Genomic DNA, 54,877 nt, shown 5'->3' on the forward strand with positions numbered 1-54,877 from the left:
AGGTGACGAGCCTGAGCACGGCCGATACCTTCGGGGTGGGCATCCGCGCGAAGTTCTAAGCGGCTGGCTTTCCTTGTCAGTGCCCGCGTGTCGACAGCGCGGGCGCGTACTTGCAGCGGCGTTCGGGGTTCCGGGCGCCGTTTTTTTGTTGGGGAGACGTCAAGCCGTGTTAGCCGGTACGCGCGACGCGCGCGGGTGGCGGCTCGGCCGCCAGGTGGGGCTGGTTCAGCAGCATGGCGCCTCGCTGCGTGGCGACGAAGACGGCCTCGGTGCGGCTGCGCACCTCCAGTCGGCGATACAGCGCATTGATATGCGCCTTGGCCGTCGCCTCCGAGATGCTGAGCATGCGGCTGATGGTTTTGACCGGATGACCGCGCGAGAGCAGAACCAGAATCTCATATTGGCGCTGCGTGAGCCCCAGCAATGCGCAATCGCCGCTGGCACTGGACGGGCCGGGCGCCGTCGCTTCCGGTCGGGCCAGCACAATCGAAGCCGGCACATAACGGCCGCCGGCCAGCACCAATTCCAATGCTGCCGCAATCAATTTGCCCGAATAGCTCTTGAGCAGATAAGCCGCGATATTCAATTGCATGAGCGCGCGTACGTGCGCGGCCGAGTCGGCCTCGCCCAGCACGGCAATATGCCTCGGATGCGGCTGCTGCAGCAGCCGCGAGAGGGCAGGCAGATCGTCGATGCCTGGTACGGGCAGTCCGATCAGGGCCAGTTCGGCGTCCGCATGCGCCGCGAGATTTTCAAATAGAGCCTCGTCCGGGTCGACGCTGACGACTTCGGAAATGGCCGGCAAGGATTGCAAAACGTGAGTCGCGCCCGCACGCACCAAGGGGTGTGCCTCTACAACGATTGATTTCACTGCGCCGCCTGTCTGGTTATGGTTGTTTGCCCATTCCCGGAATAAGCCGTCACCGCGCCTATTTGGATCGGCGAGATCCAATTTCGTGCAGACACGGCAGGTGGAAACGCAATGACGCGCGGTTTTGGTATGTTTCCCCGTTCAACCGGCGGTCACCAGGGTGTGGTGCTGCCGGGCCAAAACCTTGATACGCCATTCAGGCGCGATTTCCTTCCGGTTTTTCTTGTTTATGTCGCCAGGCGCGGAGGATATACCCCGCCAAAATACGCAGAATAAATCCCCAGCATGCTTGTTGCACCCGTCAATGGGATGTAAACCTTTTTGTTTACCCCGACAGGTGGTGTGCAAGACCCGTATAGATAGCAGGATCAAGCGGGCGCAGCTAGCCCCACTTCAACCCCATTGACGTGAACGTAAAGTGGCGTTCGCCCGCTGGAGGGGCGATGTCGTGGCGGACTGGCGGCTTATTGCGCGACGACGGAGAAGCGCGGCATTGACAGCGGTTGCTTGCCGTCGCGGCCGTAGGGCGTGCCGCCGCCGTTGTTGGCGGCGTGCAGGACCGACAGCGCGTTCTGCGTGGCACGCAGGCGCAGGTCGATCAGGGTGCCGTTGTCGAGGTTGCGTTGGCGCAGCGTGCGGGCCAGCGCCAGGTTCTCGTCGAACAGCCGGCTGGCGGTTGCGTCCGCGCGCAGGTATTTCACCAGGCCGTATGGATCGGTGCCGCCATGCTGCGCCCACCACAGGCGGCGCTCGCGGTCGGCGTCGCCCAGGGCGACGAGCTGCTTCTGCTTGGTCTGGGTGACACGTTCGAGCTCCGGCATGTCGCCATCGCGCAACGCCTGGGCCTCGGCTTCCAGGGTCAGGGTGGCGGCGCGCAGCAGTTCCTGCTCGTCGGAAAGGGTGCGGATCAGCAGCGAATTGTCCATCGCGACAGCCTCTCTAGCTTGGGAGCTTGGGCAGCCGCCAGTCGGCACACCGCCCCGCCGCGATCAGCCCAAGCGGGCCGGCAGCGTCATCAGAATTGGGGGATAGGCGACGGGAGGCTCCCGTCAGACCTTCCTGGATTGCGCCGAGAGCAGCGATTGTGCGTCGGAAAGCGCCGCGTCGGCGATCTTGCCTGCGTCCATCTTGAGCGTGCCGTTCTGGATGGCACTGCGAATCTGCTCGACGCGTGCTGCGTCGAAGTCGCCGCTGCCCACCTGGCGCGAGACTTGATGGACCGAAAGCGACGGCACGGTCGTGTCCTGGCTGCTGTGGCGCGTCGAGCTCGTGGCCGAGGTGCTGGCCGTGCCCGCGGTGCGCGTCGACCCGGACGCAGCGTCCTTGGTCTGCGCGATGGCCGGCGCATTGTTGACGATATGGTTGATTTTCACGGGTGTCTCCGAAGAGAGCGTTCATCCTACCTCCCATATCGGCCAACCTCCGCGCAAACTTTAGCGGGGAAGTTCGGTTGCCCGTCACAATGCGAATGTGACCAATAGATCTCAAATCAATCTCAAAACTGGATCGCAACCACACCAGCGGACTGCGCAATGCCGGAAACGACGTTGCCGTTGGCCGTGCGCACCTGCGCTACCTGGCCTACCGCCGCCTGGTTCATGGCCCGTCCGTCGCTGGTGACCTGGAAGCCGCCGCCCTCGGCGACGAGCTTGACGGTCTGGCCGGCCTGCACGGCGATCGGCAGCCGCAGGTTTTCGGTGCGTAGCGGCTGGTTGGCGGCCGCGCTGGTGAGCAGCACACGCCCTACGACATCAGCCGGCTGTTGCACGACCGAAGGCGGGAGCATCGACAAGTCACCCGTGTGGGCCTCCAGATCGCCCATGTCGAGTGTCTTGCCAGGCGGCAACTGGCGCGCGGCCACGTAATACGTGCCGGTGATCTGGATGGTGGCCGGCACCCACGCTGCCCAGGCATGCGGCGAGCGGCAGCGCACGCCCACTTGTATGCGGCCGCGCAGGCGGTTGGCGGCCGGCAGCATCAAGTCGATCTGGTCGCACGGCTGATTGGCCACGCGCGGGTCGACTGGGCCGACTTCCACCGAGGCGCGCGGCGCGCCCGCGTCGTTGGTGCCGCCCAGGATGTCCAGTTGCGACTGCAGTTGCTGCTGGATCTGCATGTGGATGGCGTTCGGGCCCTGGATGGTGGTGGGCGCTGCGGCGGGCTGTGTGGCCGGGGCGGCGGCCGCCGGCGCATAGCCCACGCGCACCATGCCCTGCGCGCGCGCCAGGATCGGGTTGACCAGAAGGCTTACCAACAGGCCCAGCGCCAGGATCAGCAGCACCTCGCGCTGGCGCACGGCCAGCGGCATGGCCATGGCCTGCCCGCGCCGAACAACGGCAAACGTCAGGGTGTGGGCGCTGTGAGCAAACCGCGTGGACATGGAAGCCCTCCATCAAAAGTCCGGTGAAGTGTAGCCACGCGCGTGCGAGCGCCAAATGCGGAAATGTCGGCCAATCCCCCCCTTATTCGGACGAATGCTCTTGGCAGCCGGCCCCTAGACTTTGCAACGTGGTGAAGTCCCTGGCGCTGCGCGGTGCTGGCTTTCTGGTCGCGCGGCCTGCTCCGGTAGTTGGTTTCCCGGCCGGCTCCGGACCCGCAGACAGCGCTTCGCCACTGAGGATGCATGACGGCTTCTCAGCAATACAGCGGTTCTGGAGACGGCATCGGCGGTTTTGAAGGGGCCGCCGATGCCGGTTCCTCCATCCCCGCGGAATACGTGAATACGGAATTCGAAAGACAAACCCTGCGGCGGGTGGCGGCAACAACCATGACGCCACGCGCGAGGAATGACAGACATGGTCGACAAGCTGGATCAGTTGTTCGGTTTTCAGGAGCAGGCGCTGCATTTGCGTTCGCAGCGGCACCAGGTCCTGGCCTCGAACATTGCCAACGCGGATACGCCCAACTACAAGGCGCGCGACTTCGATTTCCAGTCGGCGCTGCAGGCGGCGGTCGGTCAGCAAAGCGGCAACAGCCTGCCGATGACGGCCACGGCATCGGGCCACCTCACGACCGCCGGTGCGCCGGCGGGCGAGGTGACGCCCATGCTGGCGTCGCTCTCGCAGCAGACAAAAGCGCTGCAGGGCGAGCTGCAATACCGCACGTCGCAGCAACCGTCCATCGACGGCAACACGGTGGACATGGACGGTGAGCGCATGCGCTTTGCCGACAACACGGTGCGTTACGAGGCGGATCTGACCATCGTGACGCAGAAGATCAAGTCGATGCTGGCGGCCATCCAGAACAGCTAGCACGACACGAAGAAGCAAGACGACCGCGCGGAAGTGCAGCGCGGCGAAAGAGGGGCGGGAACTGTGTGGCGCTCCGGGTCCGGCGCACGGTCTTGGACTGGCGGCCTGGCCCGGAGACCGCCGCCATGCAGGCAAACCGGTTCGAACCGGCAACAGTTTTGAAGACAGCGGAACCAACATGTCGCTATTCAAGGTGATGGATGTGGCTGGCAGCGCGCTCACCGCGCAGTCCAAGCGCATGAACGTGGTGGCCTCCAACCTGGCCAACGCCGAGAGCGTGACCGGCCCGGACGGCACGGCCTACCGCGCCAAGCAGGTGGTGTTCTCGCCCGCGCAGGAGTCCGACGGCTACGCCACCGGCGTGTCGGTCGACCGCGTGGTGGAAGACACCGTCACCCCCATGAAGCGCATGCACCAGCCGGGTAACCCGCTGGCCGATGCCGACGGCTACGTGACCATGCCGAACGTCGATGTGGTGGACGAAATGGTCAACATGATTTCTGCCTCGCGCTCGTACCAGGCCAACGTGGAAGTTGCCAACACCACCAAGACGATGGCCTCCAAGGCCTTGACACTGGGCCAATAGCCACTGTCAGACGCCAACCTTAGCGAGACACGAACATGACTGTGACTTCCGCCACGAACACCAGCAGCACCACGGGCACGACCAGCACGAACACCAGCAACAACCTGGCCATTACCAACGGCACCGATCTGCAGAGCACGTTCATGAAGCTCCTGGTTGCGCAGTTGCAGAACCAGGATCCGCTGAACCCGATGGACAACTCGCAGATGACCTCGCAGCTTGCGCAGATCAACACGGTCAACGGCATCCAGCAGTTGAACACCACGATGTCCAGCATGCTCACGCAGAACGCGGCCACGCAGGCGTCGTCGATGATCGGCCGGACCGTGCAGGTGCCGTCGTCCGCGCTCACGCTGGCTTCCGGCAAGGCCAATTTTGGCGTCTCGGTGCCCAACGGCGCCGACGACGTGGTCGTCACCATCACCAACGCAGCCGGCGTGGCGGTGCGCACCGTCGACCTGGGCCAGATGACTGCCGGCAGCGGCAACTACACCTGGAACGGCAAGGACGACAAGGGCAACCAGCTCGCGGACGGCTCGTACACGATCAAGGTCTCGGCCACGCTGGGCGGCCAGACCACCACCGCAAACGCCCTGGGCACCGACAAGGTGGCCGGCGTGACCATCAACAACGGCACCATGCAATTGGTGTTGGCATCCGGCGGGACGGCCAAGCTGTCCGACGTCGCCTCCATCCAGTAACGGTTCAGTCGCGGGTTGACCTCGCGCTTTTCAGTCTTCCACGGGAGAACACAATGGGATTCCAGCAAGGCCTGAGCGGTCTCGATGCCGCCTCCAAAAACCTCGACGTGATCGGTAGCAATGTGGCCAACGCCAACACGGTCGGCTACAAGAAGTCGACCGCCGAGTTTGGCGACGTGTATGCACGTTCGCTGGTCGGCGCCACCGACACCCAGGTCGGGCAGGGCGTGAGCGTGACGGGGGTGTCGCAGTCGTTCACGCAAGGCAACGTGACCATCACCGGCAACCCGCTGGACATCGCCATCAACGGCACGGGTTTCTATCGGATGGTTGACTCGGGCAGCGGCCAGGTGTCGTACACGCGTAACGGCCAGTTCCAGACCGACAAGAACGGCTACATCATCTCCGCTACCGGCCAGAACCTGACCGGCTACGGCGTGGACACCACCGGCAAGATCAACACGGCCGTGCTGACCAACCTGAAGATCCCGGTCAATGACTTGGCACCGCTGGCGACCACCAACACCGCCTTCGGCGTCAACCTGGACGCGGGCGCCACGCAGCCGACCACCACGCCGTTCTCGGCCACCAACTCGGCGACGTTCAACCACTCGGTGTCGGAGCAGGTGTATGACGGCACGGGTACGGCGCACATGCTGACCAACTACTACGTGCGTACCGCTACGGGTTGGGATGTGTACTCCCAGGTGGATGGCGCCAACCCCACCGGCGGTAACCCCGTCACCTCGCTCACGTTCAACAGCAGCGGCGTGTTGACCTCGTCGCCCAGCAAGATTGCCGTAGCCTTTGGCGGCATGAGCATCGCCAGCATGGACTTCACGGGCACCACGCAATACGGCGGCGGCTACAACGACACGGCCCCCGGCGTGACGCAGGATGGCTACGCCACCGGCCGCCTGGCCAGTTATTCGGTCGGCACCGATGGCACCATTACCGCGCGCTATTCCAACGGCCGCACTTCAGTGTTGGGCCAGGTTGCCATGGCCAACTTCAAGGCGCCGGCAGGCCTGCAGAACATCGGCGGCAACCAGTGGGTGGAAACGTCCAACTCGGGCGCACCGAACCTCGGTACGCCGGGCATGGGTTCGTTCGGCCTGCTGCAGTCGTCGGCGGTGGAGCAGTCCAACGTGGATCTGAGTCAAGAGCTGGTCAACATGATCGTTGCCCAGCGCTCGTATCAGGCCAATGCGCAGACCATCAAGACGGAGGACACCATCCTCCAGACGCTGGTCAGCATGCGCTAACTAGAAGCAGGAGCTCCGCATGGACCGCTCGATTTACGTGTCGATGACCGGCGTGAAGCATCTGTTCGACCAACAGGCTGCCAGCGCCAACAACCTTGCCAACGCCAGCACCACCGGCTTCAAGGCGCAGATCGACGCATTCCATACGGTGGGCGTGCAGGGCGATGGCTCGCCCACGCGTAGCTACGTGATGGCCTCGGCCATCGGCACGGACCTCGCGCCCGGCCCGATCGAGACCACCGGTCGCAGCCTGGACGTGGCCATCGACGGGCAAGGCTTCTTTGCCGTGCAGACGCCCGATGGTGGTGAGGCCTACACCCGCGCCGGCACCTTCCAGCTGGGTGCAGACGGCACGATCCAGACGCTGTCGGGCCAGCCGGTGCTGGGCGACGGCGGCCCGATTACGTTACCGCCAGACACGACGGTGCAGTTTGCCAAGGACGGCACCGTCAACGCCATCAGCGCCGACAGCCGCACGCCGCCCGTGGCACTGGGCCGGCTCAAGCTCGTCAGCATCGACCCGTCGAACATCGACCGTGGCACTGATGGCCTGTTCCGCCAGCGCGACGGCCAGGATGCAAATGTGGACGAAAAGGTGCGCATTACCGGCGGGGCGCTGGAAGGCAGCAACGTCAACCTGACCGACTCGCTGGTCAACATGATTGAAATCTCGCGCCAGCTTGAGATGCAGATGAAGCACTTGCAGACGAGCGACACGAACGCCCAGTCGGCCAACGAACTGCTGCGCCACGCCTGAGCAGGCGGGCCTGATTTGAATTAACCAAGGACTCGAACATGATTCGCTCCCTGTGGATTTCCAAGACCGGGATGGACGCCCAGCAATCGCAACTGGACGTCATCTCGAACAACCTGGCGAACGTCAACACGACCGGCTTCAAGCGCTCTCGCGCCGTGTTCGAAGACTTGCTGTATCAGAACGTGCGCGAGCCGGGTGCGCAGTCGTCGCAGCAGACCACGCTGCCCTCGGGCATGCAGATCGGTACCGGCACGCGCATCGTCGCCACCGAGCGTCTGCACACGCAGGGCAACCTGCAGCAGACCGGCAACTCCACGGACGTGGCCATCAACGGCAACGGCTTCTTCCAAGTGCAGATGCCCGACGGCACGCTGGCCTATACGCGTGACGGCAGCTTCCAGGTCAACGCGCAGGGTCAGCTCGTGACCTCCAGCGGCTACCCGATCCAGCCCGCCATTACGGTGCCGCAGAACGCCACCAGCCTGACAATCGGCAAAGACGGCGTCGTGACGGTCACCACGCCGGGCACGGTCAACAACACGCAGGTGGGCACGTTCCAGTTGGCCAACTTCATCAACCCGGCCGGCCTGCGCAGCATGGGCGAAAACCTGTACGCAGAAACAGAAGCGTCGGGTACCGCCAACCTGGCCAACCCGGGCTCGAACGGGGTGGGCGCGCTCAACCAGAACTACGTCGAAACGTCCAACGTGAACGTGGTGGAAGAGATGGTCAACATGATCCAGACGCAGCGCGCGTACGAGATCAACAGCAAGTCGGTGCAGACCTCCGACCAGATGCTGGAGAAGCTGTCGCAGCTCTAAGGAAGTGATGTGATGCGAACCCCCCCGGTTACCCGTCATGCTGTTGGTGCATCCCCGGTTCCGTCCCCTGCCGGGGCCGACTCCCTTTCTTTGTCTTGCCAAAGAAAGGAAGCAAAGAAAGGCGCGCCCGAGATGGCGAAAGACTCCTTGAGTTTTCGTAACCGGGCGGAGGCGGGGAAAACTCGCTTCGCTCAAACAGTTCCCCGCCTTTCTTCCGCCCGCTTACAAAAATTCAAGGTGCCATCAAGGGCAGGGAACGGCCAAACCGTCTGCGCGCATGTGTTGGCGCCAAGACGGGTTTCCTCCGAGCGTGAGCCGCTTCAAATCGCGCGAATGGTTCGCTTGGCCGTGCTCGGCACGGCGGCTGTGCTCGCCACCGCGTGCGGCATGCTGCCGCCGCCGGCCCCGATCGTGCAGGGTCCGACCACCGCGCGCCCGCCGATGCCGGTGATGGCCCCGCGCCAGAACGGGGCGATCTACCAGGAAGTGGCATCGGGCAGCGGCGGCTTTCGCGGCATGTTCGAAGACCGCCGTGCGCACATGGTGGGCGACACCATCACCATCGTGATCACCGAGAACACTGCGGCCAGCAAGCAGATGTCCGGCAGCGTGGACCGCAGCGGCAGCATGAGCGCTTCGGTGCCGACCTTCGCGGGCATGAACGCCGGCGTGCTGTCCCTGCTGGGCGTGTCGGCCACCGACGCCAACAAGTTCGACAGCAAGGGCGCCAATGGTGCGCAGAACAACTTCACCGCCACCATCACCGTGACGGTGGTGGAGGTGCTCGGCAACGGCAACCTCGTGGTGAGCGGCGAGAAGCAGATGGCCGTGGGCCAGGGCACCGAGTCGATCAAGTTCTCCGGCGTGGTCAACCCTACGACAGTCAACAATCAGAACACCGTGCTGTCGACCCAGGTGGCAGATGCACGCATGGAATACCGCGGCACCGGCTATGTGGCCGAGTCCCAGCAGATGGGCTGGCTGTCGCGGTTCTTCCTCACTGTGTCGCCGTTCTGAGGGCCCCGCCATGACATTGCATCGAATCCTCGGCGCCGCGCTCATCGCCTTCGCTTCATTGGCGGGCACGGCGCATGCAGACCGCATCAAAGACCTGACCACGATTGCCGGCGTGCGCGAGAACGCGCTGATCGGCTACGGCCTCGTCGTCGGGCTGGATGGCAGCGGCGACCAGACCACGCAGACGCCGTTCACCATCCAGAGCTTCAACAACATGCTCACGCAGTTCGGCATCAACGTGCCGCCCGGCGCGAGCATCCAGCTCAAGAACACCGCTGCCGTGGTGGTGACGGCCTCGCTGCCTGCCTTCGTACGGCCGGGCCAGATGATTGACGTGACGGTGTCTTCCATCGGCAACGCCAAGAGCCTGCGCGGCGGCACGCTGCTGCTCACGCCGCTCAAGGGCGTGGACGGCCAGCTCTACGCGCTGGCGCAGGGCAACGTGGTCATTGGCGGCGCTGGTGCGTCTGCCAATGGCAGCAAGGTGCAGATCAACCAGCTCGGCGCCGGTCGCATCGCCAACGGTGCGACGGTCGAGCGCGCAGTGGCCGCCACGGTGGGCGAGGCCGGCAACGTCCAGCTCGATACCGGTACGACCGATTTCGGTACCGTGCAGAACATCGTCAATGCCATCAACAAGCAGTTCGGCGCCGACACCGCACAGGCCGCCGACGGCCGCACGATCAACGTGCGTGCGCCGGCACTGGCGTCGGACCGCGTCGGCTTTGTCGCCAAGCTGCAGAACATCGAGGTGACGCCCGCACTGGCCGCCGCGCGTGTGGTGGTCAACGCCCGCACCGGCTCGGTGGTGATGAACCAGCTCGTCAAGCTCGAGCCCTGCGCCGTGGCGCACGGCAACCTGTCGGTCACCATCAGCACGGAGCCGGTGGTGAGCCAGCCGGCTCCATTCTCGCAAGGCCAGACGGTGGCGGGCGCGCGCTCGAACATCGAGGTCAAGCAGCAGGGTGGCAGCCTCATCAACGTCAGGGGCGGCACCAGCCTGGCGGATGTGGTCAAGGCCATCAACGCGATCGGTGCCAACCCGCAAGACCTGATCTCGATCCTGCAGGCGATGAAGGCGGCCAACGCGCTGCGCGCCGAACTCGAAATCATCTGACGTAGGCACGCTGATGAACCCGACCGATCTCTCCAGCCGCCTGGCGCTCGACTCCCAAGGGTTCGAGTCGCTCAAGCAGGCCGCGCGCACCGACCCGACCGGCGCCGCCAAGACCGTCGCCAAGCAGTTCGACGCGATCTTCGTGAACATGATGCTCAAGCAGATGCGCGATGCATCGCCGCAGAACGGGCCGCTCGATTCGTCGTCGAGCAAGATGTATACGTCGATGCTTGACCAGCAACTCTCGCAGACCATGGCGTCGCGCGGCGTGGGCGTGGCCGACCAGCTTTTGAAGCAGATGCTGCGCCAGGCCAACCACGTGAACCCGGATGCCGGCGGCAAGGTGAACACCGCGCTGTCCAGCACCACCGCCACGAATACCGCATTGCCCGGAGCCGCCGGCTCCGCAACCGACGCAGCCAAGGCCATCGCCCGCTCGTCGCTCAACAGCATGGCCGCGTCGGCCGCCTCCGGTGCGGACGACGACGGCTCGGGCATCAGCACCGTGCCGCGACCCGGCCTGGAAGAGCGCGTGCAGCGCGCCCTGGCCGCCCTGCGCAAGCAAGCCGAAGCGGAAGGCAAGGGCATGAACGCACTGGCCGATGTCGATCTGTCCACCGTGGCGTCCGAGCCGAGTGGCAGCCGCATGGCCAGCTTCTACAACAAGCTGATCGGCCACGCCTCGCAGGCCGCGCAGGAAACCGGCATTCCGGCCAGCTTCATGATCGGCCATGCCGCGCTGGAATCCGGCTGGGGCCGCCGGGAGATCCGCGCCAAGGACGGTACGAACACGCACAACCTGTTCGGCATCAAGGCCGGCGGTTCGTGGACGGGCAAGACCGCCGAGGTGACGACCACCGAATACGTGGGCGGCGTCGCCCACAAGGTCAAGGAGAAGTTCCGCGCCTACAGCTCGTACGCCGAGGCGTTCAAGGACTACGCCAACCTGCTGGCCAACAATCCGCGCTACAGCCACGTGGTGGCGGCCGGCAACGGCAACGACGCAGCGTCGTTTGCCAAGGGCTTGCAGCGCGCCGGTTATGCCACTGACCCGAACTACGCCAACAAGATCATGGCGGTGCTCAAGCAGATTGTTTGAGAACGCTATCGAAATAAAAAATCAATAGTATCGGCCGGCTCAAGTTTGCTCTGAGTCGGCCGATGTCCTTTCCAGGGTCCATCTTGGCGGCTGCGCGCTGCCTGCACCGAGACAAATATGAGCAGCTCCCTCTTGAATATTGGCGCGAGCGGCCTGCGGGTTGCCGATATCAACCTGCAGGTGACCGGCAACAACATCGCCAACGCGAGCACGCCCGGCTATTCGCGCCAGGAAGGCGTGCAGACGGAGAACATTCCGCTGTACGCCGGTGTCGGCTATCTGGGTCAGGGCGCCAATGTCACGACCGTCAAGCGCATCTATGACCAGTTCCTGACCGCGCAGGTGCAGAACGGCCAGGCCGCCACGAGCGCGGCCGACCAGCTCAACAGCCTGGTTTCCGGCCTGAGCAAGTACATGTCGGACAGCAACAGCGGCCTGAGCTCGGCGCTCACCAGCTTCTTCAACGGCGCGGACGGATTGGCATCCAACCCGTCGAGCACCACTGCACGCCAGGTCTTCCTGAATGCGGTGTCGGGCCTGCAGAGCCGCTTCAATTCGATTGCCGGCCAACTCAGCTCGCTGACCAACCAGGTCAACACGCAGGTGCAGACGCAGATCAGCTCCGCGAACAGCGTTGCGTCCCAAATCGCTTCGCTCAACGATCAGATTGCCAAGGCCGAGGCCTCCACCGGCCAGCCCGCCAATGACTTGCGAGACCAGCGCGACCAGCTCGTGCAGACGCTCAACCAATCGATCAAAGCCAGCGTGGTGCAGACCGGCGACGGCCAGTTCAATATCTACGTGGGCAACGGTCAGGCGCTGGTGCAGGGCAACCAGAGCTACCAGTTGACGGCGGTGCCGTCTCAGTACGACCCGACGCAGCTTTCGGTCGGCTACAAGAGCCCGGCCGGCACCGTCACCATCGATGACAGCCAGTTGGGCGGCGGCGCCCTGGGCGGTCTGATGAATTTCCGCCAGAACACACTCATTCCGGCGCAGAACAGCCTGGGCCGTCTGGCCGCAGCGGTGTCGGCAGACGTGAACGCGCAGAACAAGCTGGGCATGGACGCCAACGGCAACATGGGCACCAACCTGTTCTCGGTGGCCGGCCCCAGTGTCGCTGCCAGCAGCAGCAACACCGGCAGCGCCACGCTCACGGCCAGCATCACCAACGCCAACGCCGGCCAGGGTTACGACTACCAGGTCAAGTACCAGGGCGGCACCTACACCGTTTCGCACTACCCGGATGGCTCGGCTTCGGTGACGGTGACAAGCTGGCCGACCACCGTCGATGGCGTCACGCTCAACCTGTCGGGCACGATGAACAGCGGCGATTCGTTCCTGGTGCGCCCGACCGCCAATGCAGCGGCGACCATGCAGACGCTGACCACCGACTACCACAACGTGGCGGCTGCCACGCCGGTGGTGCTCAACCAGGGCAGCAACAACACGGGCAGCGCCACCGTGGCGTCCATCGGCGTGGACAGCACCTATGCCGGCGCGCCGCTCACCTCGCCGCTTTCGCTGACGTACAGTTCCGCCGCGGGGGGCTCGCTTTCGGGCTTCCCGGGCAGCGTAACCGTAACGGTGGGCGGTACGTCCACCACCTATACCGGCGGCTCGGCACCCTACACGCAAGGGGCGACGTACTCGTTCAACGGCATCCAGATGTCGCTGTCGGGCACGCCGGGCAATGGCGACACGTTCACCCTCTCGGCCAACACGGCCAACAGCACCGACAACGGCAACGCCAGCGCGCTGGCCAAGCTGCGCAACGCCACGCTGCTCGATGGCAGCACCAACTCGATCGGCACGGCGTGGAACAACCTCGTCACCCAGGTGGGCGTGCAGGCCAGCCGGGCCAGCAGCAACCTGACCTCGCAGAAGGCGCTGCTGGCGAGTTCGACCTCGCAACAGCAGTCAGTCTCGGGCGTGAACCTCGATGACGAGGCGATGAACCTGATGAAATATCAGCAGGCCTATCAGGCGTCGGCAAAGGTCATGCAGACCGCCAACACGCTGTTCGACAGCTTGCTATCGATTGCCGGTGGTTGAGTTCGATCGAACGATTGAAGAATCCTGGTTTTCTGTCGATAACGCTCTAGAGCCTTCCGTCCGGATCGACCATGCGAGTCAGTACTGCCCAATTCTTTGCTGTGTCCGCTGCCTCGATGCAGAGCACGCAGTCGAGCCTGCTCACGTTGCAGCAGCAGCTTTCGAGCGGCATCGCGCTCAACAGCGCGGGCGACAACCCGAGTGCCTTTGGCCAGATGGCACAACTGCAGCAGACGCAGGACGCCAACGACCAGTTTCAGACCAATCGCGACGCCACCGACGCGCGCCTGACCACCGTGTCTTCGGCGTTGACCAACCTGGTGACCACGCTGCAGCAGGGCAAGCAGTCGATGGTGTCGGCCAACACCTCGCTGATGACGGATTCGCAACGCATCGGCGTGCTGGCGCAGGTCAAGCAGCAGTATCAGCAGTTGCTGGCGACCGCCAACCAGCGCGACTCCTCGGGCGTGGCGCTGTTCGGAGGTGCCAACGGCACGACCGACCCGTTTGTCAGCACGGCGGGCTCGGTGCAGTACGTCGGCTCCGGCCAACCGCCCACGGTGCAGGTCTCGCAGAACATCTCGATGCCGAACTCCGTATCGGGTGACTCGGTGTTCGTGCGCATCGCCAATACGGACCCGTCCAACCCCGCCGCCAATCAGAGCATCTTCAAGACGTACGAGAACCTGATCACGGCGCTGTCCACCCCGATCAACCCAGCTACCCAGGCCACCGACGTCGCCAACCTGCAGAAGGCCGTACAGACCGCGCAGGGCAACCTGGACAACGCCTACCAAGTCGCCCTGCAGGCACAGGTGACGGTGGGCACGCAGCAGGCGCAGATCACCACGCTCAACAGCAGCGGCTCGAACTACGGAGAGCAGTTGAAGGAGCAGATCTCCAAGCTGCAATCGGTGGACTACACCACTGCCATTTCACAGTTCACCCAGCAGCAGGTGTCGCTGCAGGCCGCGCAGAAGACGTTCACGGCCATGCAGGGCATGTCGCTGTTCCAGTACTTCAATCCTTGACCGGCCGCATGCCCGGCAGGGTTGGCCGGGGGGCGGTGAGGGCGCGCGGCGTATCATATTGACTCGCCTACCGTTTGAACCGGTTATGCCCATCCAATATCTTCGCCGCCTGACCGGCCCCCAGCGCTCGGCCGACGCCAATCGGCGCCTGGGGCAGTCGCTGGCCTTCGTGGCGGGTGCCGCCAACGCAGGCGGCTATCTCGCTGTCAATCAATACACGTCGCACATGTCCGGCATTGTCTCGGCAATGGCCGATGACCTTGTGCTGGGCGATGTTGTGCTCGTGCTGGCGGGGTTTGCCTCGCTCCTGGCGTTCTTGTGTGGGGCGGCCTGCACTGCCGTGCTGGTCAACTGGGGGCGCCGGCGCAGCACGCAGAGTGAATTCGCGTTGCCGCTGATGCTCGAGGCCGGGCTGCTGCTGCTCTTCGGGCTGATGGGCACGTCGCTTGGGCAATACCGCGTTGTGTTTGTGCCGGCCACCGTGGCGCTGCTGTGTTTCCTGATGGGGCTGCAGAACGCCATCATCACCAAGATTTCGAAGGCGGAGATCCGCACCACGCACGTGACCGGCCTGGCCACCGACATCGGCATCGAGATCGGCAAGGCGCTGTACTGGAACCACGGGCACCGCAACCTGCCGGCCGTGGTGGTCAACCGGCCCAAGCTGCGGCTGCTGGCGTCTTTGCTGGGGATGTTCTTCGTCGGCGGTGTGACGGGGGCGTTGGGGTTCAAGCACCTGGGCTATGCGACTACCATTCCGCTGGCGTCGATCCTGATGGTGCTGGCCGTCGTGCCGGTGGTGGATGACCTGATGACGCGCTGGCGCTGAAGACGGCGGTCAACGCAGCAGCAGGCCCACGGCAATCGCACAGCCCAACACGATCAGCCACGGCACGGCCGTCTTGACGACGACGGTGCGCAGCCAGTCGGCATCATTCGCGCGCCGGGCCGTGCGGATCAGCCCGCCGGCCAGCAGCACCTCGAACGCCGCTTCCGACAGCAGCATCGGCCCCTGCGTATAGAAATACGTCAGCACGCCCAGCGACGCTGCCACCACCGCCACCACGACGGCAATCACAAGTGCCACGGGCAGGAATTCATCGGCCGACGACAAACCCTCCGCCATGCTGCTGGCGGCTTCGCCCAGTGGCGACCCGTCGTCCGCACTGGCGAACGGCTCGAAATCGGCCGATGCCCCGCCGCCGCTGAATGTACCGCCATGCTCGCCAATGCTCGAACGGACAGCAGCCCGCCCGGTGCTGCCGCCAATGCGGGGCAGATCGAAATCGAAGTCGAGATCTGCGCCCGAATCGGCGCTTTCGCTCGCGCGTTGCTGTTTGCGGCGCTGCGTGAAGCCCGTGTAGGCCAGCCACAGCTTGAAGGCGACAAGCATCGCCAGCCATGCCGCGACGGCTGCTGTGCCATACCGCCACGGCGGCGATTCCAGCCCCACCCAGTGCAGCGCCTTGTTGCACCCCACGCCCCATGCCAACGACCACAGCACGATCAATAGCACGTGCATGCGCAAAGCAAAGCGCGCCGCCAGCCGGCGCGCAATGTTGCGTTTGAGTGTGGATTCCGGTGCGAGCGCTGTGTTGGCTTCAGGCCGCTTCCATTTGGCAGACTTCATGCAGCGTATTGAGGCGTCGCACCGGATCGGCCACGAACGGGTTGGTTTCATCCCAGGCGTAACCGGCCAGGATGGCGCTGATCATGCGGCGGATGCCCGGCGCGTGGCGCGGGTGGAAGATGATGTCCTGCAGCTCACCCGTATACCAGCGCTCGACGAAGGCACGGAAGGTGTCGACGCCGCGGCGCAGCGGCTTGTCGTAGTCGGCCAGCCAATCGACCGCTTCGCCGTCGAGCTGGCGTACGAGGACACGCGTGGCCAACTCTGCGGAGCGCAGCGCAATCGTCACGCCCGACGAGAACACCGGATCAAGGAACTCGCCCGCGTTGCCGAGCAGCGCATAGCCCGGCCCATACAGACGCTCGACATTGGCCGAGTAGCCGCCGATCTGGCGCACCGGCATCAGGAACGGCGCGTTGCCGATCAGGGCGGCGATGTTCGGCTCGGCCTGGATCAGCCCGCGCAGGGTGGCCTCGCGCTCGGCTTCGGGCACGTCAAGGAAGCTGGCTTCGGCCACGCAGCCGACCGACGAACGGCCGTTGGCCAGCGGGATCATCCAGTACCAGACGTCGCGCCGCTCGGGGTGCACGGCCACGCAGATCTTGTTGCGGTCGGTGCTGCCGGCGGGCAGGGCATCGTTCACGTGCGTGAACAGCGCCGCGCGCGTCGCCAGGCCGGTCGGTGCTTCGAGGTTGAGCAGGCGCGGCAGCACGCGGCCAAAGCCGCTCGCATCGAGCACGAAGCGGGCGTGCACGGCATAGGCATGCCCGGCCTCGTCCTCGACTTCCAGCACAGGCGCATCGCCCGGCTGCATGGCGCGCACCGTGTGGCCAAAGCGCACCTCGGCGCCTTGTTGAGCCGCACATTGGATCAGGATCTGATCAAAGGCCGCGCGCTCGACCTGATACGTCGTGCCCCAGCCCGCGGAATGCTTGTCGCGAAAATCGAACGCGGCGTGCTTGTCACGATGCACGAAGTACGCGCCATTCTTGTATTGAAACCCGGCCTCCACCACGGCCTGCAGCATGCCGGCTTGTTCAAGATAGGCCATGCTCTGCGGCAGCAGGCTTTCGCCAATCGAGAAACGCGGGAAATGCTGGCGTTCGAGCACCAGCACTTTGCGCCCCGCTTGCCGCAGCAGTGCTGCCGCCACGGCGCCGGACGGGCCGGCCCCGATGATGGCGACATCGACGTGCTCGTGTTTTTCGATTGCGGGAATGGTTGCGTGCATTATCGTTTGTGAATAATCCGTTTCTCGGCGCCTTGCCGAAATAAAGCGCGATCGTACGACGTTCAATGCGCTTTGAAAACCGGAATTGATTGTCGGTACAATGCTCCGCCGATTTTCAAAACGCCACCGTCACCCCATGGAAACCACCTCAACGCCCGCGCATGTCGGTTCGTTCGTGCCCGAAACTGCATTCGGCATCTGGTTCTTGCGCACATATACGTGGGAGCACCATGTGCTGCGCGTGGCTATCAACGATCTCAAGCGCCTGATCACGACACCGCTGCCAGCCTCTCCGGTGCTGGTGGACGTGGGTTGCGGGCAAGGCATTTCATTCCGGCTGCTGGAGCAAGCGTTTGCTCCGCAACGCATCGTCGGTGTCGATTGCCATGCGCCTTCTCTGGAGGCCGCGCAGGCTGCTGCGCGCGCCATCGGTACACCCACCGAGATCCTGCACGGCGATTGCGCGGCCCTGCCGCTGCCCGATGCCTGCGCAGACATCGTCTTCTGCCACCAGACCTTTCACCACCTCGTCGAGCAGGAGCGCGCGCTGGCGGAATTCCGCCGCATCTTGAAGCCGGGCGGCGTGCTGCTGTTTGCCGAATCGACGGACGCGTATATCAAGTCGTGGGTGATCCGCCTGCTGTTCCGGCATCCGATGCATGTGCAGAAAAGTGCCGACGGCTATCTGCAGATGCTGCGCATCGGCGGCTTCGACTTTGACGAGCGCAATGTCTCGCTGCCGTATCTCTGGTGGAGCCGTGCGGCTGACTTCGGTCTGTTCGAGCGGCTGGGCCTGCATCATCCCAAGCCGGGCAAGCGGCGCGAGACGCTGGTCAACGTCGCCGCCACCAAGCCCGCTGCGGCTGAAGTTGTGATTTAAGGCTGCCGGTCGATCCGCCTGGCCGGCAGCCCTTGCCGGCTTGTTACTTCTTCAGCGTCACGACTTCGCCCTTGAGGGCCACGCCCGACATGATGGCGCCCGAGCCGCACGTGAAATCCGTTGCGCTTTCGGTCAGCCGGTTCTGGTAGTTGCTCTTGATGTTGATGACCGCGTTGCCGCCCATCTGGCGAGCGCGTTCCTGCAGGGCCAGCACTGCCGACAGGAATACGTACTGGCAAGCAGCTTCATCGCTGCGGCCGACGCCGTTGGTCTTCTTGTTGGTGGCGATCTCACCCATCGATTTGGCGACCGGTGCGTGCTTCTGGCCGGCAAAGACCAGCGCGATGTCGCTGCCGACCTTGTCGGAGCCTTCGCTCTTGAGCGCCGCGGCGATCGGATACGTGCCGACGTCGTTGCGGGCGAGGGCGGCGGTGCTCATCGTGGCCAGGCACAGGGTAGCCAGCATCAGGGGACGTTTCATTCCAGACTCCTTGTCGTTGATTCAACGGTTGGGGGTGGGACTGCAATGGCCAATGCCAAATTACTTGGCGGATTCGATCGTGACCATTTCGCCGCGCACGTGCAGCGCTGCCGACACGCTGCTCACGCCGCAGGTGTAGTTGTTCGCATCGTTGCTTTCGCTCGAATGGAAGTTCGTCTTAATGTTGATGACCGCGTTGGCGCCACGGTCGTGAGCGGCGCTCGCGAGCTGGCGCAGGGCATCGGCCAGCGTGGCATTGCAGACTTCGACTTCGGTGAGCGTCTTGCGCGGCGGGTGGGACGACTTGGTGACTTCGCCCAGCTTGGCGACGACCGCCGGGTGCGGCTGGTTGCCGAAGTAGAGCGCCACATCGGGCGCGAACTGCTTGGATTCCAGCACCGGCTTGATCGGGTACGTCACGACCTCGGTGCGTGCATGGGCGACCTGGGTGATGGCGGCAAGTGCGCTGGCGGCCAGCAGCAGTCGGATCTTCATTGAGAGCACTCCGTTTCTTGGTGTTACGTTGAGGAATCGCCAATGACGGCGTCGAACATCAGCCCGGCGCTACTGCCGCCGAACCCAAAGGAAATGGACAGCGCCCGCCCGATGCGTGCGTCGCGCGATTGCCGCACCAGCGGCATGCCTGCGACCGCCGGGTCGGGCGTTTCGATGCCGGCACACCCGGCCATGAATCCGTCGCGCATCATCAACAGCGTATAGATGGCCTCATGCGCGCCTGCCGCGCCCGGCGGATGCCCGGTGAGCCCCTTGGTGGACGAGAACGGCGGCACCTCTGCGCCGAACACGGCCTGCAGGGCGTGCAGTTCCTCCACATCGCCGGAGGGGGTGGAGGGGGCATGTGTGTTGATGTAGTCGGGCCGTTGCTGTTGTGTACCGGCGTCGTCCAGCGTGGCTTGTATGGCCCGGGCAATGCCTTGCGCGCGCGGCGACACCATCGAGCCCACATCCGTGCTTTGCCCGAAGCCCGTCAGCTCGGCATAGATGCGGGCACCGCGTGCACGCGCGTGGGTGAGCGATTCCAATACCAGCATGCCGGCGCCCGAGCCCAGCACGAAGCCGTCGCGCGCCACGTCGTATGGGCGCGATGCGCGCTCGGGCGCGTCGGCCGGCGCGTGCGACAGCGCGCCCATGGCATCGAAGAACAGCGCGTAGCCGTCGTGCAGTTCTTCCGCGCCGCCGGCCAGCATGATGTCCTGCTGCCCTGAGCGAATCCACTGCGCGGCCTGCCCGATCGCCAGGGCGGACGTGGTGCAGGCTGACGAAGGCGAATAGCAGATGCCGCTCATTCCGAACACCTGCGCCACGTTGGCCGACACGGTGCTGCTCATCACCTGCGGAACGATGTAGGGCGAAGTCCGTTCCACGCCGCGTGTGCGTGCCACCTCCAGCGCCGCGTCGTAGGCGGCCAGCGCGCCGGTGCCCGAACCGGCCACTACGCCCGCGCGCGGCGAGTGCAGCGCAGCCGCATCGAGGCCCGCATCGTCGATGGCCTTGCGGGCGGCATGGCAGGCCAGTCGTGCGGTCTGGCCCATGAAGCGCTCGAACTTGCGCGCAAAGGGTGGCTCGTCGTGCGTGGAGGTCACGCCCGCGACCTGGCTGTCCAGGCCCATCGCCGCCCAGGCCGGCACATGCGAGAGGCCTGAGCGCCCGTCGCGCAGCGCACTGGCCACGGCATCGAGCGTATTGCCCAGGCAGCTCACGATGCCCAGACCCGTCACGACCACGCGTTCCGGTGCAAAGCGGGAGAGGGGGCGTGAGGTGCTGGCCTGCATCAGTCGGCGCGCTTGAAGATGAGCGACGTGTTGATGCCGCCGAACGCGAAGTTGTTGCTCATCACGTATTCGGCATTGAGCGTGCGTGCGCTGCCCGCGATGTAGTCCAGCGGCGCGCAGGCGGGGTCGACGTTCTCCAGGTTGAGCGTGGGTGCGTACCAGTTGCGCTTCATCATCTCGATGGTCCACCACGCTTCGATGGCGCCGCATGCGCCCAGCGTGTGGCCGATGTAGCTCTTGAGCGAGCTGATCGGCATCGTGGGGCGGAACACCTCGGCCGTGGCCTGGCTTTCGGCCACGTCGCCCAGGTCGGTGGAGGTGCCGTGCGCGTTGACGTAGCCGATGGCGTCTGGCGAGAGGCGCGCGTCCTGCAGCGCCAGGCGCATGGCCTGGCTCATGGTGGCGGCGGTCGGTTGCGTCATGTGCGCACCGTCGGAATTGCAGCCGAAACCGATCACCTCCGCGTGGATGCGCGCGCCGCGTGCGCGGGCGTGGTCGTAGTCTTCCAGCACCAGCGTGGCGGCGCCTTCGCCCACCACGAGGCCATCGCGCGCCTTGTCGAACGGGCGTGGCGTCAGGTGCGGTTCGTCATTGCGCGTGCTGGTGGCGTAGAGCGTGTCGAACACGGCCACGGCAGGTGCGGAGAGCTCTTCCGCGCCGCCGGCCAGCATCATCGTCTGCTTGCCAGTGGCGATGGCTTCGTACGCATAGCCGATGGCCTGGCTGCCCGATGCGCATGCGCACGACGTGGGGATGATGCGGCCCTTCAAATCCCAGAACAGCGCCACGTTGACGGCTGCGGTGTGCGGCATCATCTGCACGTAGCTGTTGGACGTGACGCCCAGCATCGAGCCCGTGTCGAGCATGTTGCCGAACGCGCGAATCGGCTGCACCGAGCCCGACGACGAACCATATGCCACGCCCATGCGGCCATCGGCGATGGACGAGTCGCCCGCCAGGCCCGCATCGGCCAGTGCCAGCTCGCTTGCGCGCACCGCGTACACCGACACCGGCCCCATCGAGCGCGTCTTCTTGCGCGGGTATTCCGCCGGCGTGGTGAAGGCCGGCAGCGGGCACGCCAGCCGCGCGTGCAGGGTGTCGAAGTAATCCCATTCGGGCATGCGGCGCACCGCGTTGCGGCCCTGCTCGATGGCCGCTTGAACCTCGCTCCACTCGGAGCCCAGAGCGGTGACGCCGCCCATGCCTGTGACGACCACGCGCTTCATCAGATCATCCCGCCGTTGACGCCGATCACCTGCCGCGTGACGTACGACGCGGCATCCGACATCAGGAAGCCCACCACTGCGGCCACCTCGGCGGGCTGGCCGACGCGGTTCATCGGTACGGTTTGCAGGGCCTGGTCCAGGTGCTCGACGTGCGACAGCATCTCGGTCTCGATCAGCCCCGGGGCCACGCAGTTGACGGTGATGCGGCGCGACGCCAGCTCCACCGCCAGCGCCTTGGTCGCGCCGATCAGCCCGGCCTTGGCCGCGCTGTAGTTGACCTGCCCGCGGTTGCCCATCACGCCCGAAACAGAAGCGATGGTGACGATGCGCCCGCCCTGGCGTGCACGCACCATCGGCATGGTGAGCGGATGCACCACGTTGTAGAAGCCGTCCAGGCCGGTTTCCAGCACGACGTCCCAGTCTTCGTCCGTCAACGCAGGGAAGGCGGCGTCGCGCGTGACGCCCGCGCACAGGACGATGCCGTAGTAGGCGCCGTGCGCTTCGACATCGGCTTCGAGCTGCGCGCGGCAGGCGGTGCGGTCGCGCACGTCGAACTGCAGCACGCGGGCGGTGCCGCCCTGCGCCTGGATGCCGGCCACCACGGCCTCGGCCTCGTTGCGGCCGCTGCGGCAATGCACCGAGACGTCGAACCCGTCGGACGCCAGTTGGTAGGCGATCGCGCGGCCGATGCCGCGGCTAGCGCCCGTCACAAGAACACGGCGGCTCATGTTGCGAAACTCCCTTCGATGAATGCTTGAAAATCGGTCGGTTGATATACCTTGATGACCGCGTTGGCCAGCGTTCGACCCGCTGGCCCGTCTGTGCTGATTGTGCACTCATACGCGCCGTGGCCTTCGGTGCTGCGCAGCAGTTCGCGCGCTTGCACGCACAGCGGCTGGCCGTGGGCGAAGGCAGGCACGCTGGCCTCGTATTTGCGCGAGCCCAGCAGCACACCGGGCCGCGCTGGCTGTCCGGCGCGCATCGACAGCAGGCCCACGTGCGCGGCAATCGCCTGCGCCATCAACTCGATGCCGATCCACGCGGGCATGTTGCCTTCTGCATCGGCATACCAGGCGGTGCGGTCGACGTGTGCTACGGCCGTCAGGGATTCGTCGTCCCAGGCGTCCACGCGCGCGAGCAGCAGCATGGTGCCCCGATGCGGCAGGAGGGATTCGATGGGCGCGATGGGGAATGCGCTCAGTTCGGTATCGGTCATGCGCGTTTTTGTCCCAATTCCCGGCCCAGGATCAGGCTGGCATTGCTGCCGCCAAAGGCGAACGAGTTGCTCATCACGTATTGACCGGAGGCGAGGCGGCGCGTGTTTTCAATCAGGTCCAGTGCGGGCAGCGCAGGGTCGGCCTCGCCGTCCCAGATGTGGCGCGGCAGGGTGGTGCCTTCGTTTGCAAGGGCAAGCCACGCGAAACCCAGTTCGGTGGCGCCGGCCGCGCCCAGCGTGTGGCCGGTCAGCGGCTTGGTGCCGCTGGTCGGCACGCCTTGCGGGAAGACGCGCGCCATCAGATGCGCTTCCATCTCGTCGTTCTTGCGCGTGGCGGTGGCGTGCAGATTCACGTAGCCGATGGCGCTGGCGTCGATGCCCGCATCGGCCAGGGCGGCACGCAATGCACGCTCGGCACCGGCGCCAGTGGGGTCGGGCGCGGAGATATGGTGGGCGTCGCTCGATTCACCCACGCCGGCCAGCCGCACGGGGCCCGGCTCGCGTGTCATCAGGAAGACGGCCGCGCCCTCTCCGATATTGATTCCGGCGCGGTTGCGGCTCATCGGGTTGGTGCGCGCGGCGCTGGTCGATTCCAACGAGGCGAAGCCCTGCAGCGTCAGCTCGCATAGCGAATCCACACCGCCCACGATCACCGCATCGCACAGGTACAGTTGTAGCAATCGGCGTGCGGAGGCAAAGGCCTTGGCGCTCGACGTGCACGCGGTGGACACCGTATAGGCGGGGCCCGAGGTGCCAAGCGCAGCAGCGGCGAACGGTGCCAGCGTGCCGATTTCCATCTGGCGATAGTCGAATGCACTGGGCAGCGCGCCGTACGCCTTGGCATGCCGCAGCGCGGCCTCCGCAGCATCGATGCCGGATGTGCTGGTGCCGAGCACGATGCCGATGCGGTGCGCGCCGTACCGTGCGCGGGCGGCATTCAATGCCGGTTCGATCTGCGCGAGTGCCGCAAGCAGCAGCCGGTTGTTGCGGCAGTCGTAAGCGGACAGATGCGCGGGCGGCGCGAGTTCGAGCGGCGCCAGCGCACGGCCGACGACGGCGATGCTGCCATCCGGACGGTCCGCAGCCAGCATGCCCGGCGCGTGGCCGGCTTCCAGGTTGCGGCAAATGGTTGGCACGTCGTCGCCCAGCGCGTTGACCATGCCGAGTGCATGCAGGTAGGCAGTGGGAGCAGTCATGAGGATCGATGTCTCGAAATCGGCGACTTCGGCGGCATGCCCAGCGGCGCCAAGGCGACCGCGATGACGATGCCCAGGGCCAGCGTCATGCCGAAACTGCGCAGCACTGGCATGGCGCTCGTGCCGAGCAGGCCGAACGAGAGCAACGTGGTGGCCGAAGAGAGCAGCACGCCCACCCACACGCCGCCGATGTCGGCGCGGTGGCGTGCGCAGCCTTCGCGCAGGAACACGGCGTAGTTGGCACCCACGCCCAGCACCAGCATCAGGGCCAGCCAGTGGAACAGGTTCAGCGGAATACCCGCATACCCATACACGGCAAACGTGATGCCGACCGCAAAGACCACCGGCAGCGTCACCCGCACACCGGCAGCAAGCCCGTAGCGCACGCAGAACAGCACAAGGATCAGGGTGAGCGCCCCCGCCAGCCACCAGCCGCTGTCGATCCGGTAGGTGGCGAACAGGCGGGCGACGCTGGCCGGCTTGTCGACGAAGCGGATGCCCGCATCGGCATCGGCCAGCGCGGCGAGCGCCGGTAGCTGCGCTGCCGTGGCACCGACGGGGATGACGATGGCGGCAAACACGGGCGTTTGCGCATCGGCACTTGCCACCTGGCCCAGCCAGAGGTGCCGGTACGGCTGCGACCATGGCATCGCCAGCCAGGCATCGACCGTCAGCGGTTGGCTGCCGGCGCTTGCAAAGGTGTTGAGGTACTTGGCCGCCACGTCCGCGCGGAAACCGGCATCGGTCAACGTTGCGCCCAGCGCCTGCGGGTTGGCGAACACGCGTTTGGCGAGGCGGGCCCGATCTTCTGCCTGCTGCCGCGCCGACGGCACGAACTGCGCGACCGACTGCACGCCCTTGAGCTGCGCGCCCGCAATCGGTGCTTCCAGCTTGTGCTGCAGGGCTTCTGCGCGCTGCAACACCCGTTCGGCCGAGTCACCCTTCACGACGTAGAACTGCGTGCTGTTCTCCACGCCAATCGCCTCGCGCACGGCGGCTTCCTGGCGCGCCAACTCGGGGTCGCGCTGGATCAGCAGGTGGATGTCGTCGTCGCTGGTCAGGCGCAGCCAGCCGGGCACCGCCGCCGCTGCAAGAAGACCCAGGCACAGCCAGGCCCCTCGATGCGTGAGCGCGGCCTGCCACCCGTTGAGCCAACGCGCGGCGCGTCCGTAGGTGCGACGTTGCCGGCGCGGTGCATTCACCAGCAGCGCTGGCAACAGCGAGGCCACCGATAGGAAGGCCGCGCCGATCCCGGCAATGGCAAAGCACGCAATCTGGCGCAGCGCCGGAAATGGCACGCCGACCAGGATCGCGTAACCGAGCAGGCTCGTGGTCAGCGCCACCAGCAGTGCAGGGCGCACGTCGCGCGCGCTGCGCTGTGCGTCCCGCTCGGCGCCGCCACCGAGATAGGTCACGAAATACTGGATGGAGTAGTCCACCGCCTCGCCGATCAGGCTGGCGCCAAACACAAGCGTCAGAAGATGCAGCTTGCCGAACACCATCAACGTGGCCGCCAGCGCGCACACGATGCCAATGCCGGTCGACACAAAACCCAGCAGCAGGAAGCGCGGCGAGCGGAACACCCACAGCATCAGCAACGCAATGCCGCAGGTCGAGATGATGCCGATGCGGTGCAGTTCCTGCTCCGAGGCGCTGCGCGCCGCCGCCGCGTAGAACACCGCGCCTGTGCGGGCCAGCGTCACATTAGGGAAGCTCTGCGCCAACGATTGCTCGGCCTGCGCAACAGCGGTGCGTACGGCGGCCTGGGTTTGCGCGTCGTACGCGGAGGCTGCCAGGGTGCTCGTCACCAGCACGCTGGTCGTATCGCCATGCCGGGCGATCAGGAAGTTGTCTTCCAGCTCAAGCCGGGTGGAGGCCAGCGGCAGGTCGGCCAGCCAGTGGCCGAGCCAGCCGAACGGGTCGTCGGCCAGCGGTGCGCCCAGGCCGGTTTCAACGGGTGCATAGAGCCGCTGCGCGAGCAGTGCCGGCAGCGCCGTACTTGGATCGTCCAGCGCAGCGCGGTCGGCTGCGCTCAGCAGGCCGAACCGGTAGGGCAGGTAGAAGCGCGTGATCTGGCTGGCATCGAACGGCGGCAACTCGGCAATCACGTTGCGGAACGCCGAGCTGGCCCTGAGCTGTGTGCTGAGTTGTTTCGCCGCTACCTTGGCGTGAGCGGCGTCCTGGCTGCTGACCAGGAACACCGTGCGGTCGCCCAGCGAAGCGGCCAGCGTGTCGACGGCCTTCTCGGCAACGGGGTCGGCCTCGGTGGCTGGCAGCAGCGAGAGCAGATTCGTCTGCAGCGCAGCACCGTCATGCAGGCGCACGCCGCAATAGAGCAGGGCCGCCAGCACGAACGCCAGCCAGCCGAGCCGGACGGCCCACGCCGATTGGGCAGGCCCGCTCGACGCGCCTGGTGTCTGTGCCGCAAGCTCTTGCGTCATCAGGGCGCCCCCAGCAGTGCGCGTTCGGTTGCGTTGGGCGCATCGACGTGCGTGCTGCCCGTGAACTCGATGCGCGTTTCGTCGCCGTTGGCTGACCGGATGCGGATGCTGCGCACGTAGCTGTCACCCGTCAGGTCGAGCCCGCGCAGCGCCTGTGCCAGTTGTGGCTGGGCCGGGGTCAGATTGAGCTGCCAGCGGCTGGCGCTGCCCTGCGCGTTCACGTTGAACTGCGAATACAGCGCCGACAGGTCGCCTGCCAGCATCGCGCGCATCATGCGCGAAACCTGCGCCACGCCCGCGGCGTTGCGTGCGCCGCGCGCCATCGGTTTGTCGTTGGCGTCGAGCGTGGTGACGCCGGCATCGGTCATCACGTACGTCATGCGAGTCGGGTGCTCGATGCGCCAGAGCGCGCCCTGATCGCGCAGGAACAGCAGCGTGCCGCTGCTCACCAGCGGCTTTTGCATGGCCTGCAGCGATTGCGTTTGCACGAACTGCGCGCGCACGCCCTTGGCCTGTGCCAACTGCGCGGCAACTTGCGAGACGAGCGGTGAGACTGACGCGCCATCCTGCGGCGCCTCGGTGGGCGCTGCACAGGCGAGCATGCTTGCCGCAGCGACTGTCAGGCCAACACACCAGGCGCGTGCGGTCTTCATCAACCGAGCCATGCGCGCTCCACACGTTCGATCATCACCGGCGGCGAGACAAACTGCAGCTCGCCGGTGCGGGCGCACACCGCCACCTGCGTGGTGTGACCCTTGGTCAGGCGCGTGCCCGAAGCGCAATCGACGATCTCGTAGCCGATCTTCAAGCGGTTCTCGTACTCCATCAGCGTGGCGCGCACCTCGATCTGCTGGCCGTAAGTGGCCGGCTTGATGTACTTCAGGTGGGCTTCCACCACGGGCCACAGGAAGCCCGAGTCGCGCATTTCACGATAGTCGTAGTCGAAGCGGCGCAGCAGCGCGGCACGGCCGATCTCGAAATACTTCAGATAGTGGCCGTGCCAGCAGACGTCCATCGCGTCGACGTCGTGAAACGGTACTTCGACGCGGGCGCTGGCGGCCAGCGGCGGCAGGTCACGCGCGGTCATGGCGGTCTCCGTTTTCGGTGTCGAGTTCGCCGCGTTCGATGGCGGTAGTCAGCGCGCGCAGGTCGCTCTCCAGCGGGCGGTCTTCCGCGACGAACGCCGACAGCCCGCTCACCCGATCGACGAACGCCCGCACCGGCGCCGGCACCTTCGTCGTCGGATCAAGCTGGCAGCGCAGCCGCACTGCCTGCACGGCGGCCAGCGTGTGCGCAGCGGCTACTTGTTCGGTCAACTCCAGCACGCGCAGGCAATCGCGCGCGGCAATCGTGCCCATGCTGACCTTGTCCTGGTTGTGCGCCTCGGTCGAGCGCGAGAACACACTGGCCGGCATGGTGTGCTTGAGCGCCTCCGCCGTCCACGCAGACGACGAGATCTGCACGGCCTTGAAGCCGTGGTTGATCGGGGCACGATCAGGCGTGGCGCCGGACAGGTTGCGCGGCAAGCCGTTGTTGAACTTGTCGTCCACCAGCAGCGCGAGCTGGCGGTCCATCAGGTCGGCCAGGTTGGCGACTGCGGTTTTGAGCGCGTCCATCGCAAACGCGATGTGGCCGCCGTAGAAGTTGCCGCCGTGCAGGATTTCCTGCGCGTCGGGGTCGACCAGCGGGTTGTCGTTGGCGCTGTTGAGTTCGTTCTCAATGTCGCGGCGGATCCACGATTGCGCGTCGCGCGCCACCCCGATCACGTGCGGCGCGCAGCGGATCGAGTAGCGATCCTGCACGCGGTGCGCAGAGGTGTCGTCCCAGTCGGCCAGATCGGCGCGAATCCAGCCGGCTACCTCTGCCTGGCCCGCATGTGGCTTGGCCGCGAAGATGGTCGGGTGGAAGTGTGCGGCCCGGCCATCCAGCGCCACGGTCGCCAGCGCCGTCAGCCTGGACGACAGGCGGATCAACTGCTCGGCACGCGCATAGGCCAGGCATGCGAGGCCGGTCATGACGGCGGTGCCGTTCATCAGCGCGAGCCCTTCCTTGGGCGCCAGCGTGATGGGCGCGTGGCCGATCTGTTGCCACACGCCTGCGGCGGGTTGCAGTTGGCCATTGAACAGCACGTCACGTTCGCCGACCAGCGCGGCGGCCACGTATGACAGCGGTGTGAGATCGCCGCTGGCGCCCACCGAGCCCTCGGCCGGAATGCGCGGCAGGATGCGGTGGTTGATCAGGTCTGCCAGGCGTTGCAGCAGCAGGGTGCGCACACCCGAATAGCCGTACGCCAGCGAGTTCAGCCGCGCGGCCACCACGGCCAGCGTTTCGGCGGGCTCCAGATGGCGGCCCATGCCGCAGCCGTGGTAGCGCGTGAGTTGCAGCGGCAGCGCTTCGACCAGCGCCATCGGCACGCTCACCTGGCAGGCGTCGCCGTAGCCTGTATTGACGCCGTAGATGGTTGCGCCTTGGGCAAGGCGCTCGCGCAGGAATTGCGCGCCGCGCTCGATGCGGTCACGCCATGCAGCATCGGCATTGAGCGATACCGGCCGCTGGCCGCGCGCGATGGCAACCACGTCTTCAATCGTCAGATGGCGGTTGCCGATGACGATGGCTTCCTGCCGGGTAGGCGCTTCCGCCTGCGCGGGCACGTTCAGATCGTGTTCAGCCATGGGCGTCCATATTTTTGAGGACTTTGGGGCGCGCCCAAAAATCGAAGAAGTTGAACCATTGGAAAGGCGCCTTGCGGCAATAGTGCTCCAGCCGCTCGGCGTAGCGTTGAGCCAGCGCGCTCAGGTGGCGCGCGCGCTCGGCGCGAGGCAGCTCGATGCGCTCGGCAAACGGCTCGAAATAGAGGGTGTGGTCCTGCCCCGTCTTCAGGCAGAAGAACAGGTACACGGGGCAGCCCAGCGCGTGGGCCAGCACATATGGGCCTTGTGCAAACTGCGCCGACGCGCCGAGGAAGCGTGCTTCCACCGTGCGGCCGGATTCATGTGCGGGCACGCGGTCGCCCACGATCACCAGCAGCTCGCCCGCGTCGATGCGCTCCTGCATCAGCATGGCGGTAGCGGGGCCGAAATCCGTCACCTGCATCAGGTGCGAGACGACGTCCGGATGCGCCTGCGCCAGCACGTGATTGAAGCGCTGTGCGTGCTCGGTGTACACCACCGCCGTCACCTTGGCGTGGCCGTTGCGCGCGGCCAGTGCGCGCGTCATTTCCAGGTTGCCCAGGTGCGCACCGATGACCAGCGCGCCGCGTCCGCTCGCGATGAGCGCCTCGAACGCGGCCGGGTCGTCAAAGCGCACGCGATCGCCTTTTACCTGGCCCGACCATGCGGCCAGCTTGTCCAGCCCCGATTGCGCAAACGCAATCATGTGGCGGTAGGCGCTCAGCCAACCCGGCTGCGGCATGCCTGCTCCCGGCGATGCCGCATGCAGCCGTGCGAAATACTGCCGCGATGCCTCCCGCGCCGTGCGCCCCGTCAACAGGAAATACGCGACGATCGGGTACAGCCACAACGAGGTGAAACGCGTGCCGAACAGGCGGCAGCTCAGCGCCAGGAACTGCATGCCGAGCCGGCTGCCGCGCTCGGCCATGCGCCACCAGCCTTGCGACGCGCCCGAGGCGGATGGATGCCGCCAGCGTGGCATCAGCTTGCCCGCCAACAGCAGCGGCAGGCGCAGCAGCATGCCGGCCACCAGCCGCGTATGGCTTTTGCTGATGCGGACGTTGTCCCACAGCACGTCGAAGTGCGACAGCCCATCCGGCGCATACGTGACCCGCGTGGGCAGGGTGACGATGCGTGCGCGGCGCCAGTGCAGGCGTACCAGAATCTCGATGTCGAAATCCATGCGCGTGGGCAGGGCAACGTCGTCGATCAGCTTGCAGGCCAGCGCCAGCGGATAGATGCGGAAGCCGCACATCGAGTCCCGGATGTCGAACGACAGCGTTTCGATCCACACCCAGACGTGCGTGACGTAGCGGCCGTACAAGCGCGCCTTGGGCACGCTCTCGTCGTAGACCGGGCGCCCGAGGATCACGGCGTCGGGTGATGCTTTTGCAGCGCCGATAAAGCGCGGGACATCTGCCGCGTCGTGCTGGCCGTCGGCGTCGATCTGCAGGGCGTGCGTGTAGCCGGCAGCGTGGGCGGCGCGCAGGCCGGCCATCACGGCCGCGCCCTTGCCGCCGTTCACCGGCAGCCGCAGCAGCGTGACCTGTTGCGCGAATTGCTGCGCCAGTGCGGCCAGCACATCTTGCGTGGCCGCGTCGCTGCCGTCGTCAACGATGAAGATGGGCAACCCATGCACCGAAAGGTGCGCGACGGTGTTGCCGATCGCGTCCTTGTGGTTGTAGATCGGGATGACGATGGCCGGGGTGACGGCAGTCGGCATGGTCACACTCACGCGGCCTCCCGGGGGGCTTGGTAGGCCAGCACGCCGGAAGCGCAATCGCGCGCGCCGAGCCGGGCGATGAAGCGCACGCGAGTACGCTCCGGCTCATGCACGAGGCGCAGCGACACGACGGCACCCGGCGGTACCGGCGCCATGAACTTGAGCTGATCGATCGAGGTCATGGCCCGCACTGCACCGTTGCGCATTGCCGCCAGGCGGATGGCCCAGTCGATCAGTACGACGCCCGGCAGGATCGGCAGGCCGGGGAAGTGGCCTTCGAAATGAATGAGATCGGGGCTGACGCGCAACTCGTAGTGGTCGCCATCGGCGTCGCTCACGTGCGCGAGCGTTTCAAAACCGTCTGCGCTGGCCCGGAAGGCAGCGGCGACGGCCGAGGCCGGCAGCTTGCCGCGCGCATCTACCGGCATCGCCATGCAAAAGCGCCAGCGGCGCGGGATCAGCGTGGGCTCGGTGTAGGTGGACAGGTGCCGGCGCAGCGTCTTGGCGAGTGCCACGCGGCCTTGTGCTCGCAGGGCTTCAACGCCCGCCGGGGTGAGGGCGACCAGCGCACCCAGGCGCTCGCGCGACGCTCCGGCCAGCAGCGTGGCTGCGGCCCGCGCGACAAACGGATGCGCACCCAGCCAGTCTTCCACTTCCGGCAGCGAGACGCGCTTGCCGTCCACCTTGACGACGCGGTCCAGCCGGCCGCGCAGGATGAAGCGGCCGCAGTCGTCAAAGGCGATGGCGTCGTCGGTGCGGTGCCAGTCGTCATGCGGCAGATGCGGCGAGCGCACGGCCAGCGCGCCGTCGTCTTCCCGGCGGACTTCAATGTTGGTGAAAGGGCGCCAAGCGTGGGTTTGATCCTGGCGGCGCCAGGCGATGCCGCCCGTCTCGGTGCTGCCGAAGACTTCGATCGGGGCGTTTCCGTGTGCAGATGCAAACGCCGTCGCCGCACTGGCGTCCAGCGGGCCGCCCGACGAGAACACCACCGGCAGCGGCCGCAGCGCATCGAAACCCGGCAGCAGCGGCCATCGCGCGAGTTGTGCCGGGCTGGACACAAACGCGGCGGCAGGCCGTTGCACCAGCGCCTCTTGCAGTGCGATCGGCTCGATGTGCGTCTGGCGGCTGAAGGCGCGGCCGGCCGCGAGCGGCCAGAACACGCGGAATAGCAGCCCATAGATATGGTGATGCGGCACGCTGGCCATCACGGCGCCGGTGCCGATCTGCGCGCCCCATTGCCGCTCCAGCGTGACGACTTCCGCGTCGAACTGGGCCAGCGTCTTGTGGATGGGCTTGGGTGCGCCGGTACTGCCCGACGTGTACAGCGTGATGGGCGCGTGCGGATTGATCGCACCGATTGCAGCTTCGGTATGCGCACCCATGGCCGCGAGATCGGTATCAGTGACGAGCACGTCATAGGCGTCGGCCAGCGTGTCCAGGTAAGCCGGCGCAGCGCTGGCAGGAATCACGACGTGCTTGCCGCTCGCGAATAGCGCGAACAACGCGCAGGTGAAGTCGAACGGGTCGTCAACGCACAGCGCGTAGCGTACTGCCGCTTGGCTGGCGAACGCTGTCGCGCAGGCGGCCACGCGCGCGCGGAATGCGCCGTACGTCATCGATTGCGGGCCGTCGACGCAGACCACCGCATCGTCGGGCCGCGCAGCGCAGAGCTGGGCGTGCAGGGCGATCATGGGGTTTCCGATTGCAGTGCGTGCGGGCGGACGACCCAGTGCCGGAACGCCGCTTCGGCCGCGATCAGCGCACCGACCAGCACGTAGGCGATCACGCCGTTGTACAGCGCCCAGGCACCACGCGACCAGTAGAGCGCCGCAACCACAGCCGTCAGCCCATTGAGCGCAAAGAAGCCGCACCAGACCTGCGTGACGTGCCGCGTATAGCGCACGGCACGGGGCTGCAGATCGGGCAGGCGCATGCGCGCGAACTTTTCAATCATGGTGGGGCCCGAGCGCAGGGTGGCCGCGAAGCTCAGCAGCAGCCCGCCATTGACCAGCGCCGGATACAGGCGCAGCAGCAGCTCGCTATTCGTGATGGCGACGGCCGCCGACGTGCAGGTCAGCACTCCGGCGATCAGCCAATCCAGCGGCGTGAGCTGGCGAAGCAGTTCCGACACGCTGCCCGCCCCGACCCACCGCTGGGCCCAAAGCAGCGCCAGCAGGGCGATGCCCACGTAACGCGGTGCGCCGAAATGCCAGGCGCCAAGCAATACCAGCGGATACGCGATCTTCAGCACCGCCTGCGCGGCGCCGCGTGCCCAGCGGGGCAGGGCCAATGGCTGACGGGTCGTGCGGGCAGGTTGCGCCTGCATCCGCTTATGCCGCCAGCAGCGATTCGACCGCGCCGATGACGTCGCCCACCGTGCGCACGGTTTTGAATTCTTCGGGCTTGATACGGCGCCCGGTCATTTCCTGCAGCTTGATCGCCAGGTCCACGGCGTCGATGCTGTCCAGGTCCAGGTCTTCGAACAGATGCGCCTCGGGCGTGACGCGCTCGGGCTCGATGGCAAAGTTCTCTTTGAAAATGGCGCGGATGCGCTCGAGGATCTCGGTGTCCGTCATGATGTTGTTCTCTCCCTGTATCAGCCGGTGCCTGGAGGCACTATCAAAATGATCCTGGCGTTGTTGTGTAGCCTGGCCGTACTTCAGTACTGTCCGCGGCCACACGCCTAGCCAGGACCGCTGTGCTTCATTTTGATAGTGCCTCTCATTCCGGACGATTATTGTTGGCTCTTCACGAGTGCCGCGAGCGTATTCACCGAGCGGAAATATTCGCGCGTCTGTTCGTCGTTGGCGGCAATCGTCAATTGATAACGCTTGCGCAGCACGATACCGATCTCCAATGCGTCGATGGAATCCAGGCCGATACCGTTGGTATCGAAGAGCGGGGCGTCGTCGTCGATGTCGGCTGGCGTCATGTCTTCCAGATCGAGTGCCTCGATCAGGAGCTGCTTAATTTCGAGCTTCAAGGAATCCATATTGCAGGAGGTGGTCGGTGATATGGGTTTCGATGCCCGAGGCGAGTGCCCGCGCGGCCAGCATGGCGGGGGCGTTCTCGGGTACGTATTGCGCGGCGCTGACGGGCTCCAGCACCGCCACTTTCATGTGGAACGTGCGCGGCGGCACGTCGTACCAGCGCATGGTCTTGGTGAAGGCGGGCGGGTTGCAGTCCATGAGCACGGGCACGATGGGGGCACCCACGTTGAGCGCCATGTGCGCGAAGCCGCGCGAGAACGGATGCAGGCGGTCCTTGGCCGGGCTGCGCGTGCCCTCGGGAAAGATGATCATGGTGTAGCCCGCAGCCAGTTGGTGCGCGCCGGCTTCCACCAGTTCGGTCGGGTCGGCATTGCTGATGTACTCGGCCGCGCGCACGATGCCCCAAAAGCACGGGTTACCCCAGTGCGCGTTCTTCACCACGCAGCACGCGCGCGGCGTGAGCGAGAGCAGCACCACCACGTCCAGATACGTCGGGTGATTGGCTACCACGATGGCCGGGCCGCCCGTGCGCAGGCGTTCCGCGCCCCGCACTTCCAGCGTCATCACGCGCATCCAGTGCAGCGAGCGCACCAGCGCGCGGAAGAACCAGTGGATGACGAATGTGACGGTGCGTTGCCGTGATGCACGGTGCGGCCACACCCAGGCGAGCGGAAACACCACGATCGAGAACAGCAGGCCGCAGACGCCGAAGACGGTAAAGGCCAGCCCGGTTGCCGCCAGGCGCTGAGCCTTGTCAAGGCGCGTGCTCAGTGTGGTTGCCATGGGCCCTCGCGCCATTGCCAAGTCCACGCGCCGTCGGCATGCCGCCAGGCGCTGGAGGTGCGGGACGCCAGGCAGTGCAGCACGGCCTGGCTTTGGGTTGTCATGCTGGCAGCGGCATCCTCAGTGGTGGCCGTGCCATGCGAGCACGCAAGGGAGGCCGATGCCGAGCCATCGAGCAGGATGGCGAGTGCGCGTTCGTCGATCTCATCGGCCACGGCGCCAAAGCGTGGGTCGGCCGGCTCGTCGGCATAGACCAGCAGCACCGGCGAGGCGGGGTCCGACACGTACTGCGCATGGGCTTCGAGCAGCGCCAGCCCCAGCGTGGCCGGGCCGGCCGATACGGCAATCGCGGGCGAAGTGTCGCCGCGCGCGATGCTGAACACGCCGCTCATGGCGTTGAGCACGGACAGGCTGAATGCGGTGGGGGAGACCGGCTCGGCGTTTTCGATGTCGGCCAGGATGCCGGCGGTGCGGCGCAGTTCGCCATGCCGGGAGGCAAAGACAATGCGCGCCTGGGGCAGATCAGCCACGCAATCGTGTGCGACCTTGAGGGCACTTTTAGAGAGGGTGCTCAAGCGCCGCCGCACCATCGGCTCGATAAAGCCGATATCCGGCGACGACGCTGCATCGGAACCAATGGCAGGCCAGCAAGACCAGCGAGCGACCGGAATTGTCCAGTGCAAATCGGGCATATCGGTGTTCGCGTATGGAGCATTGCCGGGTGGCCGCAGCGTGGTGCGGCGCCCAGCGCGGGGCGGCGGTCGCGCATCACGGCCACGCTTGCCTTCACCCGATTCGCTCTCGTTGTTTTCGATTGATCTGGGTGAACGCGCGGGCCGTTATTCTCGGCCGATTCTCTCTTTCAAAACGCTTGCTATTCCCCAACCCCGGGCCGAATCATACTGAAAAACCCCCTCGGAAAACAACCACTTGCAAGACTTCGTGTCACGCGCACGACTGGGTGAAACGGCAGATGATTTTGTTGTTACCGGTTCATCAAAATCGGGTATTTGGGCAGATCCCGTGTTGGCCAAACCAGGATTGAAACGGGTGTTTTAATCCTTTCGGTCAGGTCGTGAAGTGGTTGGCTGTATTGGGGCGATAGCGATGTCTTTACGATCCGCTCAGGGTGTCTGTGCGCCGGGCAGTGCAACAACTTGAGGGCATCTAGGCAGCGAGTCACCACTGACATAGGCCAAGTCTGATTGTTGTCAGCGAGGTGCCGCCCCAAACTGCCCAAACGCCCGCCCACTCAACTCCAGCGCATTCATCACCGAACGTTCCACCACCGGCGCCAGCGAGGTCATCATCACCGTCACCAGCATCAGCCCCACCACCAGCGTGGCGGAGATGCCCACGGCAAACGGGTTGAGCGCCTGCGCCGTGCGCGAGAGCACCGCAAAGGCCAGGTTGACGACCAGCATGATGGCGATGATCGGCAGGGCGATGCGCAAGGCCAGTGCAAACAGCACGGTGCCGCCGTCGGCGAGTGTCTGCCAGCCCGGGTTGGCCAGTGGCGAGGCAGAGACGGGCAGGGCGGTGAAGCTGTCGAACAGGGCGTGTAGCAGCACGAGATGGCCGTCGCCGGCAATGAAGGCGGTGATGGCGGTGAGGCTGATGAAGCGGCCGAGCAGCATGCTGCTTTCGGTCTGCGTCGGGTCCAGCAGGGTGGCAAAGCCCAGCCCCATCTGTATCGACATCACCTCGCCCGCGCCGCTGATGGCCGCGAACACGAGCTGCACGCAAAACCCCAGCGACAGGCCGATCGCCACCTGCAGCAGCGTGATCCACAACCCCTCATACGACCCGACCGACACACCAGGCGGCACCGGCAGCAGGGGCGCCAGCGCCACCGTGATGATCACGCCAAAGGCCACCTTGATCGACATCGGCACTTCGGTGTTGGCAAACGGCGGCGCCATGGCGATGAATGCCAGCACACGCACCAGCGGCCACCAGTACATGGCAATCCAGCCGTTGAGTTGGGCGGCGGTGAACTGGATCATGGCGAGATTTCGTCGTTCCCGCGCAGGCGGGAACCCAGCGACTTGTTCGTCCTGATGAAATCAGGACACTGGGTCCCCGCCTTCGCGGGGGCGACGGCGTTGGGAGGCATCTCAGTTGATGTAGTTCGGGATGTTGGTGAGCACATCGCGCGTGTAGTCGACGATCACGCTCACGATCCACGGCCCGGCCAGGACCATGGTGGCGGCTACGGCCACCAGCTTTGGGATGAACGACAGCGATTGCTCGTTCAACTGCGTGGCGGCCTGGAACACCGCCACCAGCAGGCCGACCACGAGCGAGACAAGCAGCATCGGCGCGCCTACCATCATGGCAACCTGCATGGCCCGGCGGGCCATGTCGAGAACGTACTCAGGCGTCATCGTGGCCTCCTTATTGCGTGAAGCTCTGGGCCAGCGAGCCCAGCAACAGGTGCCAGCCGTCCACCAGCACGAACAGCATGATCTTGAACGGCAGCGAGAAGATCGACGGCGTGACCATCATCATCCCCATCGACATCAGCACCGCCGCCACCACGATATCGATCACCAGGAACGGGATGAAGATGGCAAACCCGATCTGGAATGCGCTCTTGAGCTCGCTGGTGACGAAGGCGGGGATGAGCGCGCGCATTGGCGTCTGCTCGGGGCTGGCGATGGGCGGCATGTTGCCCATCTTGACGAACAGGGCGAGGTCCGGCTCGCGGGTCTGCTTGAGCATGAACTGGCGCAGCGGCGTGGCGGCGGTGTCCATGGCCTGCTCGACGGTGATCTTGTTGTCGCGCAGCGGCACGTAGGCATCGGTGTAGACCGTGTCGAGCACCGGATGCATCACGAAGAACGTGAGGAACAGCGCCAGCCCGATCAGCACCTGGTTGGGCGGCGTGGTTTGCGTGCCCAGCGCGTGGCGCAGCAGCGACAGCACGATGATGATGCGCGTGAAGCTGCTCATCATCAGGATGATGGCCGGCAGGAAACCCAGCGAGGTCAGGAAGATCAGCGTCTGGACCGGCAGCGAATAGCTCTGGCCGCCTGCGGTGCCCGTGAGCAGCGGAAAACCCGGTTGCGACTGCGCGAACACGGCGGGTGCTGCGCACAGCAACGTCAGGGCGATCAGCCAACGGAAGAGGGCGCGCACGTTCATTCCGACTTCCCCGTGGTGCCGGTGAAGCGGCGCTTGAGCTGGATGGCCAGCGCATCGGAAAAGGAGGGCGCCTTGGTGCCCGTCGTGCCATCGCCGGCGTCGGACGCGGCCGGGTCGGGATCGGCGGGGCGCGGCATCGTGTGCAGCGTCTGCACGTGCTGCTGCGTGACGCCCAGCACGAGCCACGTGCCTTCCACGTCCACCACCACGACCTTCTCGCGTGCGCCCAGCATCTGCTGCGCCACCACGGTGAGGACCTGGCTGCGGCGCCTGCCTGGGCCCATGGGGCCCATGCCTGCGCGTTGCTGCAGCCGGCGCAGCAGCCAGCCGGCTGCCACGATCATGGCCAGGACTACGAACAGCCCGCCGAAGGTGCGGGCCCAATCAACTGCATGGTTCATTTCAACACCTTGCCCGGGGGGAGCAGCGGTTGCGCAGGGTGTACATCAAACCGGTTTTTAGCGGTTCAACTTACGGATGCGTTCGGACGGCGTGATGATGTCGGTCAGGCGGATACCGAACTTCTCATTGACCACCACCACTTCGCCTTGGGCGATCAGGTAGCCGTTGACCAGCACGTCCATCGGCTCGCCGGCCAGCGCGTCGAGCTCGACCACCGAGCCCTGCGCCAGTTGCAGCAGGTTCTTGATGGGCACCTTGGTGCGGCCCAGCTCCACCGTCAACTGCACGGGGATGTCCAGGATCATGTCGATGTCGTTGCGCGTGCCGCTGCCCAGTCCGTCGGCCGTCAGCGGCTTGAACACCGGGCTGGCCTCGGCGGGAGCGGCCGCCGGCGGGTTTGCGGCGGCGCGCTGTGCAGCTTCCAGGGCCATGGCCTCTTCCATCGTCATCTCGACGTCGATATCGTCGGCGCTGGTTTCGGGGTTCATGGTCGGTTCAGTTGTCATCGTCAGACTCCGTGGCAGACTCGCTGCCGCTCATATTCAGCATGCGGTTGACCCGCAGCGCGTATTGGCCGTTGAAGGTGCCGTAGTTGCATTCCATGACGGGCACGCCGTCCACCTTGGCGGTCACCAAATCGTCCAGCTCGACGGGAATCACGTCGCCCGCCTTCATGTTCACGATATCGGCGAACCGCACCTTGGCCGTGGCGAGGTCGGCAATCAGCTCCACCTCGGCGGTCTGCACCTGCTGCGAGAGCAGCCGCAACCAGCGCTTGTCCACTTCCAGCGCCTCGCCCTGGATGGCGGAGGTGAGCCGGTCGCGGATCGGCTCGATCATGGTGTAGGGCATGCAGATGTGCACGTCGCCGCCGTTGCTGCCCAGCTCCACGCTGAAGCTGGTCGTGATCACCACCTCATTGGGCGTGGCCACGTTGGCGAACTCGGTGTGCATCTCCATGCGCAGCGCTTCGAACTCGATCGGATACACCGGCTGCCAGGCCTTGGCGTAGTGCTCGAACACGAGCTGCAGCATGCGCTGGATGATGCGCTGCTCGACATCCGTAAAGTCGCGGCCTTCCACGCGCATGTGAAAGCGCCCGTCGCCGCCGAAGAGGTTGTCGACCACCAGGAAGATCAGGTTGGGGTCGAACACGAACAGCGCCGTGCCGCGCAGCGGCTTGACGTGCACGAGGTTCAGCGAGGTGGGCACCACCAGGTTGCGGATGAACTCGCTGTACTTCTGCACCTTCACCGGGCCGACGGAGATCTCCGCGTTGCGTCGCATGAAGTTGAACAGCCCGATGCGCCAGTTGCGCGCGAACCGCTCGTTGATGATCTCCAGCGTGGGCATCCGCCCACGGACGATGCGCTCCTGGGAGCCCAGGTTGTAGACGCGTACGCCTGACGGGTCGGCCTCGGCGGGTTCCTCGTCCACCTCGTCGGAGACGCCCTTGAGGAGCGCGTCGATCTCCTCCTGGGAAAGAAACTCTTCCTTGAGCATGTCACTGGATCACAAAGTTGGTGAACAGGACGTCAGCCACCGGCGATTCCTTGCCGACAGCCTTGAACACCTGGTCACACTGTTCGACGATTTCCTTGGCCAACTTGGCTTTGCCCTCGGCCGGATACAACTCGGTGGGTGTCTTGCTGGCCAGGAGCGTCAGAACCCGGCTGCGCAGCTCGGGCGTGTAGGTCTTGATGGCTTCTTCGGCGTGCTTGTCGAAGCTCTTGAAGGTGATGCCGACTTGCAGGTAGCGGTCGTTGCCTTCCTCGGGCTGGAGGTTGACGGTCAGGGTATCCATTGCCACGAACACCGGCTCCTTGGGCTTGGCCGGTCCGGCGGCGGATGCCGCGTGGTTGCCGCCTCCCAGGAAGAACCACGCGGCCGCGCCACCCATGCCGATCAGCACAAGCAGGATCAGGATGATCAGCAGCAGCTTGGTAGAGCCACCTTTGGCAGGGGCAGGGGCGGCAGCAGTGGTGGTGGCAGCGGCTTCAGCCATGGGGATCACTCGGAGGCTAGGGGGGGGTGGGCCTTCCCGGCTCGAAAAATGCGGAGTCGGGTTCTCGGATGGCATTCTTCCTCAGCTCTGTCCAGCTCATTCCGGCAAGAAACGCGGTCAATCCTGCTTATCTCGGGGGTTTGCGGCGGGTTGGACGTGTCGTCCCCGTCAATAAAAGTGACGTACTAAGCACTATTTGGTGGGATAGCCGGCCGCCAAGCGCTTTCCCAAGCGCCTTGCCAGCCGGCCCCCTGCACAAAAGTGATGCCTGCCCGAAAGATTTGCCGGCGCGTGCCGTTGTAGTTGGCAGTCGCTGCTCGTTGGCACCGGACATGTTCGGCGCCCGTGCGTGAATGCGTTGCCTTGCCGGAAGCCGTCTTGAACTCCTTGCCCTTCTTTCCCCACGCTGCCATGGCGCCTGTCCAAGCCGACGGGCTGCCGGCCGATTGCCCGGCGCGTGGCGAGCAGCCAGGCTTCTGTCCGAAGCTGGACCTGCTCTCGATGGTCAACGCGCTCACCGAGGGCATCCTGGTGTGTGGCGCCGACCGCCGCGTCACCTACGCCAATCCGAGCGCCGCGCGGCTGCTGGGCTTGCCGGTGGCCGAGCTGGTCGGTCGCATGCTGCCCCAGGTGGTGCAGTCGGCCGTTGACGAATTCGAGACCACCATCCACGACACCGACTGGCCCGATCGCGACGTGATGCTTGAAGGCCAGCCGCAACTGAACCAGATTTTCGGGCTGCATTGCGTGGACGGCCGCACCGTATGGGTGTCCAGTAACTGGACGCCGCTGTACGCCGCGGGCGGCCACTCGATGACAACCGCGCCTTCCGAGTCCGCGGGCGTGCCGCCTTATTCGGTGCTGGTGTCGCTGGTCGACATCACGCAGATTCGCGAGGCACAGCAGCGCATCCGTCACTTGGCTACGCACGACACGCTCACCGGGCTGCTCAACCGCTCCGCGCTGGAAGACCGGCTGGAACATGCGCTGGCGCTGGCACGCCGCAACCAGACGCGCGTCTCGGTCATGTTCCTGGACCTGGACCGCTTCAAGAACGTCAACGACACGCTGGGCCACCAGTTCGGCGACATGCTGCTACGCGAGGTGGCCGCCCGGCTGCAGGCCTGCGCGCGCGAGGCTGACACTGTGGCCCGCCTGGGCGGCGACGAGTTCGTCGTCATGCTGGAAGCGCTCGATGGCCTGGGCACGCGCCGTGTGGCCGAGCGCATCCTGTCGGCCATCAGCGCGCCGTTTCACATCGAAGGACAGGAGCTGTACCTGGGGGTGTCGATCGGCATTGCCGTGGCGCCGCTCGACGGCGACGACCCCAACACCCTGCTGCGCAAGGCCGACGCCGCCATGTATCTGGCCAAGGAGTGCGGCCGCAACAATTACCAGACGTTCACCAGCGATCTGGACGATCGCGTCTCGCGGCGCTTTCGCATCGAATCCGGCCTGCGCCGCGCCCGCGACCGCAACGAGTTCTACGCCGACTACCAGCCGCGCGTGGATGTACGCAGCGGCCGCATCGTCGGCGTGGAGGCGCTCATCCGCTGGAATTCGGCCGATTTCGGCCGCATGATGCCCGGCCAGTTCATCCAGGATGCCGAAGAAACCGGCCTGATCGTCGAGATCGACCGCTGGATCCTGCGCGCCGCATGCGATCAGCTCGCGCGCTGGCGCCGCATCGGGCTGCCGCACTTGCGGATGTCGATCAACCTGTCGGGGCAGGCGTTCAGTTCGGGACAGTTGAGCGCCATGGTGCGCGGGGCGCTGTCCACCAGCGGCTTGCCCGGCAACGCGGTCGAGCTGGAGATGACCGAGGGCATCCTGATTCGCGACGATCCGTCCCTGCATGCGCTGCTCACCGAGCTGCGGGCGATGGGCGTGTCATTGGCGCTGGATGATTTCGGCACCGGGTTTTCGTCGCTGTCGTATCTGCACCGCTTCCCGATCGATACGCTCAAGATCGACCGCTCCTTCGTGCAGGACCTGCCGCACGTGGCCGAGCGTGCGGCAATCACCCGGGCCATCATCATGATGGCGCAGGCGATGGGCATGAAGACCGTGGCCGAAGGCGTGGAAACCGCGGGTCAGCTTGAATTCCTGCGCGAGGTGGGCTGTGACGAGTTCCAGGGCTACCTGCTCACGCGACCGCTGGAGCCGGCCGCCGTGCAGGACCTGGTGCGCGAGAACGCCCGCCGCTACGGCGAGCGCATCCCCCGGATTCTTTAGATCGGTTCTCCAGGGGCCCTGAAAAGCGTAGCGAATGGCCCGAGGTTGGTATCAGGTCGCGCAGTCGCTTTGTGGGCACTCTACCTATAGCTGCAGGCTGTTGTGGACCACGTAGACGGTCAGCTCGGCGTTGTTGCGCAGCTTCATCTTCGAGAGCACGCGGGCACGGTACACGCTGACCGTCTTGACGCTGATCTGCAGCGCCTCGGCAATCTCGCCCAGCGTGCGGCCGGAGCCGAGCATGCGCAGCGTCTGGAATTCGCGGTCGGAGAGGATGTCGTGGCGAGGCTTGTCCCAGTCGACGTTCAGGTTGTCGGCCAGCACTTCCACCATGTCGGAGGGCAGGTATTTCTTGCCCTTGGAGATGGCGTTGACGGCGGCAAGCAGTTGCGGCTGGCTGGCATCCATCGGCAGGTAGCCGGCGGCGCCGGCCTTGAGGGCGCGCACGGCAAGCAGCGCTTCGGGGTGGCGGCCCAGTGCCAGCACGGCCAGGCGCGCGTGTTGCTGGCGGACGGTCTTGATGGTCTGGAATTCGTCGCCGGTGGCCGACTCCACCGAGAGCAGCATGACGTCCCACTCGCGCTGGAGGAGCAGGTTGCTGTTGGCTTCGCGCAGGTCCGGCACGGCCTCGATCTGCCGGGCCAGGCGTGAATCCTTGATGATCTGGCGCAGGCCGGCACGGGCAATATCGTGCGGTTCGACAATCAGGACGTTGAGCATGGTGGGTGCTGCGGTCAAACGGGCTCGACTTGAGCTCTTCTAACCGCCGGCGGCTTGGGCCGGACGGCGGGCTTGCAACTCCCCATCTGTGCGGTGGCGCTCTATATATGGAGACTGGGCGCCTGAGAACGGATCGAACGAGTATAGCCGAGCGCCGGTTCGGCAAGAAGGCAGCCCAGCGCTTCTTTTGGAGGGGGCTGGAGAGGGTGCCCGGAAGCCCAAACCGCCCCTCGCGCACAAATTTGTCAAGGCGACCCTAAACTTTCTGCCGCGGCCACCGATAACCTGAGTACAACGCAGACCTGATCCCCTTCAAGTTGCAGGTCACGTTGCCCGGCATCGCCGGAACATGGAACTCATCGGGCAACAAAGCCATCGGGAAACTTAGGAGCCGTCATGTCCCTCAGCCTCAATACCAACATCTCGTCCCTGCAAACGCAGCAAGCACTGTCGCAATCGCAATCCGCTCTGCAAACGTCGCTGCAACGTCTGTCGACCGGCCTGCGCGTGAACAGCGCCAAGGACGATGCCGCTGCTTACGCTGTGTCCGTTAGCCTGACGACCACGCTGAACTCGCAAACGCAAGGTATCCAGAACGCCAACAACGCACAGTCGTACCTGCAAACGGCCGACTCGTACCTGGGCCAGGTTGAAAACAACCTGCAGCGTATGCGCCAACTGGCTGTGGAAGCCAACAACGGCGGTCTGTCGACCACCGACCAGGCCAACCTGGACAAGGAATACCAACAGCTGGCCACGGCCAACAAGAACATCGAGACGAACGCCAACTACAACGGCGCCAAGCTGTTCGACGGCTCGGTGACGTCCACGACGTTCCAGTACGGCCAAAGCGCGTCGACCGACGTGGCTACCGTCACTAACGCCAACCTGGCCAGCTTCGGCACGCTGTCGGGCACGGACGTGACCTCGACCGCCAACGCCACCGCCGCTCAGGGCAAGATCGACACCGACCTGGCCAGCCTGAAGGCCGCTCGTGCCAGCCTGGGTGCCCAGCAAAGCGGTCTGAGCTCGACCATCAACACGCTGACCTCGTCGAACACCGCTCTGTCGGCTGCCAAGTCCGCCATGATCGACACCGACTACGCGGCTGAAACGTCGAACATGACCCGTCAGAACATCCTGCAGCAAGCGGGTACGGCCATGCTGGCGCAAGCCAACTCGGCGCCGAACAGTATCCTGAACCTGCTGAAGGGTTAATCGGCAGTCTGATGCAGCCCCCGCCGCCTGGCGGTGGGGTGAGGGCCGGCGCTCCCATGGGGCGCCGGCCTTTTTCTTTTTCTTTTTCATTTGTCGGATACCCCACTTCTTCGGGGTGAAGCCGGGCTGACAGGTCCTAAAGAAGTCGCAGGCGTTGCCGTTGTGTAGAAGGACTTCCGCCGACGCAGACGTTCACCAGATCCGATCATGGCGACCACCACCACCTCTTCCACGAGCAGCAACTACGTTCCGCCGATCTCGATTCCCGGTATCGGGACGAGCATCGACGTCAACTCGCTGGTCTCCAGCCTGATGAGCGTGGAAAGCCAGCCGCTGGCCCAACTGCAGAATCAGCAGAGCTCGTACCAGACGCAGCTCTCGGCCGTGGGCACGCTCAAGAGTGCTCTGTCGACCTTCCAGACCACGCTGTCCAACCTGACCAGCGCGTCGGGCTACAGCGCCATGAAGGCAAGCGGCTACGACACGTCGGTGCTGAACGCGTCGGTCACCGGCTCGGCGCCGGCCGGCTCGTACGCCGTCAACGTTACGCAGCTTGCGCAGTCGCAGGTGCTGGCTGCGCAGGGGCAGACGTCCACCACCGCCGCCATCGGCAGCGGCACGTCGACCACGATTTCGTTCTCGTTCGGCTCGGTGTCGGGCGGCACGCTTTCCGGCGGCAAGTACACCGGCGCCACCTTCACGCAGAACGGCAGCCTGCCGGGCGGCACGATCACCATCAATTCGTCCAACAACACGCTGGCGGGCATTCGCGATGCGATCAACTCGGCCAACCTGGGCGTGTCGGCCAGCATCGTCAACGATGGCAGCGGCAATCCGTATCGCCTGGTGCTGACCTCCACGGCGGGCGGCGCCAATTCGGAGATGAGGATCTCGGTGTCGGGTGACTCGACGCTGCAATCGCTGCTCTCGCAAGACCCGGCTGGTACGCAGAACCTGACCGAGGTGACCACGGGCCAGAACGCCCTGGCCACCATCAACGGCATCGCCGTGCAGAGCCCGACCAACACGTTGTCCAACGTGGTCGACGGCACGTCGTTTACGCTGTCCAAGACGGGCAGCACCACCGTCACGGTGGCCAACGATCCGACCGCCACCACCAATGCCGTCAAAAATTTCGTCAACGGCTACAACGCGCTGCGCACGCAACTGAACGCGCTCACCAACATCGACACCAGCAACAAGGCCAACAACGGCCCGCTGGCCGGTGATGTCAGTACCAAGACCCTGATCAGCCAGATCACGGACGTGCTGGGCCAGGCCATCGGCAGCGGCACGTATCAGTCGCTGGGCAGTATTGGCGTGTCGATGAATTCCGACGGCACGCTGTCGGTCGACAACACCAAGCTGTCGGCCGCGATTGCCGCCTCGCCCAGTCAGGTGGCCGGGCTGTTTGCCGGCACCGGCATAGCGACCGATTCGCTGGTCAACGTGCCGACGTTCTCGGATTCCACGCAGTCCGGTAGCTATGCCGTCAACGTGACGCAACTGGCCACGCAGGGTTCGCTCACGGGTTCGGCCGCTGCCAATACGACCATCACGGCGGGTTCGAACGACACGCTGGCCTTCAACATCAGCGGCATCGCCGTCAACGTGACGGTGCCGGCCGGCAGCTATAGCGCGTCGGGGCTGGCCGCGCAGATCCAGAGCCAGATCAACGCATCGGCGAGCCTGCAGAGCGCCAAGATCACCGCGTCGGTGTCGGCCAATGCCAGCGGTGTGCTGAGCATCACCGACAGCCAGTTCGGTTCGATATCGGCGGTGTCGGTGTCGGGCAACGGCGCATCTTCGCTGATGGGCGCAAGCCCCACGGTGACGACCGGCCAGGACGTGCAGGGCACCATCAACGGCGTGGCCGCCACGGGCTCGGGCCAGAATCTGTATGGCGCCAGCGGCACGGCCGTCGATGGCCTGACCGTGCAGGTGACTGGCGGCGCGCTGGGCAGCCGCGGCACAGTGGCGGTGCAGCGCGGCTACGCCGCGCAGCTCAATACGGTGATGACCAACCTGCTGTCGACCAACGGCATGGTGCAGAGCGAGACGGACTCGATCAACAGCTCGCTCACCTCGCTCGCCAGCCAGATCAGCAACATGCAGACGCAGTTGAGCAAGAAGCAGGCGCTGTACTACACGCAGTTCAATGCGTTGTCTGCGGCGGTGGCCAGCATGACCAACACCAGCAGCTACCTGACCACGCAGCTCGCGGCCATCCAGAAACAGACCACGAGCGGCTAAGCAGATTCCGCGCACCATCCATAACAAGATCACATCAGCGAGGACCTTTCCCATGTACGCAGCACGCCGCGCCATCGGTGCCTACGCGCAAGTCGGCATTGAGACGTCCGTGGTTGACGCCAACCCGCACCAGCTGATCGCCATGCTCTTCGAGGGGGCACGCACCGCCCTGAACCTGGCGGGGGCAGCCGTCCAGCGCGGCGACGTGTTCGCCAAGCTGCGTGCAATCGACAAGGCCATGTCGATCATTGGCGAGGGCTTGCAGGCCAGCCTGGATCATCAGCGCGGCGGCGAGATTGCCTCGCAGCTCAACGGCCTGTACGACCACATGCTGCGCCGCCTGCTGGTGGCCAATGCCAACAACGATCTGGAAATCCTCGGCGAGGTGGATCGCTTGCTGGCGCCGCTGCAGGAAGCCTGGACCGCTATCGGCCAGCCCGGCGCAGCGAACAGCCACCTGAGTGTTGTGAGCTGACGCGGCTGGCCGCGCAGCGTACTTTTTTGAATGAATTCGGCCCAACCTGGAGCCAACATGCACCGCAACTTTGCGATCAAGGACAGCGACAGTCTGTTCATCTGCTATGAAGCCATCGCTCGTCTGACTGCCGAGATGGTCAGCGCAGCCGAAGTGGGCAACTGGGAAGTCGTCAGCACGCTCGAACGCGAAAGTGCTGCCTATGTGGACACGCTGCGCCGTTCCGAGCCGCATCCGCAACTGTCGCACGCTGACATCGAGCGCAAGCGCACGCTGCTCGTGCGCATTCTTGAAGACGACGCCCGCGTGCGCGCCATGGTGTATCCGCGCCTGGACCACCTGCAAAAGCGCATCGATACGGCACGCCGTGCTACCACGGCCAGCCACGCATACGGCAGCATGGCGCGCTTCTGACCCGCCGCTTCGTCCCACGTGGTGGGGCGGGGCTTTCGCCGTTTTCTAGCCGAGAGGTTGCGGGGTGTCCTGCAACTGCTTCGACAACGCCAGATAGTGCTCCGATTTGCCTGCGAGCACATTGGCCTGCATCTGATAGACGGTGGCAAGCTGCTGAGCGGCCAGGAAGCTGCCTCTTCCGATCACGCTGCCGTCCATGTCCGCTTTATCGCCGATCTCCAGGCAGCGGCGAAACGCCTGCTCCGCCAGCGGCAGCCATTGCACGGTGTCACCCTGGGCCTGCTCGGGGTATTTGACGGCGGCATCCAGCAACACCAGCCCAAGCGCGAAACACAGATCCGGAAAATCCGGCCACGCGCGGATGCTTGCGTCCGCGTGCGCCATGGCCTGCTCCAGCCGGTCGGATTTGCCCAGGCTGTACAGATAGCGCAGCGCGAGGTTCCTGCGGTAGGGGGCGTCATGCGGCGCAAGGCCGATTGCGCGCTCGTAGTAGTCAGCGGCCTTGGCGTAGTTCTCGTGATGCAGTTCGGTTTCCTTGCCCAACTGGAACAGCACGTACGGGTTGTCCGGCTGGTGTTTGAGCTCGTCGAGCAGGAGCTGGGTATTGCGCTCGCCCTTCTTCTGCATCTTGGCGGCGGTATAGCCGTCATGCCGGAGCGTGATGGGCAGCCGCACTGCCGGCAGCGACGATACCGGCTGTTCATGAATGCGCCCGACGTAGCGGACCCCACGCGGCAGCACCCGGGGGAGCCACGCAATCAGTTGGCTGACAGTTTCCGCGGTATCGGTATCGTTCCCAGTGTCGTTCTTCATGCGGAGCACGCCCAGCATCGGGTTGGCGCCGCCGAGCGTGCGCAGGTGTTCGCCGCCGGCTTCCAGCCATTCATCTGCATCCAGGACGAGGTTCCAGTCTGCGTTCGCGATGTCCAGCGCGGCATTCCGGGCGGCCGAGAAATCGTTCGACCAGGCCATGTGGTTGACGACCGCGCCGCACGCCTGGGCAATGGCCACCGTATCGTCGGTGGACCCCGTGTCGAGCACCACCATGCGGTCGACAAACGGTTTGACGCTGAGCAGGCAGCGCTCAATGCAGGCGGCCTCGTTGCGAGCGATGACGACCAGCGCCAGATCGGTTGGAGTGGGTTGCACGGAGTATCAGGAGAAATGGAGAATCAAATGGGGTGAGGCTGGCAGCAGCGCCGCGGGGCGGGCTGGGTCGGGCCGCTACTCCCGGTCGTCTGCTGCCGCGAGCGCGTCCAACAGCCTGCGCAGCACGTCGCGGGTGGTGCCGATCTCGCCGGGCTCCAGCGGGATCTTGCACGCCAGCGCCTCGGGCACCTTGGTGGCGCGCGCGCGCAGCGCCCGGCCGCTGTCCGACAGCTCGATGACCACGCGTCGCTGGTCGTCGCGGTCTCGTGTGCGGGTGAGCAAACCCTGTTCTTCCAGACGCTTGAGCAGCGGCGTCAACGTGCCCGTATCCAGATACAAGGTGCGGCCGAGGTCGCCCACGGCGCACGGCGTCTGCTGCCAGCAGGCAAGCATCACCAGGTATTGCGGATAGGTCAGCCCCAGCTCGTCGAGCAGTGGGCGGTACAGGCGCGTCAGCAGGTGGCCGGCGGCGTACAGAGGAAAGCAAAGTTGCTGATCAAGCGCCAGCACGTCGTTCACGGAAGACTCCCGGGGACGGTCCTGGCGCGTGCAGCGAGTGCCGCATCGGCCCGGGCGGGCGCCTTGCGCGTGACCGTGTTCAATGGGGCGTCCATATTGCCACGGACGGCCCGCGAATAGGGCGCCGCTACCGTACGCCGCAGCCACAAGCGGCTCGGCCGTCACCGCCGTCTGGCGTTGTTCGGCCATCACATGTGTCATATGCGGCACTGCATTTATGGAGTGGGCTGCTGCCGTAGCCGTTCGCCCTTCACCAGCCCCCTATCCGGCCGGTTGAGGCAGGTTGCCATTCATCTGTCCGGAGAGCGTCGTGGGCCAACGCGAGTGGGAAGGACGTGTGCTCGCATTTGAGCGCACGCCACGTGGCAGCAGGCATGGACTCCATTCCTATGGGCATTTGCTGGCCAGCACGAATAGCGAGATCGCATTGAAGAACCAGATCCCGTCGATATTCCAGGGCGTGTACTTCTTGATCGTGTTTGAGAGCGTGTACGGCGTGTACCAGCAGTTGTGGTCGGGGTGCACGACCTCGACAAAGGTCTGCGTGTCGCTCAGGTAGTCGAAATGCCGGGCGTGACACTGGAAGGCGTCCGGTACGGTGATCACATACGAATGCGTGTTCAGCGAGTCGAGCTGCTTGAGGAAGCCAGCCACGTCGGGTACGTGCTCCATGACTTCCGGGGCCAGTACGATGTCGTATTGGTCCTGGATGTCTTCAAAGCGCGAGAACAGCCGGCCGCGCGTGTAGGGCTTCAGGGCGTCGAGCGCCTCCGCATGGATGTCGAAGCCATCGAGCTTGGCGCACACCGGTTCCAGCGCCAGATGCAACGAGGTCTTCGGGTCGGTGATCGGCCAGTCGGCGCAGCCGATATGCAGCACGCGCTTGCCTTCGCACAGCCGCCTGAATACGTCGACGCGGCTGATGCTCATCACGTCGGTGCTGACCGGTACGCGTTGCACGAAGTACGGGTCGTGAACGGCCTCAAGTTTGGAGCGCGACGGGGCAGCGGGGGCAGGGGCGGTCTGGGCCGCTTGTGCTGCCGCTGGCACCGGTGCGGTGGCCTGTATGGGTTCCACTGGCTGGCCGTTGGCGTCGAACTGCTGCTGGTGCAGGCTGTCGTAGTTGCGCTTGGTGCTGGCCCACATCTGGTTGGCATACACCGGGCCGGGGCCGTCGTACTTCACGCCCGAGAAATGCTCGGGGATGAAAAAGTGGCTCGGCAGGATGCGCAGCGGGTGGTACTGGTAGCGTCGGTATGACTCCGTCAGGCGCAGCGGCCCGACTGTCTTCCAGGCCATGTCGTGCACCACTGAGGGCTCGTTGTGGATGTCCACCATGATTTGCTGCACGAACGGGTTACCCGGCTTGCAGCCGAAGTACCCGGCGGCAATCAGGCCTGGGCGAGCAATCTCGCTTTCCCAGCAGGCAAAGGCCTCGCAGTCAAGCAGAGCGTCATCCAGCGGGCGCAGGCAGATGCTGTCAGCATCGAGCACGATGCCGCCCTCCTTATAGAGGATTTCCCACCGCATCATGTCGGCCACGCCGTTGAATTCGCGATCGAGCATGGCGTCCATGTGGCGCGCGTTGAGCCACTTGTGTTCGGCCAGTGTGGCGTTGCCCCAGATCTTGATCTGGTAGTCCGGGTTCAGCTTGGCCCAGGTCTGGATGCAGTTGTCCGGACGTTTGGTCTCGTCGCCCACCCAGATGAAGTGCAGTGTCTTGGGGATCATGCGCGTCTCGAATCGGTTCGATGCTCGGTCATGCGGCCACCTGCGCGGCCACGGATGCGACGTTTTCCTGCATCTGCCGGGCGAGGTTGGAGTATTGGTTGGCCTTGAGGGCCAGCGTGTCGGCCTGGGCGCGGTAGGTCAGCGCCAGATACTTGGCCGCGGCAAAGCTGCCGCGCCCGAAGACGGCGGCGTCCAGCTTGGGCTGCTCGCCAATCTCCAGGCATTTCAGGAAGGCGCTCTCGGCCATCGGCAGCCACTGAGTCTCGGCCTGGGCGGGGTTTTTCGCCGCCGCTTCGAACATCAGGTGGCCGAGCATGTAGAAGTAGTCCGGCGATCCCGCCCACTCGTCCATCCACTCGCCGGCCAGGGTGATCGCCAGGTCCAGTTGCCCGGATTTGCTCAGGCACGCCAGCAGGCAGATGCACAGGTCATGCCGATAGGGCGCCTGCTTGGGGGCCGTCGTCAGGGCGCGCTGGTAATGGGCTGCGGCCTGGGCGGGGTCCTTCTGGTTGATCTCGAAATCCTTGCCGAGCTGATAGAGCACATACGGATCGTCCGGATGCTCGGCCAGCTCCTGCTGCAGCAGGGCGTGGTTGCGCCCGCGCTTCTTGTCGAGCTTGGCGTTCATGTAGCCATCGTGGCCGAGCACCAGCGGCAGGCGGACCCGCTGCAGGTTGGCCGCCGGCTGTTCGTGGATGCGCCCTTTGTAGCGCACGCCGCGCGGCAGCAGGCGCGCAATCCAGCTGTTGGAGTGCTCCACGTGGCCCGAGATGTCGTATTCGCTGCGGATGCACACCACGCCCAGCAGTGGGCCGAAGGTGCAGGCGTTGCGCAGTTCCTCGGTGCCGCTTTCGATCCACTCGTCGGCATCCAGGACGAGGTTCCAGTCCGCATTGGCCACAGCCAGCGCGGCATTGCGGGCGGCCGAGAAGTCGTCGATCCACTTGAAATGGTGGACCTGGGCACCGCATGCCTTGGCAATCGCGACGGTGTCGTCGGTGGAGCCGGTGTCGAGCACGATCATGCGGTCGACATGCGGCTTGGCGCTCAGCAGGCAGCGCTCGATGCTGGCGGCTTCATCGCGGGCGATGACGACCAGCGCAATGACGGGCTTGGCGCGCTGTTTTGCGTGTTTGGACATGCTGACTCTCTAAGGCGACCGCCGGCTTTTCTGATGACGCAGGCACCAGGCGGGAACGGAGCAACCGTGAATATGTGACGTCAGATCGACATACTCATGATGCTTTGGTACGCCGAGACGAGCTTGTTGCGCACCTGCACGGCGGTCTGGAGGTCGATGTTGGCTTTTTGCAGCGAGAGCATCACGTCATGCAGGTCCACGTCGCTGTTGCCCATTTCGAAACTGCGCGAGACGGATTCGGCCTTCTGTTGCGAGGCGTCGACCTTGTCCAGCGAAGACTTGAGCACCGAGCTGAAGTCAACGCTGACCTTGGCGTCGGTCCCGCCCGCCGAGTTGACGCCGGCGCCGATGCCGCTGACCTGGCTCGATGGCGCCAGCACGCTGTTCATCAGCGACACCACCGAATTGGCGTTCGTAATATCCATGTGACAAGAGCTCCACTTTTGCTTTGTGGCGCGGCTGGCCGGCTTTCTGTTGGGAAAGGGGGCCGGTCTGGCGCCACGGTGATGCAAAGGTAGCAGCCGGCCCGCCGTCCCCATGCGCCCAAATGAGCGGGAAAAGGCCCTCTTCTTGCCGAATTGCTTGGCGTACCCCTGCCGATAATGCCAACACGGAGCTTTGCCTGTTTTTGGGGTTGGATTGCTCCCGTCATGTTGTCAGCGCAGTCAGTCAGGAGATTTTGGATGCCAACGACAGCCGATTCGGTTGCTGTCGCCGACACGCTCGGTACGGTCGATATGCCGGCGGTGGGCCAGGGCGCGATGGTGCGCCAGAACGCGGGTGCCTCGGGTGCATTGGGTGCCCTGGGCCCGCTCGGCCGTCTGTCGCCGCGTCTGCTCATGATGATCGGCGGGGCCGCCCTGGTGGCCGCGATTGCCGCTGCGATGCTGTGGAGCCGCGCCCCTGACTACCGCGTCCTGTTCAGCAACGTGAGCGATACCGATGGCGGCGCCATCATCGCCGCCCTGCAGCAGATGAACGTGCCATACCGGTTTGCCAACGGCGGCACCGCCATCATGGTGCCCGAGGCCAACGTGCACGAGACGCGCCTGAAGCTGGCCGCGCAGGGGCTGCCCAAGGGCGGCCTGGCCGGCTTCGAGCTGATGGAAAACCAGAAATTCGGCACCAGCCAGTTTGCCGAGCAGGTCAACTACCAGCGCGCCCTGGAGGGCGAGCTGGCCCGCACCATCCAAGCCATGCAGGAGGTGCAGTCCGCCCGCGTGCACCTGGCGCTGTCCAAGCCGTCCGTCTTTGTGCGCGAGCAGGCCAAGCCCAGCGCTTCGGTGCTGCTGACGCTGTATCCGGGACGCATGCTCGATCGCTCGCAGGTGCAGGCCATCGGCCACCTCGTCTCCAGCAGCGTGCCGAACCTGCCGCTGGCCAACGTGACGGTGGTCGACCAGGCGGGCCGCTTGCTGTCGTCTTCGTTCCAGGACAACGCCTCGGGCCTGGACCCGACGCAGCTGAATTACGTGCGCGAGATCGAGCAGGGCTACATCAAGCGCATCGAAGCCATCCTTGGCCCCGTGGTGGGCGAAGACAACGTGCGCGCGCAGGTGACGGCCGACGTCGACCTGGACAGCACCGAACAGATGGCCGAGACGTATCGTCCGAACCAGGATCCGCAGACGGCCGCCGTGCGCAGCACGCACACCGCTGAATCGACGCAGAACAAGGCCGACGCCCAGGGCGGCGTGCCTGGCGCGCTGTCCAACCAGCCGCCGACCGCGCCGCGCATGCTGCCAACCGCGCCGGCTCCGGCTTCGCAACCGGCCGCCACCGGCCCGAACGGCCAGCCGCAGCAACCGGCCGCCGCAGCCAACACCAATACCGCGGCGTCCAGTGGCGCCTCGTCGAGCAACCGCGACACCACCACCAATTACGAAGTCGACAAGACCGTGCGCCGTACCCGCGCCGCCGTTGGCACCGTGCGCCGCCTGTCGGTGGCCGTGGTGGTCAACTACCGCGCCGAGGGCAAGACCTGGAAACCGCTGTCCGAAGCCGACATGACCAAGCTCAACGCGCTGGTCAAGGACGCCGTGGGTTTTGACGCCAAGCGCGGCGACTCCGTGAACGTGGTCAACAGCCAGTTCTCGGGCACGCTGCCTACGCCTAAGGACGACCTGCCGCTGTGGAAGCAGCCGGAGATGGTCCAGTACGGCATCCAGGCCGCCAAGTACGGCGCGCTCGCCATCGGCTTCCTGATCCTGGTATTTGCGGTGATCCGCCCGCTGATCCGCTCGCTGAACAAGAAGGACGAACCGGCCACGGCCACTTTCGTCGGCCGCGAAGGCGAAGACCCGAACGCGCCGATCATCACCGGCGCCGCGGCTTCGGCCGGTCCGGAGTTGGAAGGCCCGTCAGCCGCCGACAGCGGCGAGATTCCGGACGACCTGCCGCAGCTCAAGAACAACGACTTCGAGAAGAAGCTCGAAACCATGCGCCGCATCGCGCAGCAGAACCCGCGCGCCGTCGCTGCCGTCATCAAGCAATGGGTGAATAACGAATGAGCGCAGAAGGTCTCCAACGCAGCGCCATCCTCTTGATGTCGCTGGGTGAAAACGAAGCCGCCGAGGTGCTAAAGCACCTGGGCCCGCGCGAAGTGCAGAAGCTGGGCGCCACCATGGCCGCACTAAAG

At 65.3% G+C, this 54,877-nt stretch carries 57 protein-coding genes (1 of these 57 cut by a window edge); 20 read left to right on the forward strand and 37 right to left on the reverse strand.

The genetic code is table 11. The annotated features are described in order from the left end of the window. Nucleotides 1–169: 169 nt before the first annotated feature. The 4 genes from B4F51_RS18555 to flgA all read right to left on the reverse strand — a co-directional run bounded on the left by B4F51_RS18555 (nt 170) and on the right by flgA (nt 3,251). On the reverse strand, nt 170–871 hold the full coding sequence (locus B4F51_RS18555; protein WP_296228140.1) for a LuxR C-terminal-related transcriptional regulator: 702 nt from the start codon (nt 869–871) through the stop codon (nt 170–172). A 464-nt stretch (nt 872–1,335) separates the two neighbouring features. After that, entirely contained in the window at nt 1,336–1,797 is a 462-nt protein-coding gene (locus tag B4F51_RS18560) for a flagella synthesis protein FlgN (protein WP_296227924.1), read from the reverse strand. 123 nt (nt 1,798–1,920) lie between these two features. Beyond that, nucleotides 1,921–2,244, reverse strand: coding sequence for a flagellar biosynthesis anti-sigma factor FlgM (gene flgM / locus B4F51_RS18565; RefSeq protein ID WP_296227925.1), 324 nt, complete (start codon nt 2,242–2,244; stop codon nt 1,921–1,923). Nucleotides 2,245–2,366: 122 nt separating this feature from the next. After that, complete coding sequence (flgA, locus tag B4F51_RS18570; RefSeq protein ID WP_296227926.1) at nt 2,367–3,251, reverse strand: flagellar basal body P-ring formation chaperone FlgA; 885 nt, start codon at nt 3,249–3,251, stop codon at nt 2,367–2,369. A 415-nt stretch (nt 3,252–3,666) separates the two neighbouring features. Here flgA and flgB point away from each other — a divergent pair, with 415 nt between their 5' ends. From flgB to B4F51_RS18630, 12 genes are all read left to right on the forward strand, one after another. Then, nucleotides 3,667–4,122 carry a flagellar basal body rod protein FlgB gene (gene flgB, locus B4F51_RS18575; protein WP_296227927.1) on the forward strand — a complete coding sequence of 152 codons (456 nt, stop codon included), beginning with the start codon at nt 3,667–3,669 and terminating at the stop codon, nt 4,120–4,122. Nucleotides 4,123–4,300: 178 nt separating this feature from the next. Beyond that, complete coding sequence (gene flgC / locus B4F51_RS18580; RefSeq protein WP_296227928.1) at nt 4,301–4,708, forward strand: flagellar basal body rod protein FlgC; 408 nt, start codon at nt 4,301–4,303, stop codon at nt 4,706–4,708. A 35-nt stretch (nt 4,709–4,743) separates the two neighbouring features. After that, nucleotides 4,744–5,409 carry a flagellar hook assembly protein FlgD gene (locus B4F51_RS18585; protein WP_296227929.1) on the forward strand — a complete coding sequence of 222 codons (666 nt, stop codon included), beginning with the start codon at nt 4,744–4,746 and terminating at the stop codon, nt 5,407–5,409. Between the two features lie 53 nt (nt 5,410–5,462). Further along, nucleotides 5,463–6,674, forward strand: a complete 1,212-nt coding sequence (gene flgE / locus B4F51_RS18590; RefSeq protein WP_296227930.1) for a flagellar hook protein FlgE — start codon at nt 5,463–5,465, stop codon at nt 6,672–6,674. A 19-nt stretch (nt 6,675–6,693) separates the two neighbouring features. Further along, nucleotides 6,694–7,431 carry a flagellar basal-body rod protein FlgF gene (flgF, locus tag B4F51_RS18595; RefSeq protein ID WP_296227931.1) on the forward strand — a complete coding sequence of 246 codons (738 nt, stop codon included), beginning with the start codon at nt 6,694–6,696 and terminating at the stop codon, nt 7,429–7,431. Nucleotides 7,432–7,469: 38 nt separating this feature from the next. Next, nucleotides 7,470–8,252: a flagellar basal-body rod protein FlgG gene (gene flgG, locus B4F51_RS18600; protein ID WP_296227932.1), complete on the forward strand. Its 783-nt coding sequence runs from the start codon at nt 7,470–7,472 to the stop codon at nt 8,250–8,252. Nucleotides 8,253–8,585: 333 nt separating this feature from the next. Further along, a complete protein-coding gene (locus tag B4F51_RS18605; RefSeq protein ID WP_296227933.1) occupies nt 8,586–9,269 on the forward strand; it encodes a flagellar basal body L-ring protein FlgH in 684 nt (227 codons plus the stop codon). A 10-nt stretch (nt 9,270–9,279) separates the two neighbouring features. Then, nucleotides 9,280–10,386, forward strand: a complete 1,107-nt coding sequence (locus B4F51_RS18610) for a flagellar basal body P-ring protein FlgI (RefSeq protein WP_296227934.1) — start codon at nt 9,280–9,282, stop codon at nt 10,384–10,386. A 13-nt stretch (nt 10,387–10,399) separates the two neighbouring features. Further along, nucleotides 10,400–11,485, forward strand: a complete 1,086-nt coding sequence (gene flgJ / locus B4F51_RS18615; RefSeq protein ID WP_296227935.1) for a flagellar assembly peptidoglycan hydrolase FlgJ — start codon at nt 10,400–10,402, stop codon at nt 11,483–11,485. A gap of 117 nt (nt 11,486–11,602) precedes the next feature. Further along, on the forward strand, nt 11,603–13,540 hold the full coding sequence (gene flgK / locus B4F51_RS18620; protein ID WP_296227936.1) for a flagellar hook-associated protein FlgK: 1,938 nt from the start codon (nt 11,603–11,605) through the stop codon (nt 13,538–13,540). A gap of 71 nt (nt 13,541–13,611) precedes the next feature. Next, nucleotides 13,612–14,571, forward strand: a complete 960-nt coding sequence (gene flgL / locus B4F51_RS18625; RefSeq protein WP_296227937.1) for a flagellar hook-associated protein FlgL — start codon at nt 13,612–13,614, stop codon at nt 14,569–14,571. 85 nt (nt 14,572–14,656) lie between these two features. Then, a complete protein-coding gene (locus B4F51_RS18630) occupies nt 14,657–15,400 on the forward strand; it encodes a YoaK family protein (protein WP_296227938.1) in 744 nt (247 codons plus the stop codon). Between the two features lie 9 nt (nt 15,401–15,409). On the opposite strand, the gene B4F51_RS18635 is transcribed toward B4F51_RS18630, so the two are convergent. After that, nucleotides 15,410–16,201, reverse strand: coding sequence for a hypothetical protein (locus B4F51_RS18635; protein ID WP_296227939.1), 792 nt, complete (start codon nt 16,199–16,201; stop codon nt 15,410–15,412). Further along, nucleotides 16,173–17,432 carry an NAD(P)/FAD-dependent oxidoreductase gene (locus B4F51_RS18640; RefSeq protein WP_296227940.1) on the reverse strand — a complete coding sequence of 420 codons (1,260 nt, stop codon included), beginning with the start codon at nt 17,430–17,432 and terminating at the stop codon, nt 16,173–16,175. The genes B4F51_RS18635 and B4F51_RS18640 overlap by 29 nt, the downstream gene beginning before the upstream one ends. 136 nt (nt 17,433–17,568) lie before the next feature. Between B4F51_RS18640 and B4F51_RS18645 the strand changes: the two genes are divergently transcribed. Next, nucleotides 17,569–18,312 (forward strand): class I SAM-dependent methyltransferase, encoded by a 744-nt coding sequence (locus tag B4F51_RS18645; RefSeq protein WP_296227941.1) that lies wholly within the window; start codon nt 17,569–17,571, stop codon nt 18,310–18,312. A 43-nt stretch (nt 18,313–18,355) separates the two neighbouring features. On the opposite strand, the gene B4F51_RS18650 is transcribed toward B4F51_RS18645, so the two are convergent. From B4F51_RS18650 to fliL, 25 genes are all read right to left on the reverse strand, one after another. Then, entirely contained in the window at nt 18,356–18,793 is a 438-nt protein-coding gene (locus B4F51_RS18650; protein ID WP_296227942.1) for an excinuclease ABC subunit A, read from the reverse strand. 60 nt (nt 18,794–18,853) lie between these two features. After that, a complete protein-coding gene (locus B4F51_RS18655; RefSeq protein WP_296227943.1) occupies nt 18,854–19,288 on the reverse strand; it encodes a hypothetical protein in 435 nt (144 codons plus the stop codon). A gap of 23 nt (nt 19,289–19,311) precedes the next feature. Further along, entirely contained in the window at nt 19,312–20,586 is a 1,275-nt protein-coding gene (locus B4F51_RS18660) for a beta-ketoacyl-[acyl-carrier-protein] synthase family protein (RefSeq protein WP_296227944.1), read from the reverse strand. Continuing rightward, the gene (locus B4F51_RS18665) at nt 20,586–21,812 is read right to left on the reverse strand and encodes a beta-ketoacyl-ACP synthase (RefSeq protein WP_296227945.1); all 1,227 of its coding nucleotides are present in this window, start codon (nt 21,810–21,812) and stop codon (nt 20,586–20,588) included. Before B4F51_RS18665 ends, B4F51_RS18660 begins: the two co-directional genes overlap by 1 nt. Further along, the gene (locus B4F51_RS18670; RefSeq protein ID WP_296227946.1) at nt 21,812–22,540 is read right to left on the reverse strand and encodes a 3-ketoacyl-ACP reductase FabG2; all 729 of its coding nucleotides are present in this window, start codon (nt 22,538–22,540) and stop codon (nt 21,812–21,814) included. Before B4F51_RS18670 ends, B4F51_RS18665 begins: the two co-directional genes overlap by 1 nt. Beyond that, nucleotides 22,537–23,028 (reverse strand): beta-hydroxyacyl-ACP dehydratase, encoded by a 492-nt coding sequence (locus tag B4F51_RS18675; protein WP_296227947.1) that lies wholly within the window; start codon nt 23,026–23,028, stop codon nt 22,537–22,539. The genes B4F51_RS18670 and B4F51_RS18675 overlap by 4 nt, the downstream gene beginning before the upstream one ends. Further along, nucleotides 23,025–24,224, reverse strand: coding sequence for a beta-ketoacyl-[acyl-carrier-protein] synthase family protein (locus tag B4F51_RS18680; RefSeq protein ID WP_296227948.1), 1,200 nt, complete (start codon nt 24,222–24,224; stop codon nt 23,025–23,027). The genes B4F51_RS18675 and B4F51_RS18680 overlap by 4 nt, the downstream gene beginning before the upstream one ends. After that, complete coding sequence (locus B4F51_RS18685) at nt 24,221–26,665, reverse strand: MMPL family transporter (protein WP_296227949.1); 2,445 nt, start codon at nt 26,663–26,665, stop codon at nt 24,221–24,223. Before B4F51_RS18685 ends, B4F51_RS18680 begins: the two co-directional genes overlap by 4 nt. Next, nucleotides 26,665–27,330, reverse strand: a complete 666-nt coding sequence (locus B4F51_RS18690) for an outer membrane lipoprotein carrier protein LolA (RefSeq protein WP_296227950.1) — start codon at nt 27,328–27,330, stop codon at nt 26,665–26,667. The genes B4F51_RS18685 and B4F51_RS18690 overlap by 1 nt, the downstream gene beginning before the upstream one ends. Continuing rightward, a complete protein-coding gene (locus B4F51_RS18695; RefSeq protein ID WP_296227951.1) occupies nt 27,318–27,752 on the reverse strand; it encodes an acyl-CoA thioesterase in 435 nt (144 codons plus the stop codon). Before B4F51_RS18695 ends, B4F51_RS18690 begins: the two co-directional genes overlap by 13 nt. Continuing rightward, complete coding sequence (locus tag B4F51_RS18700) at nt 27,739–29,337, reverse strand: HAL/PAL/TAL family ammonia-lyase (RefSeq protein ID WP_296227952.1); 1,599 nt, start codon at nt 29,335–29,337, stop codon at nt 27,739–27,741. The genes B4F51_RS18695 and B4F51_RS18700 overlap by 14 nt, the downstream gene beginning before the upstream one ends. Continuing rightward, complete coding sequence (locus tag B4F51_RS18705; RefSeq protein ID WP_296227953.1) at nt 29,330–31,057, reverse strand: glycosyltransferase family 2 protein; 1,728 nt, start codon at nt 31,055–31,057, stop codon at nt 29,330–29,332. Before B4F51_RS18705 ends, B4F51_RS18700 begins: the two co-directional genes overlap by 8 nt. A gap of 8 nt (nt 31,058–31,065) precedes the next feature. Further along, complete coding sequence (locus tag B4F51_RS18710) at nt 31,066–32,748, reverse strand: AMP-binding protein (protein WP_296227954.1); 1,683 nt, start codon at nt 32,746–32,748, stop codon at nt 31,066–31,068. Then, nucleotides 32,745–33,383, reverse strand: a complete 639-nt coding sequence (locus tag B4F51_RS18715) for a hypothetical protein (protein ID WP_296227955.1) — start codon at nt 33,381–33,383, stop codon at nt 32,745–32,747. Before B4F51_RS18715 ends, B4F51_RS18710 begins: the two co-directional genes overlap by 4 nt. A gap of 4 nt (nt 33,384–33,387) precedes the next feature. Next, entirely contained in the window at nt 33,388–33,633 is a 246-nt protein-coding gene (locus B4F51_RS18720) for an acyl carrier protein (protein WP_296227956.1), read from the reverse strand. A gap of 158 nt (nt 33,634–33,791) precedes the next feature. Continuing rightward, the gene (locus B4F51_RS18725) at nt 33,792–34,049 is read right to left on the reverse strand and encodes a phosphopantetheine-binding protein (RefSeq protein ID WP_296227957.1); all 258 of its coding nucleotides are present in this window, start codon (nt 34,047–34,049) and stop codon (nt 33,792–33,794) included. Next, nucleotides 34,024–34,830, reverse strand: a complete 807-nt coding sequence (locus tag B4F51_RS18730) for a lysophospholipid acyltransferase family protein (protein WP_296227958.1) — start codon at nt 34,828–34,830, stop codon at nt 34,024–34,026. Before B4F51_RS18730 ends, B4F51_RS18725 begins: the two co-directional genes overlap by 26 nt. Continuing rightward, the gene (locus tag B4F51_RS18735; protein ID WP_296227959.1) at nt 34,815–35,522 is read right to left on the reverse strand and encodes a beta-ketoacyl synthase chain length factor; all 708 of its coding nucleotides are present in this window, start codon (nt 35,520–35,522) and stop codon (nt 34,815–34,817) included. The genes B4F51_RS18730 and B4F51_RS18735 overlap by 16 nt, the downstream gene beginning before the upstream one ends. 519 nt (nt 35,523–36,041) lie before the next feature. Next, nucleotides 36,042–36,836 (reverse strand): flagellar biosynthetic protein FliR, encoded by a 795-nt coding sequence (fliR, locus tag B4F51_RS18740; protein WP_296227960.1) that lies wholly within the window; start codon nt 36,834–36,836, stop codon nt 36,042–36,044. 111 nt (nt 36,837–36,947) lie between these two features. Further along, nucleotides 36,948–37,217: a flagellar biosynthesis protein FliQ gene (fliQ, locus tag B4F51_RS18745; RefSeq protein WP_296227961.1), complete on the reverse strand. Its 270-nt coding sequence runs from the start codon at nt 37,215–37,217 to the stop codon at nt 36,948–36,950. 10 nt (nt 37,218–37,227) lie between these two features. After that, nucleotides 37,228–37,977 carry a flagellar type III secretion system pore protein FliP gene (gene fliP, locus B4F51_RS18750; RefSeq protein WP_296227962.1) on the reverse strand — a complete coding sequence of 250 codons (750 nt, stop codon included), beginning with the start codon at nt 37,975–37,977 and terminating at the stop codon, nt 37,228–37,230. Then, complete coding sequence (gene fliO / locus B4F51_RS18755) at nt 37,974–38,378, reverse strand: flagellar biosynthetic protein FliO (RefSeq protein ID WP_296227963.1); 405 nt, start codon at nt 38,376–38,378, stop codon at nt 37,974–37,976. Before fliO ends, fliP begins: the two co-directional genes overlap by 4 nt. Nucleotides 38,379–38,435: 57 nt before the next feature. Then, on the reverse strand, nt 38,436–38,885 hold the full coding sequence (fliN, locus tag B4F51_RS18760; protein ID WP_296227964.1) for a flagellar motor switch protein FliN: 450 nt from the start codon (nt 38,883–38,885) through the stop codon (nt 38,436–38,438). Next, entirely contained in the window at nt 38,875–39,882 is a 1,008-nt protein-coding gene (fliM, locus tag B4F51_RS18765; protein WP_296227965.1) for a flagellar motor switch protein FliM, read from the reverse strand. Before fliM ends, fliN begins: the two co-directional genes overlap by 11 nt. A gap of 1 nt (nt 39,883) precedes the next feature. Further along, the gene (gene fliL / locus B4F51_RS18770; protein WP_296227966.1) at nt 39,884–40,384 is read right to left on the reverse strand and encodes a flagellar basal body-associated protein FliL; all 501 of its coding nucleotides are present in this window, start codon (nt 40,382–40,384) and stop codon (nt 39,884–39,886) included. 501 nt (nt 40,385–40,885) lie between these two features. On the opposite strand from fliL, the gene B4F51_RS18775 reads away from it, so the two are divergent. Then, a complete protein-coding gene (locus B4F51_RS18775) occupies nt 40,886–42,619 on the forward strand; it encodes a putative bifunctional diguanylate cyclase/phosphodiesterase (protein WP_296228141.1) in 1,734 nt (577 codons plus the stop codon). Between the two features lie 84 nt (nt 42,620–42,703). Here the strand turns inward: B4F51_RS18775 and B4F51_RS18780 are convergent, their stop codons facing one another. Next, a complete protein-coding gene (locus B4F51_RS18780) occupies nt 42,704–43,339 on the reverse strand; it encodes a response regulator transcription factor (RefSeq protein WP_349676310.1) in 636 nt (211 codons plus the stop codon). Between the two features lie 396 nt (nt 43,340–43,735). Between B4F51_RS18780 and B4F51_RS18785 the strand changes: the two genes are divergently transcribed. From B4F51_RS18785 to B4F51_RS18800, 4 genes are all read left to right on the forward strand, one after another. Next, nucleotides 43,736–44,557, forward strand: a complete 822-nt coding sequence (locus tag B4F51_RS18785) for a flagellin (protein WP_296227968.1) — start codon at nt 43,736–43,738, stop codon at nt 44,555–44,557. 207 nt (nt 44,558–44,764) lie between these two features. Beyond that, nucleotides 44,765–46,810: a flagellar filament capping protein FliD gene (gene fliD, locus B4F51_RS18790; RefSeq protein ID WP_296227969.1), complete on the forward strand. Its 2,046-nt coding sequence runs from the start codon at nt 44,765–44,767 to the stop codon at nt 46,808–46,810. Between the two features lie 52 nt (nt 46,811–46,862). Next, on the forward strand, nt 46,863–47,285 hold the full coding sequence (gene fliS, locus B4F51_RS18795; RefSeq protein ID WP_296227970.1) for a flagellar export chaperone FliS: 423 nt from the start codon (nt 46,863–46,865) through the stop codon (nt 47,283–47,285). 57 nt (nt 47,286–47,342) lie between these two features. Further along, on the forward strand, nt 47,343–47,699 hold the full coding sequence (locus B4F51_RS18800) for a flagellar protein FliT (RefSeq protein WP_296227971.1): 357 nt from the start codon (nt 47,343–47,345) through the stop codon (nt 47,697–47,699). 45 nt (nt 47,700–47,744) lie between these two features. Here B4F51_RS18800 and B4F51_RS18805 read toward each other — a convergent pair whose 3' ends face one another. From B4F51_RS18805 to fliE, 5 genes are all read right to left on the reverse strand, one after another. Then, nucleotides 47,745–48,848 (reverse strand): glycosyltransferase family 2 protein, encoded by a 1,104-nt coding sequence (locus B4F51_RS18805; protein WP_296227972.1) that lies wholly within the window; start codon nt 48,846–48,848, stop codon nt 47,745–47,747. Nucleotides 48,849–48,923: 75 nt separating this feature from the next. Then, nucleotides 48,924–49,367, reverse strand: a complete 444-nt coding sequence (locus B4F51_RS18810) for a MarR family winged helix-turn-helix transcriptional regulator (protein ID WP_296227974.1) — start codon at nt 49,365–49,367, stop codon at nt 48,924–48,926. Between the two features lie 387 nt (nt 49,368–49,754). Next, nucleotides 49,755–51,098: a glycosyltransferase gene (locus tag B4F51_RS18815; RefSeq protein ID WP_296227976.1), complete on the reverse strand. Its 1,344-nt coding sequence runs from the start codon at nt 51,096–51,098 to the stop codon at nt 49,755–49,757. 28 nt (nt 51,099–51,126) lie between these two features. Beyond that, nucleotides 51,127–52,239, reverse strand: a complete 1,113-nt coding sequence (locus tag B4F51_RS18820) for a glycosyltransferase (protein WP_296227978.1) — start codon at nt 52,237–52,239, stop codon at nt 51,127–51,129. Between the two features lie 80 nt (nt 52,240–52,319). Further along, on the reverse strand, nt 52,320–52,664 hold the full coding sequence (gene fliE, locus B4F51_RS18825; RefSeq protein ID WP_296227980.1) for a flagellar hook-basal body complex protein FliE: 345 nt from the start codon (nt 52,662–52,664) through the stop codon (nt 52,320–52,322). Nucleotides 52,665–52,922: 258 nt separating this feature from the next. On the opposite strand from fliE, the gene fliF reads away from it, so the two are divergent. Continuing rightward, the gene (fliF, locus tag B4F51_RS18830; RefSeq protein ID WP_296227982.1) at nt 52,923–54,749 is read left to right on the forward strand and encodes a flagellar basal-body MS-ring/collar protein FliF; all 1,827 of its coding nucleotides are present in this window, start codon (nt 52,923–52,925) and stop codon (nt 54,747–54,749) included. Then, a protein-coding gene (gene fliG / locus B4F51_RS18835; protein ID WP_296227983.1) for a flagellar motor switch protein FliG crosses the window boundary here: on the forward strand, nt 54,746–54,877 show its 5' portion. Its footprint extends 861 nt past the window's final position; the window shows 132 of its 993 coding nt (coding positions 1–132); the start codon lies at nt 54,746–54,748; its stop codon lies off the right edge, out of view. Before fliF ends, fliG begins: the two co-directional genes overlap by 4 nt.

The sequence above is a fragment of the Ralstonia sp. UBA689 genome, from assembly GCF_002298975.1.
Classification (GTDB): domain Bacteria; phylum Pseudomonadota; class Gammaproteobacteria; order Burkholderiales; family Burkholderiaceae; genus Ralstonia.

What these genes read in the sequence shown, in the direction of transcription:
- flgA (WP_296227926.1), bottom strand. Translation starts at nt 3,251, where the DNA reads ATGTCCACGCGGTTTGCTCACAGCGCCCACACCCTGACGTTTGCCGTT.
- B4F51_RS18635 (WP_296227939.1), bottom strand. Translation starts at nt 16,201, where the DNA reads ATGAAGTCTGCCAAATGGAAGCGGCCTGAAGCCAACACAGCGCTCGCA.
- B4F51_RS18695 (WP_296227951.1), bottom strand. Translation starts at nt 27,752, where the DNA reads ATGACCGCGCGTGACCTGCCGCCGCTGGCCGCCAGCGCCCGCGTCGAA.
- flgL (WP_296227937.1), top strand. Translation starts at nt 13,612, where the DNA reads ATGCGAGTCAGTACTGCCCAATTCTTTGCTGTGTCCGCTGCCTCGATG.
- B4F51_RS18685 (WP_296227949.1), bottom strand. Translation starts at nt 26,665, where the DNA reads ATGACGCAAGAGCTTGCGGCACAGACACCAGGCGCGTCGAGCGGGCCT.
- B4F51_RS18630 (WP_296227938.1), top strand. Translation starts at nt 14,657, where the DNA reads ATGCCCATCCAATATCTTCGCCGCCTGACCGGCCCCCAGCGCTCGGCC.
- flgK (WP_296227936.1), top strand. Translation starts at nt 11,603, where the DNA reads ATGAGCAGCTCCCTCTTGAATATTGGCGCGAGCGGCCTGCGGGTTGCC.
- B4F51_RS18605 (WP_296227933.1), top strand. Translation starts at nt 8,586, where the DNA reads ATGGTTCGCTTGGCCGTGCTCGGCACGGCGGCTGTGCTCGCCACCGCG.
- B4F51_RS18660 (WP_296227944.1), bottom strand. Translation starts at nt 20,586, where the DNA reads ATGCAGGCCAGCACCTCACGCCCCCTCTCCCGCTTTGCACCGGAACGC.
- fliD (WP_296227969.1), top strand. Translation starts at nt 44,765, where the DNA reads ATGGCGACCACCACCACCTCTTCCACGAGCAGCAACTACGTTCCGCCG.
- B4F51_RS18665 (WP_296227945.1), bottom strand. Translation starts at nt 21,812, where the DNA reads ATGAAGCGCGTGGTCGTCACAGGCATGGGCGGCGTCACCGCTCTGGGC.
- B4F51_RS18775 (WP_296228141.1), top strand. Translation starts at nt 40,886, where the DNA reads ATGGTCAACGCGCTCACCGAGGGCATCCTGGTGTGTGGCGCCGACCGC.
- flgC (WP_296227928.1), top strand. Translation starts at nt 4,301, where the DNA reads ATGTCGCTATTCAAGGTGATGGATGTGGCTGGCAGCGCGCTCACCGCG.
- B4F51_RS18645 (WP_296227941.1), top strand. Translation starts at nt 17,569, where the DNA reads ATGGAAACCACCTCAACGCCCGCGCATGTCGGTTCGTTCGTGCCCGAA.
- B4F51_RS18560 (WP_296227924.1), bottom strand. Translation starts at nt 1,797, where the DNA reads ATGGACAATTCGCTGCTGATCCGCACCCTTTCCGACGAGCAGGAACTG.
- B4F51_RS18650 (WP_296227942.1), bottom strand. Translation starts at nt 18,793, where the DNA reads ATGAAACGTCCCCTGATGCTGGCTACCCTGTGCCTGGCCACGATGAGC.
- B4F51_RS18735 (WP_296227959.1), bottom strand. Translation starts at nt 35,522, where the DNA reads ATGCCCGATTTGCACTGGACAATTCCGGTCGCTCGCTGGTCTTGCTGG.
- fliF (WP_296227982.1), top strand. Translation starts at nt 52,923, where the DNA reads ATGCCAACGACAGCCGATTCGGTTGCTGTCGCCGACACGCTCGGTACG.
- B4F51_RS18785 (WP_296227968.1), top strand. Translation starts at nt 43,736, where the DNA reads ATGTCCCTCAGCCTCAATACCAACATCTCGTCCCTGCAAACGCAGCAA.
- fliN (WP_296227964.1), bottom strand. Translation starts at nt 38,885, where the DNA reads ATGACAACTGAACCGACCATGAACCCCGAAACCAGCGCCGACGATATC.
- B4F51_RS18820 (WP_296227978.1), bottom strand. Translation starts at nt 52,239, where the DNA reads ATGTCCAAACACGCAAAACAGCGCGCCAAGCCCGTCATTGCGCTGGTC.
- flgG (WP_296227932.1), top strand. Translation starts at nt 7,470, where the DNA reads ATGATTCGCTCCCTGTGGATTTCCAAGACCGGGATGGACGCCCAGCAA.
- B4F51_RS18710 (WP_296227954.1), bottom strand. Translation starts at nt 32,748, where the DNA reads ATGATCGCCCTGCACGCCCAGCTCTGCGCTGCGCGGCCCGACGATGCG.
- B4F51_RS18670 (WP_296227946.1), bottom strand. Translation starts at nt 22,540, where the DNA reads ATGAGCCGCCGTGTTCTTGTGACGGGCGCTAGCCGCGGCATCGGCCGC.
- B4F51_RS18690 (WP_296227950.1), bottom strand. Translation starts at nt 27,330, where the DNA reads ATGGCTCGGTTGATGAAGACCGCACGCGCCTGGTGTGTTGGCCTGACA.
- fliO (WP_296227963.1), bottom strand. Translation starts at nt 38,378, where the DNA reads ATGAACCATGCAGTTGATTGGGCCCGCACCTTCGGCGGGCTGTTCGTA.
- fliP (WP_296227962.1), bottom strand. Translation starts at nt 37,977, where the DNA reads ATGAACGTGCGCGCCCTCTTCCGTTGGCTGATCGCCCTGACGTTGCTG.
- fliM (WP_296227965.1), bottom strand. Translation starts at nt 39,882, where the DNA reads ATGCTCAAGGAAGAGTTTCTTTCCCAGGAGGAGATCGACGCGCTCCTC.
- B4F51_RS18715 (WP_296227955.1), bottom strand. Translation starts at nt 33,383, where the DNA reads ATGCAGGCGCAACCTGCCCGCACGACCCGTCAGCCATTGGCCCTGCCC.
- B4F51_RS18680 (WP_296227948.1), bottom strand. Translation starts at nt 24,224, where the DNA reads ATGACTGCTCCCACTGCCTACCTGCATGCACTCGGCATGGTCAACGCG.
- flgF (WP_296227931.1), top strand. Translation starts at nt 6,694, where the DNA reads ATGGACCGCTCGATTTACGTGTCGATGACCGGCGTGAAGCATCTGTTC.
- flgJ (WP_296227935.1), top strand. Translation starts at nt 10,400, where the DNA reads ATGAACCCGACCGATCTCTCCAGCCGCCTGGCGCTCGACTCCCAAGGG.
- flgE (WP_296227930.1), top strand. Translation starts at nt 5,463, where the DNA reads ATGGGATTCCAGCAAGGCCTGAGCGGTCTCGATGCCGCCTCCAAAAAC.
- B4F51_RS18675 (WP_296227947.1), bottom strand. Translation starts at nt 23,028, where the DNA reads ATGACCGATACCGAACTGAGCGCATTCCCCATCGCGCCCATCGAATCC.
- B4F51_RS18610 (WP_296227934.1), top strand. Translation starts at nt 9,280, where the DNA reads ATGACATTGCATCGAATCCTCGGCGCCGCGCTCATCGCCTTCGCTTCA.
- flgB (WP_296227927.1), top strand. Translation starts at nt 3,667, where the DNA reads ATGGTCGACAAGCTGGATCAGTTGTTCGGTTTTCAGGAGCAGGCGCTG.
- B4F51_RS18815 (WP_296227976.1), bottom strand. Translation starts at nt 51,098, where the DNA reads ATGATCCCCAAGACACTGCACTTCATCTGGGTGGGCGACGAGACCAAA.
- fliR (WP_296227960.1), bottom strand. Translation starts at nt 36,836, where the DNA reads ATGATCCAGTTCACCGCCGCCCAACTCAACGGCTGGATTGCCATGTAC.
- B4F51_RS18780 (WP_349676310.1), bottom strand. Translation starts at nt 43,339, where the DNA reads ATGCTCAACGTCCTGATTGTCGAACCGCACGATATTGCCCGTGCCGGC.
- B4F51_RS18700 (WP_296227952.1), bottom strand. Translation starts at nt 29,337, where the DNA reads ATGGCTGAACACGATCTGAACGTGCCCGCGCAGGCGGAAGCGCCTACC.
- B4F51_RS18655 (WP_296227943.1), bottom strand. Translation starts at nt 19,288, where the DNA reads ATGAAGATCCGACTGCTGCTGGCCGCCAGCGCACTTGCCGCCATCACC.
- B4F51_RS18640 (WP_296227940.1), bottom strand. Translation starts at nt 17,432, where the DNA reads ATGCACGCAACCATTCCCGCAATCGAAAAACACGAGCACGTCGATGTC.
- fliQ (WP_296227961.1), bottom strand. Translation starts at nt 37,217, where the DNA reads ATGACGCCTGAGTACGTTCTCGACATGGCCCGCCGGGCCATGCAGGTT.
- fliE (WP_296227980.1), bottom strand. Translation starts at nt 52,664, where the DNA reads ATGGATATTACGAACGCCAATTCGGTGGTGTCGCTGATGAACAGCGTG.
- B4F51_RS18585 (WP_296227929.1), top strand. Translation starts at nt 4,744, where the DNA reads ATGACTGTGACTTCCGCCACGAACACCAGCAGCACCACGGGCACGACC.
- B4F51_RS18705 (WP_296227953.1), bottom strand. Translation starts at nt 31,057, where the DNA reads ATGCCGACTGCCGTCACCCCGGCCATCGTCATCCCGATCTACAACCAC.
- B4F51_RS18725 (WP_296227957.1), bottom strand. Translation starts at nt 34,049, where the DNA reads ATGGATTCCTTGAAGCTCGAAATTAAGCAGCTCCTGATCGAGGCACTC.
- B4F51_RS18800 (WP_296227971.1), top strand. Translation starts at nt 47,343, where the DNA reads ATGCACCGCAACTTTGCGATCAAGGACAGCGACAGTCTGTTCATCTGC.
- B4F51_RS18720 (WP_296227956.1), bottom strand. Translation starts at nt 33,633, where the DNA reads ATGACGGACACCGAGATCCTCGAGCGCATCCGCGCCATTTTCAAAGAG.
- fliL (WP_296227966.1), bottom strand. Translation starts at nt 40,384, where the DNA reads ATGGCTGAAGCCGCTGCCACCACCACTGCTGCCGCCCCTGCCCCTGCC.
- B4F51_RS18730 (WP_296227958.1), bottom strand. Translation starts at nt 34,830, where the DNA reads ATGGCAACCACACTGAGCACGCGCCTTGACAAGGCTCAGCGCCTGGCG.
- fliS (WP_296227970.1), top strand. Translation starts at nt 46,863, where the DNA reads ATGTACGCAGCACGCCGCGCCATCGGTGCCTACGCGCAAGTCGGCATT.